A 57,065-nucleotide genomic window follows, 5' to 3' on the forward strand; every position below is an offset into this window, starting at 1 on the left:
TGCCCGCCGACGGTCACCAGCAGATCGTTGGGCCACTTGAGTGCCGTATCGATCCCGGCGGCCCGGGACAGCCCGGTCGCCACGGCGACGCCGGCGAGGAGCGGCAGCCAGCCCCAGTGGTGGACGGGCACCCCGACCGGCTTGAGGAGGACGGAGAAGAAGAGCCCGGAGCGCGCGGGCGCGGTCCAGGTGCGGTCGAGACGGCCCCGGCCCGCCTTCTGCTCCTCGGCGACGAGCACCGCGCCCTCGGGCAGCCGGTCGGCACGCCCCGCGAGGTCGGTGTTGGTGGAGCCGATGACCGGCACCACGTCCAGGGAGCTCCACAGCCCGCCCTTCCGGATGAGCGCCCGGCGCAGGGAGGCGGAGTTGAGGGGCGGCCGGTCGAGGTCGGACCAACGGTCCGACCTCGGCTCACCCGGTCCGCTGGACGGGTCTCCGGGTGCACCTGGTGGAGTCATCATGCAACCCACCCTAGGTTTGACATCCTCCGTCCCGCGAGAAGGGGACGGATTCCAGCCCTGACGAGCTGAGGTTCACGGGCGCTCGATCACTCTCGTGACGTCACCCCTCCGACGTGTCCCGCCGCGACACAGCGATCGTACGGCTGGAAGGGGGCGTGAGTGTGGTAAACGCCGCACTGCCGAACGGTAGGCACAGCACTACGCTACGGATGAGTAACCCCAGCCACGTCTGAGCACGCAGAGCAGCAACCGCAACGACCGCACCACGCACCGATCCCGAGTACCGATCCTTGGATTCCAGGGACCCCCGTACCGATCCCTCACGTCCCCATGAGCAGGCAGGGAGCCGCACTCCGATGTCCGAGCCGGTAGAGCCAGCAAGCATCGACATTCACACGACCGCGGGGAAGCTCGCGGACCTGCAGCGCCGTGTCCATGAGGCGACGCATGCCGGCTCCGAGCGCGCGGTGGAAAAGCAGCACGCCAAGGGCAAGTTGACGGCCCGTGAGCGGATCGACCTGCTCCTCGACGAGGACTCCTTCGTGGAGTTCGACGAGTTCGCCCGCCACCGCTCCACCGACTTCGGCATGGAGAACAACCGCCCCTACGGCGACGGCGTGGTGACCGGTTACGGCACGGTCGACGGCCGCCCGGTGGCCGTCTTCTCCCAGGACTTCACGGTCCTGGGCGGCTCGCTCGGCGAGGTCTTCGGCCAAAAGATCATGAAAGCCATGGACTTCGCCCTCAAGACCGGCTGTCCCGTCATCGGCATCAACGACTCCGGCGGCGCCCGTATCCAGGAGGGCGTCATGGCCCTCGGCACGTACGGCGAGATCTTCCGCCGCAACACCCACGCGAGCGGCGTGATCCCCCAGATCAGCCTCGTCGTCGGCCCCTGCGCGGGCGGGGCGGTCTACTCCCCGGCGATCACCGACTTCACGGTCATGGTCGACCAGACCTCGCACATGTTCATCACCGGCCCGGACGTCATCAAGACGGTCACCGGCGAGGACGTCGGCTTCGAGGAACTCGGGGGCGCCCGCACCCACAACGCGACCTCCGGCGTGGCCCACCACATGGCGGGCGACGAGAAGGACGCGATCGAGTACGTCAAGCAGCTCCTCTCCTACCTCCCCTCCAACAACCTCAGCGAGCCCCCGGCCTTCCCCGAACAGGCGGACCTCACCGTCACCGACGAGGACCGCGAACTCGACACGCTCGTCCCGGACAGCGCGAACCAGCCGTACGACATGCACACGGTGATCGAACACGTCCTGGACGACGCGGAGTTCTTCGAGACGCAGGCCCTCTTCGCGCCGAACATCCTCACCGGCTTCGGCCGGGTCGAGGGCCACCCGGTCGGCATCGTCGCCAACCAGCCCATGCAGTTCGCGGGCTGTCTGGACATCGACGCCTCCGAGAAGGCGGCCCGCTTCGTCCGCACCTGCGACGCCTTCAACGTCCCGGTCCTGACCTTCGTCGACGTCCCCGGCTTCCTCCCGGGCGTCGGCCAGGAACACGAGGGCATCATCCGCAGAGGCGCGAAGCTCATCTACGCCTACGCGGAAGCCACCGTCCCTCTGATCACGGTCATCACCCGCAAGGCCTTCGGCGGCGCCTACGACGTCATGGGCTCCAAGCACCTCGGCGCCGACCTCAACCTCGCCTGGCCGACCGCCCAGATCGCCGTCATGGGCGCCCAGGGCGCGGTCAACATCCTCCACCGCCGCACCATCGCCGCCGCCCCCGACGACGAACGCGAGGCCGTACGCGCCCGCCTCATCCAGGAGTACGAGGACACCCTCCTCAACCCCTACGCGGCAGCGGAACGCGGCTACGTCGACGCCGTCATCACCCCTTCCGAAACCCGCCGCCACCTCGTCCGCGGCCTGCGTCAACTGCGCACCAAGCGGGAATCCCTCCCCCCGAAGAAGCACGGCAACATCCCCCTCTAGGAGCCGCTATGACGATCAAGGTCGTACGGGGCAATCCGACCCCGGAGGAGCTGGCCGCCGCACTGGCGGTGGTCCGCGCCCGCGCCGCGGCGGCGGCCACCGAGCCGCCCGGCGCGCCCGCCGCCCGCGACTCCTGGTCCGACCCGTCCCGCATCGCCGCCCACCGCCTGCCGGCCCCGGGCCCCACCACCTGGAGCCGCACCTACTGGCCCGGCTGAGCGGAACCTCCCCTACCGACTTGAGTACGCGTACTCAGGCGCCCGGCCCACCGGGCGACGCACCATCGCACCATGCTCTGGTCCGACCCTGAGAACGAGCCGCCGAAGGAACTGCGCGACACGCAGGCCATGCTTCGGCGGCTCAGCGTGCTCATAGCCATCGCCATGCTCCTGGCCATGCTCGTCCTGGGCATCCTCTGACCGCACCCGGTACGACGGGTGAGCCCCGTACGGCGGGTGAGTCGCGTACGGCGAGAAGGGGGCCTGTCGGGGGGTGTCCGCCCGCAGCGGTTGGCGCGTCAACCCCTCCAGCCTCCCAGCCAACCGATTCCGCGCCGTTCCGAGGACGGACACCCCCCGGCGCGCCCCCGACCCACGAACAAACCGAAGGCGCCCCCACCCACGACGGAACAGCCGCGCCCTGAAGGGGCGCGAGGAACGGCGCGAGAAGCCCGACTCACCCGCACGCGACAAAGCGGGAAGCCCCACCCACCCGCACCCGGCGAACTGCCAATACCCTGAACCCCATGACCGCCCCACACCCCCGCCGCCGCCTGATCCTCGCCTCCCAGTCCCCCGCCCGGCTGAACCTGCTGCGCCAGGCCGGCCTCACCCCCGAGGTGATCGTCAGCGGGGTCGACGAGGACGCCGTCACCGCCCCCACCCCCGCCGACCTCGCGCTCGCCCTCGCCGAGGCTAAGGCCTCCGTCGTGGCCGCGAAGCCCGAGGTGAAGGGCGCCCTGGTCATCGGCTGCGACTCGGTCCTCGACCTCGACGGCGAAGCCCTCGGCAAGCCCGCCGACGCCGAGGAGGCCACCGCCCGCTGGAAGGCCATGCGCGGCCGCGCCGGCACACTCCAGACCGGCCACTGCGTCTACGACACCACCACCGGCCGCTACACCTCCGCGACGGCCTCCACGGTCGTCCACTTCGGCGAGCCCACCGACGAGGAGATCGCCGCGTACGTCGCCTCCGGCGAGCCCCTCCACGTGGCGGGCGCGTTCACCCTCGACGGCCGCTCGGCCCCGTTCATCGACGGCATCGAGGGCGACAACGGCAACGTCATCGGCATCAGCCTGCCCCTGCTCCGCCGCCTGCTGGCCCAACTGGGCGTAGCCATCACCGACCTGTGGGATCAGTGACCCGCGGGGTCAGTGACCCGAAGCCTCACGACACGCCGGGCGCAGACGGCTGAACCGGACCAACCTGCCCGACCCCACCCGGACCATCCGCACCATCCGCACCATCCGCACCATCCGTACCATCGACCCCACCGGACCCACCCGGCACCGCATCGGCACCCCCGTCCTGCCGGTCGTACGTCATCAACGTGAGCAGCACGAGCCCCAGCACCACCATCATGAACACGAACGCGCCCCACCCGACCAGCCCCACGGTGAGCGCGCCGAGCAGCCCGTGCACGACGGCCACACTGATGAGCAGGATCCTCCCGAGCCCGGCGGCGGGCCGGTTGCGCAGCGCGACGAGCAGGGCGACCACGCCGCAGAACACGAAGTAGAGACCGAAGACGACTCCCCCGGCCTTCGTGGAGACGGACATCGCGTCCGGATCCAGCCCGGCGAGGGACATCTTCTGCCGGTCGACGACCGTGCCGAGGAACCACTGCAGCCCGGCGATCCCGAGCCCTTCCGCGAACAGCACGATCGCCGTGACCACCGCCACCGGTCTGCGGATCACCGGCCCCACCCACTTCCACTCTCGTCCTGCTGCTCTCAGCGCCTCGCACACCCACACCGTTACCCCAGGTAGGTGTTCGAGACATCGCGAACGCTACTAACGGGTAAACCCCGGGACAAGGGTTCTCACGGGAGCAAAGAATCGTTGGGCCATTAGTAGGGACTCCACAAAGAAACCCAACCGGCCGCAGCACGGCCGCACAGAGACCTTGACCACATCAGAGGGCTAGGGTTTCCGCGTGGGGTCCTGCGCAATGGTGTGCGACAAGGGATTTCGCCCTTCGGGCGAGCCTGGTTTCACGCTCCGTGTGGGCAAGCTCACCATTGTGGACGGGTCGAAACGCCGTGTCGGCAGTCCCTAAACTCGGCTTGTTTCAAGGAGAGGGAGCCATCGTGCGCAAGGTGTTGATCGCCAACCGAGGCGAAATCGCTGTCCGCGTCGCCCGGGCGTGCCGGGACGCCGGGATCGCGAGCGTGGCCGTGTACGCCGATCCGGACCGGGACGCACTGCATGTGCGGGCCGCCGACGAGGCGTTCGCGCTGGGCGGTGACACGCCGGCGACCAGCTACCTGGACATGGGCAAGGTGCTGCAGGCGGCGAAGGACGCGGGCGCGGACGCGGTCCATCCGGGGTACGGCTTCCTCTCGGAGAACGCGGAGTTCGCTCAGGCGGTCCTGGACGCGGGCCTGATCTGGATCGGCCCGCCGCCGCAGGCGATCCGCGACCTGGGCGACAAGGTGGCGGCCCGTCACATCGCCCAGCGCGCCGGTGCCCCGCTGGTCGCGGGCACCCCCGACCCGGTCTCCGGGGCGGAGGAGGTCGTGGCGTTCGCCGAGGAGCACGGCCTGCCGATCGCCATCAAGGCGGCGTTCGGCGGCGGCGGCCGCGGCCTGAAGGTCGCCCGCACCCTCGAAGAGGTCCCGGAGCTGTACGACTCGGCGGTCCGCGAGGCCGTCGCCGCGTTCGGCCGGGGCGAGTGCTTCGTGGAGCGCTACCTGGACAAGCCCCGCCACGTGGAGACCCAGTGCCTGGCCGACAGCCACGGCAACGTCGTCGTGGTCTCCACCCGTGACTGCTCCCTCCAGCGCCGCCACCAGAAGCTGGTCGAGGAGGCCCCGGCGCCGTTCCTGTCCGAGGCGCAGAACGCCGAGCTGTACGCGGCGTCGAAGGCCATCCTGAAGGAGGCCGGCTACGTCGGCGCCGGCACGGTGGAGTTCCTGGTGGGCCTGGACGGCACGATCTCCTTCCTGGAGGTCAACACCCGCCTCCAGGTCGAGCACCCGGTCACCGAGGAGGTCACCGGCATCGACCTGGTCCGCGAGATGTTCCGTATCGCCGACGGCGAGGAACTCGGCTACGACGACCCGCCGCTGCGCGGCCATTCCTTCGAGTTCCGCATCAACGGCGAGGACCCGGGCCGCAACTTCCTCCCGGCCCCCGGCACCGTCACCACGTTCTCCGCGCCCACCGGCCCCGGTGTCCGCCTGGACGCGGGCGTGGAGTCCGGCTCGGTGATCGGCCCGGCCTGGGACTCCCTCCTCGCCAAACTGATCGTCTCCGGCGCCACCCGGCAGCAGGCCCTGCAGCGCGCGGCCCGCGCTCTGGAGGAGTTCACGGTCGAGGGCATGGCCACCGCGATCCCCTTCCACCGCGCGGTCGTCAAGGACCCGGCCTTCGGCCCCGAGCTGACCGGCTCCACGGACCCCTTCACGATCCACACGCGCTGGATCGAGACCGAGTTCGTCAACGACATCAAGCCCTTCGCGGCCCCCACCGACACGGAGGCCGACGACGAGACGGACCGCGAGACGATCGTCGTCGAGGTCGGCGGCAAGCGCCTGGAGGTCTCCCTCCCGGCCGCCCTCGGTATGACCCTGGCCCGCACCGGTCTCGCGGCGGGCGCCAAGCCCAAGCGCCGCGCGGCGAAGAAGTCCGGCCCGGCCGCGTCCGGCGACACCCTGGCCTCCCCGATGCAGGGCACCATCGTCAAGGTCGCCGTCGAGGAGGGCCAGGAGGTCAAGGAAGGCGACCTCGTCGTCGTCCTCGAAGCCATGAAGATGGAACAGCCCCTCAACGCCCACCGCTCCGGCACCATCAAGGGCCTCAGCGCGGAGGTCGGCGCCTCCATCACCTCGGGCGCGGCCATCTGCGAAATCAAGGACTGACCGCACATAGAATCCCCGCGCCCCAAGGCTTTGCGCCCTTCAGGGGCGCGGGGAACTGCGCGAGAAACCCCACGCACCCGCACCCGCCCAACCACCCCGGTCACCCGAGCTCTTAGGCTGAAGACGCCCCCGCCGGAAGAGAGCAGGTGACCCCACGGTGAGCCCCACCCCGGTCAAGCCCCCCGCAGCGGGACGTCCCATGCGAGCCGACGCCCGCCGCAACCACGCCCGCCTGCTCACCGAGGCCCGCCGCGCCTTCGCGGCCCATGGCACCACCGCCTCGCTGGAGGACATCGCCCGCCGCGCGGACGTCGGCATCGGCACCCTCTATCGCCACTTCCCCACCCGCCAGGCCCTTCTGAGCGCGGTCTTCGAGGAAGCCGTGGGCGATCTGCTGACCCGGGCACGGGAGCGGCTCGACGCGCCCCAACCCTGCGCCGCACTCGTCTCCTGGCTGCGCGACATCATCACCCACGCGGGCGAATACCGGGGGCTGGCCCAGGCCTTGATGACGGTCTCGTACGCGGACTCCCGCGCCGCGGACGAGAACGCCTCGGACCTGGCCCGGTGCTGCGCCCCCATCCGGGAGGCGGGCACCGCCCTCCTCCGGCAGGCGCAACAGGCACACGCCGTACGCGACGACGTGTCCATCGGCGACCTGCTCCAGCTCACCCACGCGATCGCGCTGGCGGCCGAGGAAACCCCGGACGACCCGGAGTTGGCCGACCGCCTGCTGAAGCTGACGTTGCGCGGCCTGAAGCCGTAGGCGGAACAGTTCCGAGCGCACGCACAGAACTGCCCGAACACACACGGAGCCACCGGAGCCACCAGAGCTACTGGCGCGCCACCGAAACCACTGACGCCACCAGAGCCGCCCGCCCTACTACCCCTACCCCTGCCGCTACCGCTACCGGCGCCGCAGATCCGCGACCCGCGCCGCCCGCTCCCGCTCCCGTTCACCGGCCGGCGGCTGGTCCCCCAGGACCGTGGCGGTGCGCAACTGGGGCGCGGAGCCGTGGACCTGGTTGCGGCGGGGCCCCGGAAGGGGCACGTCCCGGCGCGAGGGGCGCGCCGGGACGGGATCGCCTCCCGTACCACCGCCGCCCGCCGCCCCGGCCACGGAGATCTGCACGCCCTGATCGGCCAGGGCCTGCAACTCGGTGACCGCGCGGTCGTCGTGACCGGGCGGGTCGTCGGTGACCAGCCGGGTGATCACATCCGTCGGCACCGTCTGGAACATCGTGTCGGTGCCGAGCTTGGTGTGATCGGCGAGGACGACGACCTCGGCGGCGGCCTGGACCAGCGCGCGGTCGACGGACGCCGACAGCATGTTGGACGTGGACAGGCCGCGCTCGGCGGTCAGTCCGCTCCCGGAGAGGAAGGCCTTGGAGACGCGCAGCCCCTGGAGGGACTGCTCGGCGCCGGAGCCGACCAGGGCGTAGTTGGAACCGCGCAGGGTGCCGCCGGTCATCACGACCTCCACACGGTTGGCGTGGGCCAGCGCCTGGGCCACCAGCAGGGAGTTGGTGACGACGGTCAGCCCGGGGACCCGCGCGAGCCGGCGTGCCAGCTCCTGCGTGGTGGTTCCCGCCCCGACCACGATGGCCTCGCCCTCTTCGACGAAGCTCGCGGCGAGGTCGGCGATGGCCGTCTTCTCGGCGGTCGCGAGATGAGACTTCTGCGGAAAGCCGGACTCCCGCGTGAACCCGCCCGGCAATACCGCACCGCCGTGCCGGCGGTCGAGGAGTCCTTCTGCCTCCAGCGCGCGCACGTCCCGCCGTACGGTCACTTCGGAGGTCTGGACGACGCGGGCGAGCTCACGGAGCGACACGGCTCCATTGGCCCGCACCATTTCGAGGATCAATTGGCGACGTTCTGCAGCGAACACGAAACTGACAGTAACGCCAACGACCATCTGCTTTCAGCAGTTTGCGCCGAATAGCAGAAGTTGTTCGCATGGTGGGGCGAGAAGTGATATAGGGGCCAACCGGGACGGAAGTCCCCGGACCACCCGTCAGACGCCGTTCAGACGCCGTTCAGACGCCGTCGCCGGATTTGCGCGTGTGGAGCTGGCGCGCGACCTCCGCGATCGAACCCGACAGGGACGGGTAGACGGTGAAGGCGTTCGCGATCTGTTCGACGGTCAGATTGTTGTCGACGGCGATCGAGATGGGGTGGATCAGCTCCGAGGCGCGCGGGGACACCACGACACCGCCCACGACGATGCCGGTGCCCGGCCGGCAGAAGATCTTGACGAAGCCGTCCCGGATGCCCTGCATCTTGGCGCGCGGGTTGCGCAGCAGCGGCAGCTTCACCCCGACGGCGTCGATGACCCCGGCGTCCAGGTCGGCCTGGGTGTAGCCGACGGTGGCGATCTCGGGGTCGGTGAAGACGTTGGACGAGACGGTCTTCAGGTTCAGCGGGGCCACCGCGTCGCCGAGGAAGTGGTACATGGCGATCCGGCCCTGCATGGCGGCCACGGAGGCGAGCGCGAAGACGCCGGTGACGTCACCGGCGGCGTACACGCCGGGCGCGCTCGTCCGGGAGACCTTGTCGGTCCAGATGTGCCCGGACTCCTTGACCTTGACGCCGGCCTCCTCCAGGCCCATCCCCGCGCTGTTGGGGATGGCGCCGACGGCCATCAGGCAGTGCGAGCCGCTGATGACGCGCCCGTCCGCGAGCGTCACCTCGACCCGGTCCCCCACCCGTTTGGCGGACTGGGCCCGGGAGCGCGCCATGACGTTCATCCCGCGCCGCCGGAACACGTCCTCCAGGACGGCGGCGGCGTCCGGGTCCTCGCCCGGCAGCACCCGGTCACGGCTGGACACGAGCGTGACGCGCGACCCGAGCGCCTGGTAGGCGCCGGCGAACTCGGCACCGGTCACACCGGACCCGACGACGATCAGCTCTTCGGGCAGCTCGTCGAGGTCGTAGACCTGGGTCCAGTTGAGGATCCGCTCGCCGTCGGGCTGCGCGTCGGGCACCTCGCGCGGGTGGCCGCCGGTGGCGATGAGGACGGCGTCGGCGGTCAGGGTCTCCTCCGACCCGTCCGCGGCGCGCACCACGACCTTGCGCGACCCGTCGAGATCCTGCTGCCCCTGCAGCCGGGCGCGCCCGCGCATGACCCGCGCCCCGGCGCGCGTCACCGAGGCGGTGATGTCGTGCGACTGCGCCAGCGCGAGCCGCTTCACACGCCGGTTGACCTTGCCGAGGTCCACGCCCACGACACGCGCGGGCGTGTCGATGTGCGGAGTGTCGTCGGCGACGATGATCCCCAGCTCCTCGTACGAGGAGTCGAAGGTCGTCATCACCTCGGCCGTCGCGATGAGGGTCTTCGACGGCACGCAGTCGGTCAGCACCGACGCCCCGCCCAGACCGTCGCAGTCCACGACGGTCACCTCCGCGCCGAGCTGCGCGGCCACCAGCGCCGCTTCATATCCGCCGGGTCCGCCACCGATGATCACGATCCGAGTCACATGCCCCATTGTCCCGTACGAGCGCGGCTGGCACGCCCCCGGGGTACGGGGCCGCCCCTGGGCGCCCCCTGGGGGCGCGGGGAACTGCGCGACCAGCCACGACGCACCCGCACCCGCCAAACAACCGAACCCCCCACCCCATCAGGCACCCGGCCCCCCGAGCGGAGCGCTCCCGTACCCTCTCCCCCATGTCGCTCTACGCCGCCTACGCCGGCAACATGGACGCGCGGCTGATGTCCCGCCGCGCCCCCCACTCCCCGCTGCGCGCAACCGGCTGGCTGAACGACTGGCGGCTGACCTTCGGCGGTGAGCACATGGGCTGGGAGGGCGCGCTGGCCACGGTCGTCGAGGCGCCCCGCTCCCAGGTCTTCGTCGCGCTGTACGACATCGCCCCGATGGACGAGGAGGCGATGGACCGCTGGGTCGGGGTGGGCCTGGACATATACCGCCGGATGCGGATCCGCGTGCACACCCTGGAGGGCGAGGAACCGGCCTGGGTCTACGTCCTCAACGGCTACGAGGGCGGCCTGCCCTCGGCCCGCTACCTCGGTGAGGTCGCGGACGCGGCGGAGTCGGCGGGCGCGCCCCACGACTACGTGATGGAACTGCGCAAACGCCCCTGCTGACGCCCCCGCGGCGGTGCCGGCCGACGGGGATCGGTCGGAGAGTCGGTTGGAAACGACAAGACAACGATCGCGAGCGGGTGAGCCTCGCCATCTACGCGCGTAGGCCGGGACCGGATACTCTCGTCGCGTGAACGCATCTCTTCTTCCGGACGACATCCAGGGCGACCCGTACGCCGCCGCCGACGCCGCCGCCGCGCGCCTGCGCGAGCTGACAGGTGCCGAGACCCACGACGTCGCTCTTGTGATGGGCTCCGGCTGGGCCCCGGCCGTGGACGCCCTCGGCGCCCCCGAGGCCGAGTTCCAGGTCACCGAGCTGCCCGGCTTCCCGCCGCCGGCGGTCGAGGGCCACGGCGGCAAGGTCCGCTCGTACAAGATCGGTGACAAGCGCGCGCTCGTCTTCCTGGGCCGCACCCACTACTACGAGGGCCGTGGCGTCGCCGCCGTCGCGCACGGCGTCCGTACGGCCGTCGCCGCCGGTGTGAAGACGATCGTCCTCACGAACGGCTGCGGCGGTCTCCGCGAGGGCATGCGCCCCGGCCAGCCGGTCCTGATCAGCGACCACCTCAACCTGACGGCCGCGTCGCCGATCGTCGGCGCGAACTTCGTCGACCTCACCGACCTCTACTCCCCGCGGCTGCGCGCCCTGTGCAAGGAGGTCGACCCCTCGCTCGAAGAGGGCGTCTACGCCCAGTTCACGGGCCCCCACTACGAGACTCCGGCGGAGATCCGCATGGCCCGCGTCATCGGCGCGGACCTGGTCGGCATGTCGACGGTCCTGGAGGCCATCGCCGCGCGCGAGGCGGGCGCCGAGGTGCTGGGCATCTCCCTGGTGACCAACCTCGCCGCCGGCATGACCGGCGAGCCCCTCAACCACGAAGAGGTCCTCCAGGCAGGCCGCGACTCGGCGACCCGCATGGGTTCCCTGCTGACCCGGGTACTGGACCGGCTGTAACGCGCCCCAGAACTCGGGGGCGTCAGGTTCGTCGGCGAGCGCGGGCCCGGTGGGGGCTGGTCGCGCAGTTCCCCGCGCCCCTGAAAAAGCACGGGCTACGCCCCGTGCTTTTCCGGCCCGAAAGGGCCGTAGGCCCTTAAGGGGCGCGGGGAACTGCGCGAGAAGCCCCACCCACCCGCAGCCAAAGCACCCACCCCTCGGGGTCGAAGGGGCAATGCCCCTGGGGGATGGGACGGGTAGGGGCGGCGGGGGCGAGGACAATCGGACCCGCACCTCCCGCACGCCCCCAAGGCCCACACGAACAAAGAACGAGAGGTTGACCCCCGTGCACGACGACCTGATCGCCCGCGCCAAGGCGTGGCTGGCCGAGGACCCCGACCCGGACACCCGGGCCGAACTCGGCAAGCTGATCGACGCGGGGGACACGGCGGAACTGACCGCCCGCTTCTCCGGCACCCTCCAGTTCGGCACAGCCGGCCTCCGCGGCGAACTCGGCGCAGGCCCCCTCCGCATGAACCGCTCGGTCGTCATCCGCGCCGCCGCCGGCCTGGCCGCGTACCTGAAGAAGAAGGGCGCGACCAGCGGCCTCGTCGTCATCGGCTACGACGCCCGCCACAAGTCCGCCGACTTCGCCCGCGACACGGCCGCCGTGATGACCGGCGCGGGCCTGCGCGCGGCCGTCCTCCCCCGCCCCCTCCCCACCCCCGTCCTGGCCTTCGCCATAAGGCATCTGGGCGCGGTCGCCGGCGTGGAGGTCACGGCCAGCCACAACCCGCCGCGCGACAACGGCTACAAGGTCTACCTCGGCGACGGCTCCCAGATCGTGCCCCCGGCCGACGCCGAGATCGCGGCCGAGATCGACGCCGTACGCTCCCTCCACGACGTCCCCCGCCCCGACGCCGGCTGGGACACCCTCGACGACGGCGTCCTGGACGCCTATCTGGCCCGTACGGACGCGGTCCTGGCCCCCGGCTCCCCCCGCACCGCCCGCACGGTCTACACGGCCATGCACGGCGTCGGCAGGGACACCCTGCTCGCGGCCTTCGCGCGCGCCGGCTTCCCGGAGCCCGTCCTCGTCGCCGAGCAGGCCGACCCGGACCCGGACTTCCCGACCGTCGCGTTCCCCAACCCGGAGGAGCCCGGCGCGATGGACCTCGCCTTCGCGAAGGCCCGCGAGACCGGCCCCGACCTGATCGTCGCGAACGACCCGGACGCCGACCGCTGTGCCGTCGCGGTCGAGGAGGGCGCCGACTGGCGGATGCTGCGCGGCGACGAGGTGGGCGCGCTCCTCGCCACGCACCTGGTCGCGCGCGGCGCCCGGGGCACCTTCGCCGAGTCGATCGTCTCGTCCTCCCTCCTCGGCCGTATCGCCGAGAAGGCGGGCCTCGCCTACGAGGAGACCCTGACCGGGTTCAAGTGGATCGCCCGCGTCGAGGGCCTGCGCTACGGCTACGAGGAGGCCCTCGGCTACTGCGTCGACCCCGAGGGCGTCCGTGACAAGGACGGCATCACGGCGGCCCTCCTCATCACGGAGCTGGCCTCGCAGCTGAAGGAGGAGGGCCGCACCCTCCTCGACCTGCTCGACGACATCGCCGTGGAGCACGGTCTGCACGCCACCGACCAGCTCTCGGTCCGCGTCCAGGACCTCTCGCTGATCGCCCGCGCGATGGAGCGGCTCCGTGAGCGGCCCCCGACGGCCCTGGCCGGCCTGTCCATCACCAGGGCCGAGGACCTCACCCGGGGCACGGACCGGCTCCCGCCCACGGACGGGCTGCGCTACACGCTCGACGGCGCCCGCGTCATCGTCCGCCCCAGCGGCACGGAACCCAAGCTGAAGTGCTACCTGGAGGTCGTGGTACCGGTCGCCGACCACGCCGGGCTCCCGGCGGCCCGCGAGAAGGCGGCCGCTCTGCTGGCCGGAATCAAGCGGGACCTGTCGGCGGCGGCGGGCATCTGACCCCTCGCCTTCCCCACGAGCGAAGGCCCCGACCGGTGATCCGGTCGGGGCCTCCGTGCGTACGCCGCGAAATCGGTTACGGCACCAGCACCAGCACCGCCACCCACACCACGGCCAGCACCACGCTCACGGGCCACAACGGCAGGTCCCGGCCCCCGTGCTTCCCTTCGGGCCGCAGCGCGGGTTCCCGCCACATGGCGGTGATCTCGGCGGCGGTCCGCTCGTACGGGTGGACCAGGCGCAGTTTCCGTTCCAGCCAGCGCCAGCGCTCCGCGCGGACCGTCCAGACCTCGAACGACTCCAGGCGGCTGTCCACCGTCAGTACGGAGCCGGCGCAGCGGACGGTCAGGAGGTCGTCCCACTCGATGTGCCGGGTCCGGCGCCAGTCGTTCAGCCAGAGGCCCGAGCGGTCGGCCGTGATGCGCCAGGCCAGCACCTTGGGCAGCGTCAGGACCGCGAAGACGCCGAGCAGGCCACCGACGATGTGCTGCGTCAGCCCGTCCGGGTACAGCCCGATGGCGGCGAGGGCGACGATCGTGAAGAGGGCGGCGGTCCCGTCGGCCCACCCCGACCGCCAGCGCCGTACGGGCACCGGCTCGTCGCCCAGCCGCGCTCGGCTCTCCGTGACGGCCGTGGCCCGCAGTTCCTCGTGGACCGTGCTCCGCCTCGCCCCGGCCCGCTGCGCGGCGACCCGACGCCGTACGGCCCGTTCGGACAGGGGGCGCACCGGCCCGGTCGACGACTCGACGACCAGTTCCGCGAGCGAACCGACCAGCTCGGCGGGCGAACCGACCGGTTCCGCGAGCGAATCGCCCGTTCCCTCGTCCCCGTCCGTGCCGTCCCGGCCGCCCGGCTTCGCCAGCTCCACCGGCGGCCCCTGAGCCCCGTCCGGCTCCTCGGCCCCCTGAGCCCCCGCCGTCTTCCTCGCCGTCTCCCCTGCTTTCTCCCCTGCCGTCTCCCCCGGCTTCTCCGCCGCGCTGACGAGCACGATCTCGGCACCCTCGTGGGGCGGCCCGTACAGCACGGCCTCGCGCAGGGGGCCGGGCTGCTCGTCGTCGTCATCGACGGCCGCGAGAAGTTCGTCCATCTCCTCCCGGCTGATGCGCTCCTCGACCTCGTCGTCGCTCTCCTCGTACCACTCCTCGGTCGCCACGGTGAACAGCGGCCGCAGTGCCTCCGTGTCGTCGGCGGCGAAGACCTCGGTGTCCCCGTCGGCGCCGTCGCGTACGAGCACCCGGAGCACCGGCACGGGAGCGCGCCGCAGCGCGGCGGCCCGGCGGCGCCCCAGCCACCCGGAGAGCAGCGAGGTGAGCCCCCAGCCGGCCACGAACCATCCGACGAGCGTGACCTCGTGCCGGTCGGTGGCGACGTCCCAGCCGGAGGCGAGCGTGAGCAGCCCCGCGCCGAGCAGGGTCAGCACGCAGCCGAACCCCATGAAGAACCGGCCGCGCCGCAGCGGCCCCACCCCGTCCGGCACCGTGGCGGTCGCCCCCTCGGCGGCCACCTGGGCCCACTGCCGCTGGAGCCTGCGCTTGCCCAGCCGGATCTCGGCCGCGGCCCAGGTGAAGGTCACGGCGAGGAGGCCCAGCAGGGTCGGCACATCGCGTGATCCCCCGAACCAGGCCAGCAGGAGCATGAGGACGGGCGCCGAGAACCGTACGACCTCGGGCCGGACCAGGGTCCACACCAGCTGCAGCGGGACCAGTACGGCGAGCGCGGCGGGGACCTCCGCGAAGTTCGCCAGCCAGAAGCCGACGATCAGGCCGCCCGGGACGACGGCGAGGAGGTGCAGGGGGCGGGTCCTGGCCGGCACCCAGACGGGCGGCCGGGTCCGCGCCCAGGCATCCAGCTTCTCCCCGCTCCAGGCGACACAGCCCTCGGGCACGGCGGACTCGGGAAGCGGGCGTGGGGGGAGGGGTGCGGGCCCGGTCCGGGACCGGGGCTCAAGGTTCGTACTCATCGTTGACCAAGCTGTGGAGGCGGGACGCACGGGCACGTTCTGGCCCAACGCACCCTGGTTCACGGGGAGTTGGGTTGTCACATGCTTTCCGGACGTCTCGTCCGGCACGTTTCCCGCCACCATAGAACAAATGCCCGAGCCCTCTGCCTGAAAGCGCCCGACGCACAGCGCCCCGCCGAAAGCGCCAGACCCACAGCGCCCACGCTGAAAGCGCCCGACGCACAGCGGCCACGCCACCGCGCTCCCTGATTCACCGCAGGACAGCGCGTTCACCGCGGGACACCGCGCGGGGTCACCCCAGCGCGATCAGCACCGCCAGCAGCACGGCCCCCGCCACCGCGGGCCCCATGACCTCCCAGGCCCACCGCACACTCGGCTCCCCCTGCGACCCGGCCGCCTTCGCCCGCGCCTCGCACAGCTCCCGCAGATCGGCCATGACCTGATCGGTCTCCGCCCGCACGGGCCCCGCATCCACGGACGTACGGCCGCCGACGTCGCCCCGGGAGGCCCGCCGGGCGTCCCGGGCCTGCTGCCGGGCGGCCTTCTTCCGGCCGCGCAGCGAGACGGGGATCGCCCAGAGCTGGTACTTGGTGCCGCTCTCGTCGATCACCTCATTGGTGTAACCGGAGCGCAGCGACACGACCTGCGCCCAGGGCAGCTCGATCACCCGGAACGGGTTCCGCACCCGCAGCCGGTCGTCATTGGCGAACACGGCCGGCCGCACCGAGAAGGCGACCACCAGCGGTACGGCCACCAGCATCGAGGCCAGCGCCAGCCAGGGCGTCCGCCCCTCCCCCGACACCACCGCGTCCCCGCCGAGCCAGGCGAACAGCGCGAGCAGCGCCACCCCGCCCACCAGCCCGGCGGGCGACCGGTACACCCGGTCCTGGTACACGGGCTTGGCGGGCGCCGGCTTCGAGGCCTCGGGCGCAGGCGTGCGCTCCGACTCGGGCGACGGTCGATCCGGGTTGCTCATACGTCCGATTCTGCCCGACGCCCGGCACCTGCCCGCAGCCGAGGTCGCGCCCCCCGCGAGGGGCGCGGGGAACTGCGCGGGAAGCCCCACTCACCCGCACCCGCCATACGACAAGCACCCCCACCCCCTCGGGCGCCCATCAATCAATCCGAGGGCTGTACACCCGCTACGCGCGTAGATATGCTCGTCTGGTGACCATGTCCACAGCTGCACCCCACGCTCTCGCCGACGTCACCGGGTCCGACAGCACGCTGCGCCGCTTCCTCCACGGGCTGCCCGGCGTCGACCCGGTCGGCCTGGAGGCGCGCGCCGCCTCGCTCGGCACCCGTTCCATCAAGACGACCGCCAAGGCGTACGCCATCGACCTGGCCATCTCCATGGTCGACCTGACGACACTGGAAGGCGCGGACACCCCGGGCAAGGTCCGGTCCCTCGGCGCCAAGGCGGTCCTCCCCGACCCCGGCGACCGTACGGCCCCGGCCACGGCGGCGGTCTGCGTCTACCCGGACATGGTGCCCACGGCCAAGGCGGCCGTCGCCGGCTCCACCGTCAAGGTCGCCTCCGTCGCCACCGCCTTCCCGGCCGGCCGCGCCCCCCTCTCGGTGAAGCTGGCCGACGTCCACGAGGCCGTCTCCGCCGGCGCCGACGAGATCGACATGGTCATCGACCGGGGCGCGTTCCTCGCGGGGAACTACCTGAAGGTGTACGACGAGATCACCGCCGTGAAGGAGGCCTGCGGGACCGCCGCCCGTCTCAAGGTCATCTTCGAGACCGGCGAGCTCTCGACGTACGACAACATCCGCCGGGCCAGCTGGCTCGGCATGCTCGCGGGAGCCGACTTCATCAAGACCTCGACCGGCAAGGTCGCGGTGAACGCCACCCCCGCCAACACCCTCCTCATGCTGGAGGCCGTCCGCGACTTCCGCGCCCAGACAGGCGTCCAGATCGGTGTGAAGCCCGCCGGCGGCATCCGCACCACCAAGGACGCGATCAAGTTCCTCGTCCTGGTCAACGAGACCGCCGGCGAGGACTGGCTGGACAACCACTGGTTCCGCTTCGGCGCGTCCTCGCTCCTCAACGACCTGCTGATGCAGCGCCAGAAGCTGGCCACCGGCCGCTACTCCGGCCCCGACTACGTGACGGTGGACTGATCCCCATGGCTTCCGCATTCGAGTACGCACCGGCCCCCGAGTCCCGGGCGGTCGTCGACATCGCCCCCTCCTACGGCCTGTTCATCGACGGCGAGTTCGCCGAGGCCGCCGACGGCAAGGTCTTCAAGACGGTCAGCCCCGCCTCCGAGGAGGTCCTCTCCGAGATCGCCCAGGCGGGCGAGGCGGACGTGGACCGCGCGGTGAAGGCGGCCCGCAAGGCCTTCGAGAAGTGGTCCGCGCTCCCCGGCGCGGAGCGCGCGAAGTACCTGTTCCGCATCGCCCGCATCATCCAGGAGCGCAGCCGCGAGCTGGCCGTCCTCGAAACCCTGGACAACGGCAAGCCCATCAAGGAGACGAGGGACGCCGACCTCCCCCTGGTCGCCGCGCACTTCTTCTACTACGCGGGCTGGGCCGACAAGCTCGACCACGCGGGCTTCGGCGCGAACCCCCGCCCCCTGGGCGTGGCGGGCCAGGTCATCCCCTGGAACTTCCCGCTCCTGATGCTGGCCTGGAAGATCGCCCCGGCCCTCGCGACGGGCAACACGGTCGTCCTGAAGCCGGCGGAGACCACCCCCCTGTCGGCGTTGTTCTTCGCTGACATCTGCCGCCAGGCGGGCCTGCCGAAGGGTGTCGTCAACATCCTCCCCGGCTACGGCGACACGGGCGCGGCCCTGGTCGCGCACCCGGACGTCAACAAGGTCGCCTTCACCGGCTCCACGGCCGTCGGCAAGCAGATCGCGAAGACGGTCGCGGGCACCCGCAAGAAGCTCACCCTCGAACTGGGCGGCAAGGGCGCGAACATCGTCTTCGACGACGCCCCCCTCGACCAGGCCGTCGAGGGCATCGTGAACGGCATCTTCTTCAACCAGGGCCAGGTCTGCTGCGCGGGCTCCCGCCTCCTGGTCCAGGAGTCGATCCAGGACGAGCTGCTCGACTCCCTGAAGCGCCGTCTCTCCACGCTCCGCCTCGGCGACCCGCTGGACAAGAACACGGACATCGGCGCGATCAACTCCGAGGAACAGCTCACCCGGATCACCTCGCTCGTCGAGCGCGGCGAGGCCGAGGGCGCCGAGCGCTGGTCCCCGGCCTGCGAACTGCCGTCCGCCGGCTACTGGTTCGCCCCGACGCTCTTCACGAACGTCTCCCAGGCGCACACCGTCGCCCGCGACGAGATCTTCGGCCCGGTCCTCTCCGTCCTCACCTTCCGCACCCCGGACGAGGCCGTCGCCAAGGCCAACAACACCCCGTACGGCCTCTCGGCGGGCATCTGGACCGAGAAGGGCTCCCGGATCCTGGCCGTCGCGAACAAGCTGCGCGCGGGCGTCGTCTGGTCCAACACGTTCAACAAGTTCGACCCGACGTCGCCGTTCGGCGGCTACAAGGAGTCGGGCTTCGGCCGCGAGGGCGGTCGTCACGGCCTGGAGGCGTACCTCGATGTCTGACAAGACCGACAAGACCGAGCAGAACCGTCTCAGCGTCTTCAAGACCTACAAGCTGTACGTCGGCGGGAAGTTCCCGCGTTCCGAGAGCGGCCGGGTGTACGAGGTGACGGACTCGAAGGACAAGTGGCTGGCCAACGCCCCGCTCTCGTCCCGCAAGGACGCCCGTGACGCGGTGGTCGCCGCCCGCAAGGCGTTCGGCGGCTGGGCCGGCGCGACGGCGTACAACCGGGGCCAGATCCTCTACCGCGTCGCGGAGATGCTGGAGGGCCGCAAGGGCCAGTTCGTACGGGAAGTGGCCGACGCGGAGGGCCTGTCGAAGTCCAGGGCGGCCGTGGTCGTGGACGCGACGATCGACCGCTGGGTCTGGTACGCGGGCTGGACCGACAAGATCGCCCAGGTGGTCGGCGGCGGAAACCCGGTCGCGGGCCCGTACTTCAACCTCTCCTCCCCCGAACCGACGGGCGTGGTCGCGGTCCTGGCCCCCCAGGAGTCGTCCTTCCTGGGCCTGGTCTCGGTCCTCGCCCCGGTGATCGCCACGGGCAACACGGCGGTCGTGATCGCGAGCGAGAAGTCCCCGCTCCCCGCGCTGTCGCTGGGCGAGGTGCTGGCCACCTCCGACGTCCCCGGCGGTGTCGTCAACGTCCTCTCCGGCCGTACGGCGGAGATCGCGGCCCCCCTCGCCGCCCACCAGGACGTCAACGCGATCGACCTGGCCGGCGCGGACGACGTCCTGGCGAAGGAACTGGAGATCGCGGCGGCGGACAACCTGAAGCGCGTTCTCCGTCCACAGCCTGTGGACGACTGGTCGGCGACCCCCGGAATCGACCGCATGACGGCGTTCCTGGAGACGAAGACGGTGTGGCACCCGACGGGGTCGCTGGGCGCGTCGGGGTCGGCGTACTGATACGAGGAGGAGCGGGGAACTGCCGGCCGTCGCGGCGGTGCGGACCGTCCATGGCTGGTCGCGCAGTTCCCCGCGCCCCTTACGGGGCACTCAGCGCAACCCACCCACCACCTGGCCCACCACCGGAATGCTCCCGATCGACGGCGCCTGCGCCACCGGCCCGGTCAACGCCGTCGACGTGAGCGGCTTGAAGTCGGCCAGTTGCGTGCCCACGCCATTGTCGAGGGGGTCGACCCCGGTGCCCGCCAGCGGGTTGGGCTTCAGGCCCGCGACCGGGCCCGTGACATAGCCGACCGTGCCGGTCAGGGCCTGGAGGCCGGCCTGCGGGTCGATCTTGCCCAGCGATGTGGGCCGGGTGCGCATCACGTCGACGACCGGGGCGGCGCCGTCCGCCGCGGCGGCCGTACCCGCGCCCGCGCCGAGCGCGACCCCGGCGGTGGTGACGGCCAGCAACGCGCGCCGTGCGGTGGGGTTCTGGGAAGCCGAGAGTCGAGCCATCAGCGGTGCCACCTTGTCCTGTGCGATTCCCTTGCGGAAAGTAATCATGGAGACACGTACGGTAGTTGAGGTGTGATGTGCGCTCCAAGGGCGACCCGCCGTCTCGGCGAGAGCGTCGTGATGCCTCACACTGGACTCTCGTGAGTTCGCATCTCCCGAATCCTTCGATACCGACCCGAGTCGTGCTGCTGTCCGGCCCGTCCGGCTCGGGCAAATCCCTCCTCGCCGCCCGCTCCGGCCTGCCCGTGCTGCGGCTCGACGACTTCTACAAGGAGGGCGACGACCCGACGCTGCCGCAGGTGGAGGGCAGCGCGGACATCGACTGGGACCACCCGCTGTCGTGGGACGCGGACGTCGCGGTCGCGGCGATCGAGGAGCTGTGCCGCACGGGCCGTACGACCGTCCCGGCGTACGACATCTCGCTCAGCGCGCGGACCGGCGCGGAGGCCCTGCACATCGGGCCGACCCCGGTGTTCATCGCCGAGGGCATCTTCGCCGCCGAGATCGTCGGGCGCTGCCGTGAACTTGGGCTGCTGGCGGACGCGCTGTGTCTGACCCGTGGTCCGGTGAAGACGTTCCGCCGCCGCTTCCTGCGCGACCTGAAGGAGGGCCGCAAGTCGGTGCCGTTCCTGCTGCGGCGCGGCTGGCGGCTGATGCGGCTGGAGCGCTCGATCGTGGCCCGCCAGACGGAGTTGGGCGCCCACCCCTGCGACCGGGACGAGGCCCTGGGCCGACTGGCGGCCGCCGCCGCGGGCCACTGCGCGAAGGCCACGGCCTGACACGCGCCCTGACCCGGGGGCGGACATGAAAACGGGACTGGATGGACCCCCCGGCCCTCCAGTCCCGCTTCCCCCGTGATCCCCCACGTTCCCCCGTGGTGCACCGTCGTGGTCCCCCCGGACCCCGCCGGTTTCCCCCCGATCGTCGCGCCGGCGCTCCCCCGCGCCACCGTGACGACCCTGGATTCCCCCGTGTTCCCCCGTACTCCCCCCGCTTTTCCCCCGTTACCTGCTCCCCCCACAGACCTTCAGGCGACAAGCTCCCCGAAGGACTCCTCCTCGTCACGGCCGAAGCTGAGGACCTCGTCCTCGCGCAGCCGGCGGAGCGACCGCCAGATGCTGGACTTCACCGTGCCGACACTGATGTCGAGGATCTCCGCGATCTCCGGGTCGGTGCGGCCCTCGTAGTAACGGAGGACCAGCATCGTCCGCTGGAGTTCGGGGAGCCGGGCGAGCGCCTGCCACAGGACGGCGCGCAGTTCGGTGCCGCGCATCGCGTCCGTGTCGCCGGCGGTCTCCGGCAGCTCCTCGGTCGGGTACTCGTTCAGCTTGCGGCGGCGCCACGCGCTGATGTGCAGATTGGTCATGGTGCGGCGGAGGTAGCCCCCGACCGCGGCCTTGTCACTGATCCGGTCCCAGGCCCGGTAGGTCGAGAACAGCGCGCTCTGCAGCAGGTCCTCGGCCTCGAACCGGTCTCCGGTCAGGTGGTAGGCGGTTGCGTACAGGGAGGCACGACGCTCCTGGACGTAGGCGGTGAACTCCGCCTCCGACACAGACCGGCGTTCCCCCGTGCCCTCCCCGTACGCGGTCCCCGTTCCCCCGTGGGTGACCCCCGTTACCCCCGTGGTGCTTCCCCCCACGTGTGCGTCAACCACCGAGATGTACGTGGTGTGCTGACGCCCGGCGCCGCGAGCGCACCCCCGCCCGATCGCGGCGCCGGACTTCTCCGTGCTCCGGACGACGTCGTGGAGCCGCGTGACAACTGCGCTAGTGCTGGTGCTGTGCAGCGTGTTCATCTCGCGCCCCCCGTCGTGGAGTTCCGGTTGTGGTGCTGTGCTGTGGTTCTCGTTGCTGTGGTGCTCGTTGGTGCTTCCCCCGGCTCCGCCCCCTGGTGCTGTCGGGCGGTGTTTCCTTGCCTGTGCCGAAAAGATTGCCCGTTCACCTTCATGGCCGTGTCCGCCGACTGTCACAGACCTGTCACAGGGGTCGGGCCATGGGCGGGGCCCAGCCGGACCACAGGCCGATCACAGAGAAGAGTCGTACGGCTACGCGAACGGCACGATCCTGTGCGGGTGTCGGGTGGGAGCGCTCCAACGGTCGATTCGGCGCCATGCCATGGGCCAGAATGAGCCCGTGCCTTCCCTGTTGCTGATCGAGGACGACGACGCCATCCGCACGGCCCTGGAGCTCTCACTGACGCGCCAGGGGCACCGTGTCGCCACCGCCGCCACCGGCGAGGATGGTCTCAAGCTGCTGCGCGAACAGCGGCCGGATCTGATCGTTTTGGACGTGATGCTGCCTGGAATCGACGGCTTCGAGGTGTGCCGGCGCATCCGGCGCACCGACCAGCTGCCGATCATCCTGCTGACCGCCCGCAGTGACGACATCGACGTCGTGGTGGGCCTGGAGTCGGGCGCGGACGACTACGTGGTCAAGCCCGTGCAGGGGCGGGTCCTGGACGCCCGGATCCGCGCGGTGCTGCGGCGCGGTGAGCGCGAGGCCAACGACGCGGCGACCTTCGGCTCCCTGGTGATCGACCGCGCGGCGATGACCGTGACGAAGAACGGCGAGGACCTCCAGCTGACGCCCACCGAGCTGCGGCTGCTCCTGGAGCTGAGCCGCCGCCCCGGACAGGCCCTGTCCCGCCAGCAGTTGCTGCGTCTGGTGTGGGAGCACGACTACCTGGGCGACTCCCGCCTGGTGGACGCGTGTGTACAGCGGCTGCGCGCCAAGGTCGAGGACGTACCGTCGTCGCCGACCCTGATCCGTACCGTGCGCGGCGTGGGCTACCGGTTGGACACGCCTCAGTGACGAAGGCCCGAGGGGGGATCCGCGGCTGGGCCGCGGCTCGCAGGAAAGTGCAGTCCCGGATCCGTTTCACCAGTCTGCGGCTGCGGCTGGTGGTCGTCTTCGGTCTGGTGGCGCTCACGGCGGCCGTCTCGGCGTCCGGTATCGCGTACTGGCTCAACCGCGAGGCCGTGCAGACGCGCGCGCAGGACGCGGCGCTCAACGACTTCGAGCGCGAGATGCAGAGCCATGTGAGCACACTGCGCCCGAACCCGACCCAGGACCAACTGCGCATCGCGGCCCGGAAGATGGCGGACGGCGGCGAGCGCTCCAGCGTGCTGCTCGTCGCCGAGGGCGCCGACGGCGAGACGGTCTCCGGATCCTCGACCGACAACGCGCTCGACGGCTTCTCGCTGGAGGACGTGCCCGCGTCCCTGCAGAAGGCCGTCGACAAGCGGCAGAAGCTCACGTCTGGCAACAAGCACGCGTACCACGTGTACTGGCAGCGGGTCATCGACGGCGACACCCCGTACCTGGTGGGCGGCGCGAAGATGATCGGCGGCGGACCGACGGGCTATATGCGCAAGTCCCTCGCGGAGGAGGCCAAGGACCTCAACTCGCTGGCCTGGTCGCTCGGTATCGCCACGGGTCTGTCGCTGATCGGCTCGGCGCTGCTGGCGCAGGCCGCCGCGACAACCGTCCTGAAGCCGGTGCAGCGCCTCGGCGTGGCCGCCCGGCGCCTCGGCGAGGGCAAGCTCGACACCCGGCTGCGCGTCTCCGGCACGGACGAACTGGCCGACCTCTCCCGGACGTTCAACCTCGCGGCGGAGTCACTGGAGAAGAAGGTCGACGACATGAGCGCCCGCGAGGAGGCGTCCCGCCGCTTCGTCGCCGACATGTCCCATGAACTCCGTACGCCGCTGACGGCGATCACCGCCGTCACGGAGGTGCTGGAGGAGGAGCTGGACGCCGACACGGGCAGCCTCGACCCCATGATCGAACCGGCCGTCCGGCTCGTCGTCAGCGAGACCCGGCGCCTGAACGACCTGGTCGAGAACCTGATGGAGGTCACCCGCTTCGACGCGGGCACGGCCCGTCTCGTCCTCGACGACGTGGACATCGCCGACCAGATCACCGCCTGTATCGACGCCCGCGCCTGGCTGGACGCGGTGGACCTGGACGCCGAGCGCGGCATCATCACCAACCTGGACCCGCGCCGCCTGGACGTGATCCTGGCGAACCTCATCGGCAACGCCCTCAAGCACGGCGGCTCCCCGGTGCGCGTCTCGGTGCGCACGGAGGGCGAGGACCTGCTGATCGAGGTGCAGGACCACGGCCCCGGCATCCCCGAGGACGTCCTCCCGCACGTCTTCGACCGCTTCTACAAGGCGAGCGCCTCGCGCCCCCGCTCCGAGGGCAGCGGTCTCGGCCTGTCCATCGCCCTGGAGAACGCCCATATCCACGGCGGCGGGATCACCGCGGCCAACTCCCCCAAGGGCGGCGCGGTCTTCACCCTGCGGCTGCCCCGCGACGCGTCCTCGCTGCTCGCGGAGGAACGGGACGACGACCAGGCCGCCGACGGCCCTGCGGGCACCGAGGGGAACGGTCAGTGACGAGACGAGACGCACACGTACGGGGCTCACGCGCGCGGGGCGTACGGGTCCTGGCCGCGACCGGGGCGCTGGCCGGGCTGCTCGCGGGCTGCGGCATCCGGGCCACGCAGGTGCCGACGGACTTCGGGCCGGCGCCGTCGATGGTGCCGTGCGAGCTGTCGGTGACGGACATCGCGACCCAGGCGACCAGCTCCGGTATGCCGGTCGAGGTGTTCCTGCTCTGCTCCGGGGCGCTCGTGCGGGTCAACCGCTCGGTGGAGGTGGCCGAGGGCACCGAGGAGGCCCAGCGGCGCGTCGCCGTCGCCCAGGGCCTGCTGGACGCCCTGGCGAGCGCCCCCAGCGATGTCGAGAACGAGGCCGGCTACAGCACCGCCGTCCCGGCCGGCCTCACGGTGACTGGCCCCACCCCCGGCGACCCCGAGGACGCCCTGCGCCTGTCCACGGCCCCCGACGCCCTCCCCAAGTACGCCCTCGCCCAGATCGTCTGCACCTTCGCCGACTCCGCGGCGGCCGGCGACAACGGCTCGGTGGTCCTGGGCAGCACGAGCGCGGAGTCACTACGACGCTACGAGTGCACCCAGGAGACCCAGTCGGCCCCGGGAGAGGGCAACCCGCCTTCTGAGGAGATCAACGGCTCCTGAGGGACGCCCACTGTCACGGGTTCGCGCCCGGGCGCCTCTCCCGCCAACGGCCCCTTCACAGGCCCACTGCAACAGGGGCCGGCGAGTGAGCCGAAGGGGCGCGCCTGTGTCGAGGGGGCGAACGCGCGCAGCGCCCGACGAAGGAGGGCCGAGCACGATCGCCCCCTCGACACAGGCACAGGCGCCCCGGAGGCGAACCGAGCCCCAAAAAAGGCGAGTGCAACCGATCGTGCCGAGGGGCGCGTCTTGGGGGGCGTGCAGCCTCAAGGTACGAACGGCGGTAGCGCCGGGATCCGTGTCCGTGCGGCGGGGGGTGTCCTCCTCGCCGCACATCTCGCGGTCGTTGCCTGGATCACGCTGCGTCCGCTGGACGTCACCTGGATGAGTCCCGCGAATCTGCGGCCCTTCGCGGGGATCAGAGCGGATCTGGCCCTGGGCTGGCCGGAGGCGGTCCGCCGGATCGTCGAGGGGCTGGCGCTGCTCGCTCCGCTGGGTGTCCTGCTGCCGATGGCGCACGGGAGGCTGAGCGTGTCGCCGTTCGCCTCGCTGGCCCGGTCGGTCACGGCGGGGGCGCTGCTGTCGCTGGCCATCGAGCTGTTGCAGACCGGGGTTCCCGGACAGGTCGTCGACATCGACTCGATCCTGCTGAACGCGGTCGGTGTGGGCCTCGCCCATGTCGCGCTGGTGCCGATGGTCAGGTCGGCGTTGCGGCGGAGGGCGGAGACCCGGGTGCGGGCGGCGCGGCTGCGCCGGGAGGAGCTGTCGGAGCTGCCTCAGGGTCGGACCCCGACGATTCCCAGGGTCGGGATGGCTCCGTAGAGGGACGCTTCGTCCGCTTCGTCACCGTAGCGTCGATGGTGTGGAAATGAGAGCGGCGGCCACAGGGAGGCCCCGCCCCACCGTCGGCCCCCGGCCGGCGTCCTACGCGACGAAGGAGCCCCCATGAGCCGCCTTGCCCGCCCCACCGAAGGCCGGATGATCGGCGGAGTGTGTGCCGCGCTGGCACGGCGCTTCGGCACCTCCGCCACCACGATGCGCGTGATCTTCCTGGTGTCGTGCCTGCTTCCGGGCCCGCAGTTCCTGCTCTACATAGCCCTCTGGATCCTGTTCCCCTCGGAAGGGAAGGCCCGCACGGCTTGGTGACGCGCACGAGGGACCGACGCGGTCGGTCCTGCGTGCCACCGACCGCGGTCGGCCGACCGGCGCGCACACCGACGGGGCGCACCCTGGAAAAAAGGGTGCGCCCCGTACGGATGGCGTGGTGTGCCTCAGGCGGCGGGGCCGCCGCCGAGGGGCAGGCCGTTGACGCCGAGGCCCTTGGCGGGGAGGGTCTTGCCGACGGGGAGGCCGCCGAGCAGCCCGGCGACGGGGGCGGTGGGGCCCTCGGCGAGGACGTTGGTGGCGGCGGGCTGGGCGGCCTCAAGGCCGGCGCCGAGCGCGCTCTGCCCCTGGGCGACGGCGGTGGCGGCGGCCGGCAGCGCCTTGGTGACGTTCTCCACGGGCAGTGCCTGGGTGACGGTGCCCAGGGCCTGGGAGGCGTCGGGGGCACCCGGCGCGCTCGGGGCGGCGTTCGCGGCGCCCGCGCCCGCAGCGGCGATGGCGGCACCGACGACGGCGACACCGAGGGTCTTGGCAGCAGACTGCTTCATGTTGAATGCGTCCTTGGAATGCGTTTGACGGGTGGTGAGCGGTGCCGAAACGTAAACACCAAAGTCCCGCCGGAGGCAAACATCGAAAAGCGGCCGCGTCGCCGGGTGCGTGACCGCTTCCCGAAGTCGCCGTTCAGCTCTGTTCGTCGACAGAACCGCTGGTGGAAGCCGTTTGCCGGAACAGCCATTCGGATTTCAACTCGGCGTATCCGGGCTTGATCACGTCATTGATCATGGCCAGTCGTTCATCGAAAGGAATGAATGCTGACTTCATAGCATTGACCGAGAACCACTGCATGTCGTCGAGCGTGTAACCGAAAGCGTCGACAAGGTGCTCGAATTCGCGGCTCATGCTCGTGTGGGACATCAGCCGGTTGTCGGTGTTCACGGTGGCCCGGAAGTGCAGTCGCCGCAGCAGCCCGATGGGGTGCTCGGCGTACGAACGGGCGGCGCCGGTCTGGAGGTTGGAGCTGGGGCACAGCTCCAGCGGGATGCGCTTGTCGCGGACGTAGGAGGCGAGGCGGCCGAGCTTCACGGAGCCGTCCTCGTGGACCTGGATGTCGTCGATGATGCGCACACCGTGGCCGAGCCGGTCGGCGCCGCACCACTGCAACGCCTGCCAGATGGACGGGAGTCCGAAGGCTTCCCCGGCGTGGATGGTGAAGTGGTTGTTCTCGCGCTTGAGGTACTCGAAGGCGTCGAGGTGACGGGTGGGCGGGTAGCCGGCCTCGGCGCCCGCGATGTCGAAGCCGACGACACCGAGGTCGCGGTAGCGGTTGGCGAGTTCGGCGATCTCCAGGGCGCGGGCCGCGTGCCGCATGGCGGTGAGCAGGGCGCCGACGCGGATGCGCCGGCCGTCGGCCCTGGCGCGCCGCTCGCCGTCCCGGAAGCCCTCGTTGACGGCCTCGACGACCTCTTCGAGGGTGAGGCCGCCTTCGAGGTGCTGTTCGGGGGCGTAGCGGACCTCGGCATAGACGACGCCGTCCGCCGCGAGGTCCTCGGCGCACTCGGCGGCGACACGGAACAGCGCGTCGCGGGTCTGCATGACGGCGACGGTGTGGGAGAAGGTCTCCAGATACCGCTCCAGCGAGCCGGAGTCGGCGGCCTCGCGGAACCAGGCGCCGAGCCGGTCGGGGTCGGTCTCCGGGAGTTGGGAGTACCCGCCGGCGCGGGCGAGTTCGACGATGGTTCCGGGGCGCAGGCCGCCGTCGAGGTGGTCGTGCAGCAGAACCTTGGGCGCCCGGCGGATCTGGTCCGGATCCGGGGTGGTACCGGTCGGATCGGTCTGGTTCGTCATTTTCGCACGATACCTCCTACGCGCGTAGAGCGCCCGTCGGGCGATGTCGTCGATACCCAACGGTGACCCACAGGACGGGTGGCGTACACCATCTCTTCTGACACTGTTCTGTCATGGCGCAGCAAGCAATGCCGGTCCGTACGCCCCGACTTGGGCGGGCGATCGGTCCGGAGCCGAGCACGGTCAGCGGAGTGGTTCTGCTGCTCCCGGCCGGTGACGAGGCATCCACCCGCAGACCCTCCCCCATGATGGCCACGGCCTCCGTGCGCGCCCTCGGCCGCCGGCTCGTCCGCGCGGGCCGTACGGAGGGACTGGCGGCCCATGTCGTCCACTACCGCTACCGGGGCTGGGGCACCGAGGCGCGGCTCGCGCGGGACGCCGAGTGGGCCGCGGACGAGGTGGTCCGGCGGTACGGGGACGTACCGGTGTGTCTCGCCGGGCTCCACATGGGGGCGCGGGCGGCGCTGCACGCGGGTGGGCACGAGGCCGTCAACTCCGTGCTGGCCGTCGCTCCCTGGTTGCCCGAGGAGGATGTGGCGGCGCCGCCCGAACCGGTGAAGCAGTTGGCGGGGCGGCGGGTGCTGATCGTGCACGGGACGAACGACGAGCGGGTGGATCCCGAGCTGTCGTTCCGGTTCGCGGCGCGGGCGAAGAAGACGAACCCCGACATCTGCCGGTTCGAGGTGCACGCGGATCGGCATGGGCTGACGCAGTACCGGGACGAGGTGCACGCGTTGGCTTCGGATTTCGTGATGGGGGCGTTGTTCGGGCGGGCGTTCTCCCGGCCTGTCGAGGATGCGCTCGCCGCTCCGCCGCCGTTGGGGTTGCGGATGCCGCTTGCCTCCGGGTTCGGGGTGGCTCGCCCGCAGAGGGGTGTCTGAGGGGCGTTGCGCGGCTGCGGGTCGTGGGGGCTTGTCGCGCATTTCCCCGCGCCCCTTGAAGGCAAGGCTGCCGCCCGAGTCAGTCGTGGAGGAGACGGCCCCTCCTCGACAACAGGAACTTCTTGAAGGCCGCCACCGGGGGTGTGTCCGGGTGGCCGTCGAGCCAGGCCACGCCGATTTCGCGGGCCGCTCTCGGGGCCGTGACCGTCAGTTCCACGACACCCGGCCGCGGGACGGCGGGTGGGGGCAGGAGGGCGACGCCCAGGCCCGCCGCCACCAGGCCCCTCAGTGTCTCCGCCTCCTCTCCCTCGAAGGCGATACGGGGCTTGAAGCCGGCCTCCTTGCAGAGGTCGTCGGTGATGCGGCGCATGCCGTAGCCGGGTTCGAGGGTGACGAAGGTTTCGTCGGCGGCCTCGGCGAGGCGGACGCGTTTGCGGGCCGCGAGGCGGTGGTCGCCGGGGACGACCAGGCGGAGCTTCTGTTCGTCGAGGCGGCGGGCCACCAGGTCGGGGGCGTCGGGGACGGGTGAGGTGAGGCAGAGGTCGAGTTCGCCCGCGCGGAGGCGTTCGAGCATGGCCTCGCCGTAGTTCTGGACGAGGCTGAAGCGGACGCGGGGGTGCTCGGCGCGGAAGGCCTGGATGAGGCCGGGGACGGTCTCGGCGCCCATGGTGTGCAGGAAGCCGAAGGCGACCTTGCCGGTGGCGGGGTCGGCGTCGGCGCGGACCTCGTCGGCGGCGCGCTCGATCTCGGTGAGGGCGCGTTCGACGGAGGCGTGGAAGGTGCGCCCGGCGTGGGTGAGGGAGACCGTGCGCCCCCGGCGGGCGAACAGGTCGACGCCCAGGTCCTGTTCGAGGCGGACCATGGCCCGCGACAGCGTCGACTGCGGGACCTGCATCTCCTGCGCGGCCCGGGTGACGTGCTCGGTGCGGGCGACTCCGGCGAAGTAGGCGAGGCGGGGGGCCAGACGCAGGACGATGTCCTCGATCTCCTCGGGACCGTCGATGTCTTCTGTGTCACCGGATCGTGACAGGCGCGGCTCTGACCTCTGCTGATGCATCACGGGAACGATTATGGGGGTTCCATGCATTGGACGGATGAATGGCGTCGTACGTAGTTTCGAGGCATGCCTTCCGCAAGTACCGAGGCGTCCACGACCGTGGGCGCCGTCTCAGCCACGTCCGACCGTTCGCCCGCCGCCGACTCCCGAGTGGCCCCGGGTGGGCCCGGTTACCGCCGTATGAGTCTGGCGCTGTTCCTCGCGGGTGTCGCGACCTTCGCCCTCCTCTACTCCACTCAGGCTCTGCTGCCGCTGATCTCCGACGGCTTCGGAAGTACGGCGAGTGCGGCGAGCTGGACGGTGTCGGCGGCGACCGGGGCGCTCGCGCTGTTCGTCCTGCCGATGAGCGCGCTGTCGGAGCGGTTCGGGCGGCGTGCGGTGATGACGGCGTCGATGGCGGTCGCGGTCACGGTCGGGCTGCTGATCCCGTTCGCTCCCTCGCTGGGGGCGCTGGTGGTGCTGCGGGCCGTGCAGGGTGCCGCGCTGGCCGGGGTGCCGGCCTCGGCGACCGCGTATCTCGCCGAGGAGGTCCGGCCCAAGGCCCTGGTCACCGCGATCGGTCTCTTCGTCGCCGGCAACAGCGTCGGCGGTATGAGCGGGCGGGTCGTCACCGGGTGGGTCGCCCAGGAGTGGGGCTGGCGGGTCGCCCTCGGGGTGCTCGGGGCGATCGCGGTGGCGTGCGCGGTGGCCTTCCGGCTGCTGCTGCCCGCGCCGAGGCACTTCGTGGCGGGGTCGCTGCGGCCGCGGGTGCTCGGCCGTAAGGTGCGGGCTCATCTCGGCAATCCTTTGCTGCGCCGGCTGTACGCGATCGGTGCGCTGTTCATGACGGTGTTCGGTGGCGTCTACACGGTCATCGGGTATCGGCTGGCCGACGCGCCCTTCTCCCTTCCGCAGGGGATCATCGGGTCGGTCTTCCTCGTGTACCTGGTGGGTACGGTGTCGGCGTCGACCGCCGGGAGGCTGGTGGGGCGGCTCGGGCGGCGGGGTGCGCTGTATCTCGCGGGCGGTACGACGACCGTGGGGCTGGTGGTGTCGTTGTCGGACTCGCTGGTGCTGGTGTTGTCGGGGCTTGTGCTGATCACGGCCGGGTTCTTCGCGGGGCACGCGGTCGCTTCTTCGGCGGTGAGTCATACGGCGAAGGAGGGGCGGGCGCAGGCGTCGGCGTTGTATCAGTCGGCGTACTACGTGGGGTCCAGTGCGGGGAGCACGCTCGGGGCGGTGGCCTTTCATGCGGGGGGCTGGGGCGGGACCGTTTCGCTGGGGCTGTTGGCTGTGCTGGGGGTTGTGGGGGTCACTGTGGTGGGGTCCCATGCGGCTCGGCGTGGGCCGGTTCCGGTTCACTGAGTTCCTTTTTCGCCCCCGCCGCCCCTACCCGTCCCATCCCCAGGGGCTGCGCCCCTTCGACCCCCTCGGGGGGGGAGGGGTGGGTGGGGCGGTGCGGGTTCGGTGGGGGTTCTCGCGCAGTTCCCCCGCGCCCCTGAAAAGCGCGGGCTGCGCCCTGTGCTTTTCAGGCCGCAGCCCCGTCGCCTTTCAGGCCCCCCGGGGCCTGAAGTTTTCAGGGGCGCGGGGAACTGCGCGACCGGCCCCCACCGGACCCGCAGACGACACACGAACCCCCTGACCTGCCCATTCACCCCTTCGCCAGGCCATTGTCAGTGGGCTGCGGTAGCTTCCGAGGTGTTGGGACGCACAGGGATGGCACAGGGGTGGGTTGGCCATGGGTGACGGTACGGCGACGGTGGAAGAACTGGATGTGCGGCTGGAGCGGCACCGGGTCGAGCTGACCGGGTACTGCTACCGGATGCTGGGGTCGTCCTTCGAGGCGGAGGACGCCGTGCAGGACACGATGATCCGGGCCTGGCGCAGCTATGAGAAGTTCGAGGGCCGGTCGTCGCTGCGGTCGTGGCTGTACCGGATCGCGACCAATGTCTGTCTGGACATGCTGACCGCCGGGAACAAGAGGGCCCGTCCCATGGATCTCACCGAGTCGACGCCGCTCGCCCAGGCCGCCCTCGCCCCCCGCCCCGACAACACCTGGCTTGAGCCGGTGCCGGACGCCCGGGTGCTGCCGACGACCGACGATCCGGCGGAGGCCGCCGTGGCGAAGGAGTCCGTGCGGCTGGCGTTCGTCGCCGCGCTGCAGCGGCTGCCGTCGAAGCAACGCGCGGTGCTCATCCTGCGTGAGGTGCTGGCGTGGAAGGCGAGCGAGGTCGCCGAGCTGCTCGACACGTCCGTCGCCTCGGTGAACAGCGCCCTGCAGCGGGCCCGCGCGACCCTCGCCGAGGGCGACGGGCAGGTCGCGGCGGCCGATGTCTCCGACCCGCTGGACGAGGAGCAGCGGAAGCTCCTCGACCGCTATGTCGCCGCCTTCGAGGGGTACGACATGACGGCGCTGACGGCCCTGCTGCACGAGGACGCGGTCATGACGATGCCGCCGTTCGACCTGTGGCTGACCGGCACGGACGACATCACCGGGTTCATGACCACGCTCGGAGCGCCCTGTGCCGGCTCGCACCTCGTGCCGGTCGCGGTGAACGGCCTGCCGGGCTTCGCGCAGTACAAGCCGGACCCGGAGAAGGGCGGCTTCAGTGCCTGGGCCGTGCAGGTGCTGGAGATCTCAGAGGGCCGGATCGCCGGATTCCACTGCTTCCTCGACACCGCCCGCTGGTTCCCCCTCTTCGACCTGCCCCTCCACCTCGAAGGCGAGCCCGACGAGGTGCAGTAGCGCGCTCAGCGCCGGGTCGGGGTCCCGTAGGCGTACGCGGCCCCCGGCCCGCCGGGCGGCGAGCTGCATCCGGGCCAGCGCGTCGATGGTGGCGAGCCCCGGCGGGCCGATCCCGCCGACGTCACAGATCACCGCCCCCGCGCCGGTCGCGTCGAGCAGGGCGCGCACGTCGTCGCACAGCCCGGCCACCTGATCACGGGTGACGGGGCCGGCGAGCACGAGTACAGCCGGTGTCATGGCATCCACGTACGGTAGACCGGCCGGGCGGACGTAACTCATCGGCAGGTCACCGGCATGGCATCGGTTCGGCACCGGTATGTCATCGCTGCGGGCCCACGGCCGAGGCCGACGGCCGCCGCGGACCCGTACAGCTGTCCGCCCGTCGGGACCGTTTTGACCTGCGCCCCTCCTCCCCCGGAGGGTTGCCTGTATGCCCCACGCATCTGCGCCGCCCCGGATACCCGACCGCCCGCGCCGCGTCGTGGAGGAGGCCTCGTGCAGGGGGTGCTGACGGGTTTCGCCGTCATCGCGGTCGTCATCGGTGTGGGGTACGCGATCGGGCGCGCCGGTCATCTCGGCGAGCACGGCCGGGAGGTGCTGACCAAGCTCGCCTTCCATGTCGCCTCCCCGGCCCTGCTGTTCACCACGCTCGCGCGGGCCGACCTGTCGACGGTCTTCTCCAGCCGGCTGCTCGTGACCGCGCTGAGCACGGCCGCGGCGGCCGGGGTCTTCGTCGCGGTGGGGGCCGTACGGGGCTGGGGCGTCGGCCGTACGACGATCGGCGCGCTCTGCTCCAGCTACGTCAACTCCGGCAACCTCGGCATCCCGATCGCGGTGTATGTGCTGGGCGACGCCTCGCTGGTGGCGCCGGTGCTGCTGTTCCAGCTGGTCGCGGTCACCCCGATCGCGCTGACGGTCCTGGATCTGTCCGGCGGGGGTGGGAAGGGCCCGCTGTGGCGGCGGCTGCTGACACCGCTGATGAACCCGATCGCGGTGGGCTCGCTGGCCGGGGTCGCGGTCTCGGGGCTCGGCGTGCGGGTCCCCGCGCCCGTCATGGACCCGCTGACCCTGATCGGCAACATGTCGGTGCCGGCGGTGCTGCTGGCGTTCGGTATCTCCCTGTGCGGCAGCACGATGCCGGGCCGGGGGCCCGACCGTCACCCGGTCCTGCTGTCGGTCGCCCTGAAGTCGGTGGGCCAGCCGGTGGCGGCCTGGGCGCTGGCGGCGGGCGTCTTCGGGCTGCGCGGGCACCAGCTGCTCGACGTGGTGGTGACCTCGGCGCTCCCCGCCGCCCAGAACCTCTACACGTACGCCTCCCGCTATCGCGTCGCCGAGCGGCTGGCCCGGGACTCGATCCTGCTGTCGACGATGTTGTCGGTGCCGGTGCTGGTGGTGGTCGCGACACTGCTCGGCTGACCACGGGGACACGGAAGGGGCCGGAACCCGAAGGTCCCGGCCCCTGACACGCTCACTCCGCCCAGGTACCGCGCTCAGGCGATGCGCTCCAGCACCACCGGCGACGCGGTGAACGCCGTGCCCGGGGCCGCGATGTCGTACGACCCGTGCACGGCCTCCAGGGCGTAGTCGAAGCGCTCGGGGGTGTCCGTGTGGAGGGTCAGCAGGGGCTGGCCCTCCGTGACCGTGTCGCCGGGCTTGGCGTGCATCTCGACGCCCGCGGCGGCCTGGACCGGGTCCTCCTTGCGGGCGCGTCCGGCGCCCAGGCGCCAGGCGGCGATACCGATGTCGTACGCGTCCAGGCGGGTCAGCACACCGGAGGCGGTCGCCTTCACCACGTGCTGCTCGCGGGAGGTCGGCAGTTCGGCGTCCGGGTCGCCGCCCTGGGCGGCGATCATGCGGCGCCAGGCGTCCATCGCCGAGCCGTCGGCCAGCGCCTTCGCCGGGTCGGCGTCCTTCACACCGGCCGCGTCGAGCATCTCGCGGGCCAGGGCGATCGTCAGCTCCACGACGTCCGCCGGGCCGCCGCCCGCCAGGACCTCGACCGACTCGCGGACCTCCAGCGCGTTGCCGGCGGTGAGGCCCAGGGGGGTCGCCATGTCCGTCAGGAGGGCGACGGTCTTCACGCCGTGGTCGGTGCCCAGGCCGACCATCGTGGAGGCCAGTTCCCTCGCGTCCTCCAGCGTCTTCATGAAGGCCCCGCTGCCCACCTTCACGTCCAGGACCAGGGAGCCCGTGCCCTCGGCGATCTTCTTCGACATGATGGACGAGGCGATCAGGGGGATGGCTTCCACCGTGCCCGTGACATCCCGCAGCGCGTACAGCTTCTTGTCCGCCGGGGCCAGGCCGTCGCCCGCCGCGCAGATGACCGCGCCCACCTCGTCCAGGACGCTCAGCATCTCCTCGTTGGAGAGCAGGGCGCGCCAGCCGGGGATGGACTCCAGCTTGTCGAGGGTGCCGCCGGTGTGGCCGAGGCCCCGGCCCGAGAGCTGGGGGACGGCCGCGCCGCAGGCCGCGACCAGGGGGGCGAGCGGGAGGGTGATCTTGTCGCCGACGCCGCCCGTGGAGTGCTTGTCGGCGGTGGGGCGGGACAGGGACGAGAAGTCCATGCGCTCGCCGGAGGCGATCATCGCGGCCGTCCAGCGGGCGATCTCACGGCGGTCCATGCCGTTGAGAAGGATCGCCATGTTGAGGGCGGCCATCTGGTAGTCGGCCACCTCGCCCCGGGTGTAGGCGTCGATGACCCAGTCGATCTGCGCGTCGCTGAGCTCGCCGCGGTCCCGCTTGGTGCGGATGACGGAGATGGCGTCCATCGACAAAGACGGCAGAGACGTCATGGCGTTCCTTTCACAGGTTCAAGAAAGTGCGCGGCCCCTCCGACCGGTCGTCAGGAGGGGCCGCACGGGAGTCACTTGGTGGGAGTCACGGGGTGAGATGGTCCGGGCCGAAGGCCTGGGGCAGCATCTCCGAGAGGGGGACGATTCCCGCGGGGGTCTCCAGCAGGAGGTCCGCGCCGCCGAACTCGTACAGCAGCTGCCGGCAGCGGCCGCACGGGACGAGGATCTCGCCCTTGCCGTCCACGCAGGTGAAGTGTGTGAGACGGCCGCCGCCGCTGTTCTGCAGATCCGAGACCAGCCCGCACTCCGCGCACAGGCCGAGGCCGTACGAGGCGTTCTCGACGTTGCAGCCGGAGACGATCCGGCCGTCGTCGACGAGGGCGGCCACCCCGACCGGGTAGCCGGAGTACGGGGCGTACGCCCGGGACATGGCGTCCCGGGCCACCGTGCGCAGCTTCTCCCAGTCGGCCTGGGCCAGGGCGGTCACTTGCCTTGTCCCTTCCTGTACGGCAGGCCGTCCGCCTTCGGCATCCGCAGCCGCTGTGCGGAGAGCGCGAGGACGATCAGGGTGATGACGTACGGCGTGGCGGCGACGACCTGGTTGGGGACCTCGTTGGTGGTCGCGTACCAGGTGAAGACCAGGGCGCCGATGACGGCGGTGATCGCGGCCGGGACGTACTTCTTGCGGACGGCCTGCCAGATCGCGCCGATGATCAGCAGCAGGGCGCCGAGGAGCAACAGGGCGTGGACGTTCTCGGAGCCGCCGCGCAGGTTGAGGCTGTCGGTGTAGCCGAAGAGACCGGCTCCGAGGGCGAGGCCGCCCGGCATCCAGTTGCCGAAGATCATCGCGGCGAGACCGATGAAGCCGCGGCCGCTGGTCTGGCCCTCCAGGTAGAAGGGGTTGGCGACGATGGAGAGGAAGGCTCCGCCGAGGCCGGCCAGACCGCCGGAGATGATCACGGCGAGGTACTTGTACTTGTAGACGTTGACGCCGAGGGACTCGGCGGCGATCGGGTTCTCACCGCAGGAGCGCAGCCGCAGACCGAAGGCGCTGCGCCACAGGATCCACCAGGTGGCGGGGATCAGTGCGACGGCGACGAGGGTCAGCCACGAGACATTGGTGACCAGACCGCCGAGCAGGCCGGCGAGGTCGGAGACGAAGAACCAGCCCTTGGAGTTGAGTTCGGTCAGCGCGTCCGACAGTCCCGGGATGGTGAAGTCACCGATGGACTCGACCGGCGGGGACTGCTTGGCGGAGCCGCCCTGGTGGCCCTCGAAGGCGAGGGGGGCGAGATAGCGGGTGGCGCCGAGGGCGAGGATGTTGATGGCCACACCGGAGACGATGTGGTTGACGTTGAAGGTGATGGTGACGAAGGCGTGCAGCAGACCGCCGAGCGCGCCGCCGGCGATACCGACCAGGACACCGGTCCACGGGCCGTACTGGAAGCCGGCCCAGGCACCGAACCAGGTGCCGAGGATCATCATGCCTTCGAGGCCGATGTTGACGACGCCCGCGCGCTCGGCCCACAGACCGCCGAGGCCGGCGAGGCCGATCGGGACGGCCAGTTCCAGCGCGGTGGACATCTGGCTGACGTTGGTGATGCCGTCGGCGCCGGTGACGATGCGGACGATCGAGGTGAGTGCCAGGACGCCGGAGATGACCAGCAGCAGCACGGGCAGCGACAGCTTGCGGCCGGTCGGGGCGGCCGGCTGCAGTGAGGGCTGGTTGACGTCGGTCGCGGTGGTGCTCGTGGTCATCGGCCCGCCACCTCCTTCTTGACGTTGTTGTTGTCGGAGGCGTCCGCGCCCAGGACATGACCCGCGGCCAGTTCGGCGCCGACCCGGCGCTGCTGGCGCCGCAGGCCCCACTCGCGCACGGTCTCGTAGGAGACGACGACCGAGAGCACGATCAGGCCCTGCATGATGACCGCGATCTCCTTGTCGTAGCCGTGGAAGTCCAGCTCCGGGGAGGCCTTGTCGAGCCAGGCCCACAGCAGGGCGGCGAAGGCGATGCCGACCGGGCTGTTACGGCCGAGGAGGGCGATGCCGATACCGAGGAAGCCGATACCGGTGGGGAAGTTGAGGCTGTACGTGTGGGTGTCGCCGAGCAGGATCGGCAGGCCGGCGAGGCCCGCGACACCGCCGGAGATCAGCATGGCGGTGAGGATCATGCGCTTGGGGTCGACACCGCTGGCGGCGGCGGCCGACTCCGAGGCGCCGGAGGCGCGCAGGTCGAAGCCGAAGCGGGTGCGGTTGATGACGACCCAGTAGCTGATGCCGAGGAGGACGGCGAGGAGGACCAGGCCGTAGATCTCGCCGGCCTTGCCCATGTCGATGCCGGGGACCCAGCCGGACTCGGCCATCTCGCCGGTGGTGTTGTTGTTGCCGACCTTGACGCCGAAGACGTTCGGCAGCCAGAGGTAGCCGATGACGGAGGTGGCGATCGCGTTCAGCATGATCGAGGCGACGACCTCGCTGACGCCCCGGGTGACCTTGAGGACACCGACGATGCCGGCCCAGAAGGCACCGGTGAGGATCGCGGTGAGCATCAGCAGCGGGATCTGGATGGCCGCGGGCAGGTCGACGTGGGCGCCGACGATCGCTGTGATCATGGCGCCGAGCAGGTACTGGCCGTCGACGCCGATGTTGAACAGGTTCATCCGGAAGCCGATGGCCACCGCGAGGGCCGCGATGTAGTACAGCGAGGCCTGGTTGATGATCCGGACCTGGATGTCGGAGAACGAGGCCTGCTCGAACATGATCGTGAACGGCTCGACCGGGTTCTTGCCGGAGGCGAGCAGCACGATCGCGGTCAGGGCGAAGGCCACGGCGAGCGCGAGGACCGGGCCGGCCACCGCGAGGAGCACGCGCTCCCTGTCGAACTTCTTCATCAGCGGGCCTCGTCTTCCGGAGACTCGGGGGCGTCCGCCGAGGTCTCGGGGGTCTCTTCGTGTTCGAGATGGCCGGTGGCGGCACCGGTCATGGCGGAGCCCAGCTCCTCGGGGGTGATGGTGGCCGGGTCGGCGTCGGCGACCAGCTTGCCGTTGTAGATCACCCGGAGGGTGTCGGACAGGCCGATCAGCTCGTCGAGGTCGGCGGAGATCAGCAGCACGGCCAGGCCCTCGCGGCGGGCCTCGCGGATCTGGTCCCAGATCTGGGCCTGTGCGCCGACGTCCACACCACGGGTGGGGTGGGCGGCGATCAGGAAGCGCGGCTTGTGGCTCATCTCGCGGCCGACGATCAGCTTCTGCTGGTTGCCGCCGGAGAGGGAGGCGGCGGTGACGTCGATGCCGGGGGTGCGGACGTCGTACTCGGCGACGATCCGGCGGGTGTCCTCCTGCGCGGCCTTCGGGTCGAGCCAGACGCCCTTGGCGTTGGGCCGCTCGGTCACATGGCCGAGGATACGGTTCTCCCAGAGGGGGGCCTCCAGGAGCAGACCGTGCCGGTGGCGGTCCTCGGGGATGTAGCCGATGCCCTGCTCGCGGCGCCTGCGGGTGGCCCAGGTGGTGATGTCGTCGTCGGCGAGCGCGATCGTGCCGGAGTCGGCGGACTTCAGGCCGATGAGGGCGTCGACCAGTTCGGTCTGGCCGTTGCCCTCGACACCGGCGAGGCCCAGGACCTCGCCGGCGTGGATGGTGAAGGTGATGTCGTCGAGCAGCGCCTTGCCGCCGACGGTCTCCAGCCGGAGGTCCTTGACGGTCAGGACGGGGCGGTCGGTGACCGTGGACTCGGCCGTCTCGGGGGTGGGCAGCTCGCTGCCGACCATCAGCTCGGCGAGCTGGCGCGGGGTGGTCTCGGCGGGGACGGCCGTACCGACGGTCGTACCGCGCCGGATGACGGTGATCTCGTCGGCGACCGACAGCACCTCGCCCAGCTTGTGCGAGATGAAGATGACCGCCAGGCCCTGCGCCTTGAGCTCGCGCAGGTTGGTGAAGAGGGCCTCGACCTCCTGCGGGACCAGGACGGCGGTGGGCTCGTCCAGGATCAGGGTGCGGGCGCCGCGGTAGAGGACCTTGAGGATCTCCACGCGCTGGCGCTCGGCGACGCCCAGCTCCTCGACCAGGACGTCGGGGCGCACCCCGAAGCCGTACCGGTCGGAGATCTCCTTGATCTTGCGGCGGGCCTTGCCGCCGATGCCGTACAGCTTCTCGCTGCCGAGGACCACGTTCTCGAGAACGGTCAGGTTGTCGGCGAGCATGAAGTGCTGGTGCACCATGCCGATGCCGCGCGCGATGGCGTCGGCGGGGGACGAGAAGGTGACCTGCTCGTCGTCGACCGCGATGGTGCCCTCGTCCGGCTTCTGCATGCCGTAGAGGATCTTCATCAGGGTGGACTTGCCGGCGCCGTTCTCCCCGACAAGGGCGTGGACGGTGCCCTTGCGCACGGTGAGATGGATGTCGTGGTTGGCCACGACGCCGGGGAATCGCTTGGTGATCCCGGCGAGTTCGACGGCGGTCACCTGACCGTTGACCGCCACGTCGGCCGGAGGGCTGCTGGACGCGTTGATGGCGCACTCTCCTGGGAAAGGGGGTCGTCTACGCGCGTAGCGCCCCTACGGCATCGAAAGCGGGCGACGCACCGTGACAACGGGGTACAGGGAGCGATACTCCCCGTACCCCGTTGAGCGGACGTAACCCCGCGGTTACTGGCGGCTCCAGAGGTGCCTGAACTCCCCTGAGCCGCCCGGCTGCTCGTGGTGTAGCTGGGTCAACCGGTCTCGACCTGGATCAGCTGGTCTTGACCTTGATCTCGCCGCTGATGATCTTCTCCTTGGCCGTGGTGATGGCCTCCTGGAGCTCGGTGTCGTTCTTGAACTTCGGGTTCGAGTCGGCGAGGCCGACCTCACCGGTCTTCAGATCGCCCCTGACGATACCGGTCGCGGGCTTGCCGTCCTCGACCGACTTCGCCAGGTTGTACACCGCCTTGGCGACGTCCTTCGTTGCCGAGGTGAGGATGGAGTCCTTGTACTTCGCGAGGGCTTCCTGGCTGTACTGGTCGGAGTCGACGCCGATCGCCCAGATCTTGTTCGCGGCGGCGGCCTCGATCACGCCCTGGCCGGACAGACCGGCCGCCGCGTAGACGACGTCGGCCTTCTTCTCGATCTGGCCCTCGGCGGCCGTCTTGCCCTTGTCGGGGCTGGAGAAGCCACCCTCCTCGGCCGTCTGGGTGAGGTACTGGGTGAGGACCGTGGCCTTCGGGTTGGTGTCCTTGACGCCCTGCTCGAAGCCCGCCTGGAACTTGTGGATCAGCGGGATGTCGACGCCGCCGACGAAGCCGACCGTGTTCGTCTTGGTGGACTTGGCCGCGGCCACACCGGCGAGGTACGAGGCCTGCTCCTCGGAGAAGACCAGGTCCGCGACGTTGTCCAGCTGGACCGTGGAGTCGTCCACGATGCCGAAGGTGGTGTCCGGGTACTGCTCGGCGGCGGCCTTCACGGCCGTCGCGTACGCGTAGCCCACACCGACGACCGGGTTGTAGCCCTGCTTCGCCAGGGAGACCAGGCGCTGCTCCTTGTCGGCGTCCGTCTCGCCCTCGGTGGGCTCGATGTCCTGCGTCTTGTACCCGAACTCCTTCTTCGCCTGCTCCAGGCCCGCGTAGGCGGCGTCGTTGAAGGACTGGTCGCCCTTGCCGCCGACGTCGTACGCGATGGCGAGGCCCAGGTCGCCCTTGGAGTCGGCGGAGGACGAGGCCTCCGACGAGGTACCGCCGCAGGCGGAGAGGGCGAGGGCGAGGGAGGCGGTCGCTGCGCCTGCGACCGCGATGCGGGAAACCCGGCGCATGTGTGGTGCTCCTGTCGTACAGCGCCGGAGGGTACGGATCAGGGTACTGATCAGTAGTGCTTCACAGCATCGGCGCCTTATATGGCTTTCGCCGCAGAGTAACGCGCGTAGACCCTACGGGAAACCCCCGATTGCCACGTTGTTATGGGGCCGTGTTGCAAGGGTGCCCGGGGGTGGCGTGGGGGCGTTGGGGTGGAGTGTCGGGTGCGGGTGCGTTGTGGCTGGTCGCGCGGTTGCCCGCGCCCCTTCGGGGCACGCTGCTCTTCTCCGGCGTACATGAACGTGAAGCGGGCGGGTGCACAGTGCACCCGCCCGCTTCGGCGCTCGTCTCGGATCGGACCTACTCGGTCTTCACCTTGATCGTGCCGTCGATGATCTCCTTCTTGGCCTTGGCGACCGCGTCGGAGAGGCCGGCGATCTCGCCCATCTTCGGGTTGGAGTCGGCGAGGCCGACGCCGTCGACCTTCAGGTCGAAGGTCTGGGTGCCCTTGAGGGGCTTGCCGTCCTCGACGGACTTGGCGAGGGCGTAGACCGAGCCGCCGACGTCCTTCAGGGCGGAGGTGAGGATGTACTCCTTGTAGGGGGCCAGGGCCTCCTGGTTGTACTGGTCGGAGTCGACACCGATCGCCCAGACCTTGGCCTTGGCGGCGGCCTCGATGACGCCCTGGCCGGAGAGACCCGCGGCCTGGTAGACGACGTCCGCGTTCTTCTCGATCTGGCCCTCGGCGGCGGCCTTGCCCTTGTCGGGGCTGGAGAAGCCGCCCTCTTCGGCCGTCTGGGTCAGGTACTGCGAGATGACCTTGACCTTGCCGCCGCTGGTGTCCTCGACGCCCTGCTTGTAGCCGGCCTCGAACTTGTGGATGAGCGGGATGTCGACGCCGCCCACGAAGCCCACGGTGTTCGTCTTGGTGGCCTTGGCGGCCGCGACACCGGCGAGGTACGAGGCCTCCTGCTCGGCGAAGACGAGGGACGCGACGTTGTCGCCCTCGACGACCGAGTCGACGATGCCGAAGGTGGTGTCCGGGAACTGCTTGGCCGCGGCCTCCATGGCGGGGCCGTACGCGAAGCCGACGCCGATGACCGGGTTGTAGCCCTGCTTGGCCAGGGACTCCAGACGCTGCTGCTTGTCGGCGTCCGTCTCGCCCTCGGTGGGCTCGATGTCCTCGGTCTGGTAACCGAACTCCTTCTGAGCCTTCTCCAGGCCCGCGTACGCCGCGTCGTTGAAGGACTGGTCGCCCTTGCCGCCGATGTCGTACGCGATCGCGAGACCCTTTTCGCTCTTGCTGGTCTCGCCGTCGCTGCCGCTGCTCTCACTGCTGGTGCCACCACAGGCCGTGGCGGCGAGCGCCAGCGACGCGACCCCCACCGCGACGCGGGTCAGTTTGGAAATCCGACGCATCTTGAAGTTCCCCATCTTCTCCAAAGCCCCGCGACCGGGTGCTCAGTTCGGCGCACATTAACGCGCGTAGACACTCCTGGGAACGGGGTTCCGACTGGCCGTTATCCATTCGTGCCGATGGCCGTTACGTCCTCGTGAACCAGGGGATCGAAAGGGACGTGCCGGACAGAGTGCCTCTCACGTCCCTCGCGTTCCGTGTACATGGGGTGACTTCAGCGTGAAGGTGCGCGCTCCGTACGGGGGCCGTACGGACACGCGCACCAGGCTGCCGCGAGGGCGAGCGGGGCGCAACCCGGGAGGGGGTAGGCCCTGACGCCGCGGGGCCGCCCTTCGGGCGACGGCGGGAATGTGACGACAGGGCCTAGCGGCTCGCCGTGTCGAGGACGCGCATGCGGGCGTCCAGGAGGGCGGCCGCGGTGAAGAGTTCGACGCCCACCGTGATGGCGTGTTCGTCGGCGTCGAAGTCGCCCTGGTGGAGATCGCGGACGGTGAGGTCGCCCGGGCGGCGGACGCCCAGACGGGCCATGGCGCCGGGGACGTGCTCCAGGTACCAGGAGAAGTCCTCGCCGCCGAGGCTCTGCTCGGTGTCCTCGACGGACTTCACGCCGCGGCGGGCCACCATCGAGTCGTGGAGGAGTTCGGTGACGACGGGGTCGTTGACGACCGGCGGGACGCCCCGGATGTAGTTGATCTCGGGCTTGGCGCGGTGCATGACCGCGACCTCCTGGACCGCCTCGTGGATCAGGTCGGGGGCCTGCCGCCAGGCGTTGATGTCCAGGCAGCGGACGGTGCCGGAGAGCTCGGCGTGCTGCGGGATGACGTTCGGGGCGTGGCCCGACTCGATGCGGCCCCAGGTCACGACGAGCCCGGCGCGGGCGTCGAAGCGGCGGGCGACCAGCGCGGGCACGTCCGTGACGACGCGGGCGGCGGCGGTGACGAGGTCGGTGGTGAGGTGGGGCCGCGCGGTGTGGCCGCCGGGTCCGTCGAGGGACAGCTCCAGCCGGTCGCAGGCCGAGGTGATGGGGCCGTGGCGCAGCCCGATGAGGCCGGCGTCGACGCGCGGGTCGCAGTGCACGGCGATGATCCGGCCGACGCCGTCGAGCGCGCCGGTCCTGATCACGTCGGCGGCGCCGCCGGGCAGGACCTCCTCGGCGGGCTGGAAGATCAGCCGGACGGGACGGGGCAGCTGGCCGGCGCGGTGCAGGTCAGCGAGGACGAGGCCGGCGCCGAGGACGACGGTGGTGTGCACGTCGTGGCCGCAGGCGTGGGCGCGGTCCGGGACGGTGGAGCGGTAGTCGCAGTCCACCTTGGTGTCCGGGATGGGGAGGGCGTCGATGTCGGCGCGCAGGGCGAGCGCGGCGCTGTCGGTGCCGTTCCAGTCGCCGATGTCACAGATGAGTCCGGTTCCGCTGGGGAGCACACGCGGGTGCAGGCCTGCCTTCTCCAGGCGGGCCTTGATCGCGGCGGTCGTACGGAACTCCTGGTTGCCGAGCTCCGGGTGCATGTGCATGTCGCGGCGGAACGCGACGAGTTCGGCACGCAGGGCTTCCGGCAGTGTGCCGGGGAGCGACGCTTCGGCATCCCCTGGCAGATCGGCCTCGGACTCTCGGGACATCAGTTGGTTCACCCTCTGAAGGGTAGGGCGATCGGGCGACCTTCTCACCCTCGATCAACAAAAAATCAGCCCGTGAGGGGAAGTTTCCGGTCGCGCAACGCATACGTATTGGCAGGGATGGGTATACCCGTCCGCCTCTTCGCGGGCAGGTGGACCTCGGAGAAGGGAGCGCCGGGGTTGCCCGCGAATCCCATCGTCTAAACGTCCGGGGGTACCCGGACGATTCCCACACACTCCACGGATACCACGTTCGCGCCGTCTCACCGTCCCGGAACCATCACCGCCGCGCGAAGGTTCGGCTACGCCTTGTGTGCGACGGGGTGTCCGGGACGGCGTGGTGGTGGGGTGGGGAAGGGGGCGATGGCCTGCGGTTGCGCGGGGTGTCCGGGGTGCCGGGGCCGGGTGGTGCGATCGGGTGGCGCGGGGGTGGCGGGGGTGACAGGGATCACGGGAGCAGTGGGGGGCGCGGGGGCGTGCGCCCGTGCAGGAGCAGCAGGGCGGTGACCGTGGCGGCCAGGGCCGCGAGTGCCGCCAGGGCCGGGACGAGGGCGACCAGGGGGCCCGCCGCCACACAGACCGCGCCTCCGGCGATCAGCACCGGGGTGTGGCGGCCCGTGGTGCGGCGCCGGATGGCGGCGGCGCCGAGCAGGAAGAGGCCCGTGCCGCCGGCCAGGGCCCAGGCGGGCATGCCGTGGAGGGGCTCGGCCAGGCCGTAGTGGTCGGTGTCGGCGACCTGCTGGAGGGTCTTCTTCATGCCGAGGGCGGTGATGACGACACCGGCGACCAGGGGCAGGTGGAGGAAGGTGTACGTGTCGCGGGCCAGGACCGTGCGGTCGTCGCCGGTCAGCTGGGCCAGGCGGTGTTCGGCCTGCTCGCTGACGCCGTGGAAGTACAGGCGCCACAGGGCGGCGACGGTCAGCAGGCCCAGGGCGGCGGCGGCCACGACCGGGGCGGAGACCGGGTAGCCGGTCACGCCGACGCCGATCGCGACGATGGACTCGCCCAGCGCGATGATGACGATCAGACCGTGGCGTTCGGAGAAGTGGGCGGGGGACGCGAGGCGCCAGCCCTTCCTGCCGGTGACGAAGATGCCCGCGTAGTCGATGATCACCGCGGCCAGCCAGATCAGGATCCGGGTCGCGCCGTCGAAGGCCGCGCCCACCAGCAGCAGGGTGAAGGGCGGGAGCACCGAGAGCAGGGCGGTGCGGCGGAGGGTGGCGCGCAGGGCCTCGTCGTCGGGGGCGGAGAGCCAGTACGTCGCCAGGTGCAGGACGCGGACCGCGCCGTAGCAGGCCACGAAGAGCAGGGGCGCGGGCAGGCCGCCCGGGACGTCGGCGTGCACCTGGTCGTACACGTCGGGGACCGTCAGGGAGACGACCAGGACGACCGCCATGACCGACACCAGCACCGCGAACATGGCACCGGAGTCGGCGCGTACGACGTTGCCGAGCCAGGCGAAGCAGCACCAGCACCACCACAGGAGGGCGAGGACGACCATGCCGCCGAGCAGGCTCAGGGCGGTGGGGTCGGCGGCCATGAGGGCGGTGACCTGGGTGATGGCGTAGACGAAGACGAGGTCGAAGAAGAGCTCGGCGGGGGTGACCTTGTGGCCGTCCGCCGTGGGTGTCAGCCGGGTGCGTTCGCCGTGTGTCGTCACAACTCCCCCTTGGGGGACGGCAGTTCGCCGTCCCCGGTCTCGCGGCACGATAGGCCGGGGCGACCGGGGGAAGCGACAGCTCCGGATACTCCCGGAGCGAACACGCGAAGGGTGGTTCAGATCGACGGGCGGCTCAGATCGGCGCCACCGACGACAGCCGGTGGACGTCCCGTGCCGTGCCCGTGACCCCGGACAGGAAGCCCTGGGCGCGGGGGGAGGCGTTCTGGGTGAGCCAGGTGGGGTCGATGTCGCAGACCGCGACGCGTACGTCCGTGCCGGCCAGGGCCAGGGGCAGGGTGTGGACCACCGTCGACGGGAAGCTCAGGATCGTACGGCCTATGGGTCCCCGGCGGGCGATCAGTTCGAGGGGGAGGTCGGGGCGGACGATCTCCAGGCCCGTCTCCGCGGCGAGGGCGTGGAGTTTCTCGGCGCTCTCGCGGCGGTGGGCGAAGTAGCGGGTGGCGCCGTGGGCCTTCGCGAGGGAGCGGACGGCTTCGAGATAGCGCTCGCCGTCCACGACGCCGGTCTCCACGAGGGACGTGCCCACGAGGTCGGCGCCCTTGGTGATGCGGGGCGGGCCGAAGCGGGCCCGGGTCCAGGAGAAGTCGTTGGCCGTGACGGAGACGCCCTCGGGGGTCTCGTCGATCGGCATGGAGGAGAAGACCTCGACCCGTCTCCCGGCCTTCGGGGTGAGGCGTTTGCGGGCCTTGGAGGAGACCGGGGCGAAGAGCAGGTCGCGGGGGCCGGGTCGGCCGCCCTTGCGGTGCCAGCGGACGAGGCGTTCGCCGCGGGCCAGCTGGGAGACGAACTCCATGGTCGCGGTGCCGTCGTCGACGACGACCACGTCCGGTGCCCGGGTGATGGTCAGCAGGAGCTGGACGTAACGCGAGAAGGGGTCGCCCAGGACGATGCGGCGTGCCGCGCGCAGCAGCGGGGCGAGGCCGCCGATGGTGCGGAAGGGGGCGGCGGTACCGCCGCGCGCCTCCTCCCAGCGCACCTCGTGGCCCTCGTCCCGGGCCAGCTCCGCCATCCGGCGCAACTGGCCACGGGTCATGGGGTCGTTGGGCGACAGGACCACCAGGGTGAGCCCCGCGCCGCCTGTTCCGAAGGGCCCCGCGCCGGGGTCCTCGGGCGTGCCGAGGGCGTGGGCGTGCGCCCACTCCAGCACGTTCAACAGCTGTACCGGACTCTCGACGAAGGCGAGAGTGTGGGGGCCGGCGGTTCCGGCGCGGGGGCTCATCGACGTACGACCGTCGCTTCCCTTGATGTGTGGGGTGGTGGTGTCAGACGCCGACCGGCTCGCCCGCCGCCGCCGCGATCTCCGCCTCGGCGACGACGCCGGAGACCCGGCGCAGCTTCTTCATCGGGCCGAGCTCGGAGTCGTAGACCTTCTTGACGCCGTCACCGAGGGAGGCCTCGATGGTGCGGATGTCGCGGACCAGGCGGGTCAGGCCCTGGGGCTCGACGGAGGCGGCCTGGTCGGAGCCCCACATCGCGCGGTCGAGGGTGATGTGACGCTCGACGAAGGTGGCGCCGAGGGCGACCGCGGCGAGCGTGGTCTGCAGGCCCGTCTCGTGGCCGGAGTAGCCGATCGGCACGTTCGGGTACTCGGCCTGCAGGGTGTTGATGACGCGGAGGTTGAGCTCCTCCGCCACCGCCGGGTAGGTCGACGTGGCGTGGCACATCAGGATGTTGTCGCTGCCGAGGACCTCGACCGCGTGGCGGATCTGCTTCGGGGTCGACATACCGGTGGAGAGGATGACCGTGCGGCCGGTGGCGCGCAGGGCGCGCAGCAGCTCGTCGTCGGTCAGGGAGGCGGAGGCCACCTTGTGGGCGGGGACGTCGAACTTCTCCAGGAAGGCGACGGCCTCGGTGTCCCACGGGGAGGCGAACCAGTCGATGTTCTTGCTCTTGGCGTACTCGTCGATCTGGCGGTACTCGTCCTCACCGAACTCCACACGGTGGCGGTAGTCGATGTAGGTCATGCGGCCCCAGGGGGTGTCGCGCTCGATGTCCCACTGGTCGCGGGGGGTGCAGATCTCGGGGGTGCGCTTCTGGAACTTGACGGCGTCGCAGCCGGCCTCGGCGGCGGCGTCGATCAGCTTGAAGGCGTTCTCCAGCTCACCGTTGTGGTTGATGCCGATCTCACCGACGACGTAGACGGGGTGGCCGGGGCCGGCGGTCTTCGAACCGAACGTGCGCAGACGGGAGTTGGTGCTCATGGTGGGACGATTCCTTAACTGTCGAGGGGGTCGAGAGAGTCGAGAGAGGGACCGAGGATCCAGCCGGCGATCTCCCGGATCGCGCCTTCGCCACCGGGGACGGTGGTGACCGCGCGTGCGGCGCCGCGCACGACGTCGTGGGCGCTGCCGACCGCCACGGGCCAGCCCACGAGGGCGAAGCACGGGAGGTCGTTGACGTCGTTGCCGACGTAGAGCACGCGCTCCGGCGCGATGCCCTGCTCCTCGCACCACTGCTTCAGTGCGAGGTCTTTCCGGTCGATGCCGTGGAGCACCGGGATCTGCAGCTTCCGGGCTCTGGCGGCGACGACCGGGTTCTTCTCCGAGGACAGGATGAGCATCGTCAGGCCGCTCCTGCGGAGGGCCGCGATGCCGAGTCCGTCGCCGCGGTGCACGGAGACGAACTCCCGTCCCTCGGAGTCGATCAGCACCCTGTCGTCGGTCTGGGTGCCGTCGAAGTCGAGGACGACCGCGTCGATGTCGGCGGCGGTCGGGAGGGCGCCGGGGCGGTCCGCGTCGAAGAACGGCGCGAGTGCCTGGGCGCGGGCGAGCTCGTGCGGGTCGTCGATCTCCAGGACCCGGGCGGGGTCGGTGCGGACGAGTTCCGTACGGCCGAAGAAGCGGTGCTGGTGCTTGCGCAGGCCTGCCGCGTCCATGGCGTAGGCGGCGCCGGTCTCCAGCAGGTCCTGCGGGCGGTCCTGGCGGCGGGGGCGGAACGACTTGTCGTGGTTGACGCCGTAGCCGCCGTCCGCCTCGGTGTCGCCGGTGGCCTCGCCGTCCACGGCTCCCGTGCGGGCGGCTTCGGCGGCCTGGGGCTCGTCGGCGGTGTCCCGCCAGATGAAGCCGTGGAACGGGGCGACCGTGAGGGCGGTGTCGGCGCCGTGCTCCACGATGGCGCGGGCGACGCCGTCGACGTCCTCGCGGAGGATGAACGGGCTGGTGCACTGCACGAGGAGGACGACGTCGACCGGTGAGCCGTGGAGGGCCTCGTGGGCGTCCATGGCGTGGATGACGGCGGCCTCGGAGGTCGCGGTGTCCCCGGCGATGGCGGCGGGCCGCAGCACGACCTCGGCACCGGCCACCCGGGCGGCGGCCGCGATGGCGTGGTCGTCGGTGGAGACGACGACATCGGTCACCAGCCGGGCGCCCAGACACTCGCGCACCGCGCGGGCCACCAGCGGAACGCCGCCGACGGGGGCGAGGTTCTTGGCGGGGACGCCCTTGGAGCCGCCGCGCGCGGGGATCACGGCGAGGACGCGGCGGACGGAAGGCGCTTGACCCGCTTCCGGGTTGGACATGAGTGGAACTCCTTGCGGTGCGTGCGAAGGGGTCGGGCGGCTCACAGCTCCCCCATCCGGCGGATGACGGGGGCCACGCGCTGCACTCCGTGGCGGTAGGCGCCGCGCGCCGCCCGGCGCACGATCTGCCGTACGGGCCCGGCCTGCCGGTCGGCGGCGGGCGCCCCGGGCAGCGGGTCGCCGTCGGGGCCGAGGTGGTGGCGGGCGAGGATGCCGGGCAGATAGCCGGGCGCGGTGACGGGTGTGTAGTACGGCGCCAGGGGCGGCAGTCCGTCGGCCGCGACCAGCTTGGCGATCCGGTCCCGGGCGGCGTCGAAGGCGGTGGCGTACGAGCCGTCGGCGACGACGCCCTGCCGGGCCACCCACTCCGGGTCCGGGGCCGGCTCGTACCCGGCGTCCAGCTGGTCCCAGGAGGCGAGGCAGCCGGAGCCCACGAAGTGGTGGTTGCCGAGGGTCTCGCGGATCCCGAGGTCGGTGAGGACCACGGTCGGGATCCGGCGGTGCAGCGACTCCAGGGCGGCCGTGGAGCTGATGGTGACCAGCAGGTCGGTGGTGTCGAGGACCTCGCCCATGTTCCCGTACACCAGGCGGAAGTTGGCGGGCGCGCCGCCGGGGAGCCGCTGCACCAGCTTCTGGTACGGCAGTTCCTCGATGTGCGTGGTGTGCTCGCCCGGCTTGGAGCGCAGCTTCAGCAGGACCTGGCGGTCCGGGTGCAGCTTCGCGTGCTGGATCAGCCGGTTCAGCAGGTACGTACGGTCCCTGCGGTTGTCCGGGACGGACGGCTGTACGGCGAAGGCCACCGTGTACGGGTCCTGGGCGCCGGCGTAGGGCTTGCCGCCCAGGAAGGGCAGCGCGACCTCGGTGACCGACGTGGCGTCGGCGCCCACACCCTCGTACACGGCCCGGAAACGGTCCGCGTCCTGGCGGGAGTTGGCGAGGACGAGGTCCGCGCCGTGCCGCAGCAGCAGGCCGTCGGCGAGCTTCTCGTAGACGACGCCGACGTATCCGGTGACGACCACGGGCCGCTTGGCACGCGCGCCCCAGGCCGCCCGCAGGCCGTGCAGCATCGCCTGGACACCCCCGCCGACGAGGGAGAGCACGATGACGTCGTAGGCGTCCTCCTTCGTGTCCTCCTTCATGGCGCGCAGGAATTCGAGGCCGGTCACCTCGCGCAGGGAGTCGGGGCGAACGCCGACTTCCTGCAGCTGGCGGGCTGTGGGGGTGGCTCGGCCCCGCAGGAGGAAGCCGTCCAGGCGGATGTCCGCGTCCTCCGAAGCGAGACGGTGCGCGGTGAGCGCGCCCCATTTCCACCGGGTGTCGGAATCCGCGAGGACGGCGACTCGCAGGCCGTTCGTTGCACTTGCTGGCACATCGAAGACGCTAGGAAGCGATTCCGTTCAACGGCCCAACCCAAATACAACAAAGGGTTAACAGCACATCGACGAACGGCGAATCGGGGCGCGAATGGCACAGGAAAGTGTCTGGTTCACGGTACCGCCACGTGTCGTTCACCTGACATCAAGCAGCTGGTCAAGACGAATGCCGGAGGGCCGCCTAACGTCACGGGGGTGGTCAAGCTCTCCGTCATCGTGCCGTTCTACAACGTGCAGCAATACGCGCCCGACACCCTGAAGAGCCTCGGAGCGAACGCTCGTGAGGACTTCGAATTCATTCTCGTCGACGACTGCTCTCGCGACGAGACACCGGACATTCTCGCGCGCGCGGAGCGCGAGCTGCCGGGGGCGGTGTATGTCAGACACGAGAAGAACGGAGGACTGGCGACCGCGCGCAACACGGGCATCGACAAGGCCCGCGGCGAGTACCTGACGTTCCTCGACGGGGACGACTGGCTCGCCCCCGGCTACTACCCCCAACTGCTGGGCGCCATCGAGGACCTGGGCTGCGACTTCGTGCGCACGGACCATGTCCAGTGCACCGCGCGGGGCCGCTCCATCCACCGGGTGCCCAACGGGCGCCGGGGCGTCGTGATGAACCCGCGCGACGCGATCCTGCCCGCCGACCGCTCCACCTCCGTCGACTACGCGTACGCCTGGGCGGGCATCTACCACCGCCGGCTGGTCGACAAGGGTGTGCTGCACTTCACGCACGGGCTGCGCACGGCCGAGGACCGGCCGTGGATCTGGAAGCTCCACCGGGAGGCCGAATCCTTCGCCACGGTGGGGCTGCTCGGCGTCTTCTACCGGCGCGGCGTGGCGTCCTCCCTGACCCAGATCGGCGACGTGCGCCAGCTCGATTTCATTCGCGCATTCGACCAGGTCATCGCGGAAACGGCGCAGGACCGGGACGCGGACCGACTTCTCCCCAAGGCCGTGCGCACTTATTGCGCGATTATCTCCCACCATTTGGGATCCATCGAAAGGTTCGAGCCGGCGGTGGCACGGAAACTGAAGTCGATGAGCGCGGTCGCGCTGCGCAGAATGCCGCAGAACGTGCTGGACGAGGCCCTCGACTCCATGGACGTCCAGCGCGCCACCCGGCTGCGCCGGCTGCGCCGTCGTCCCGCCTCGACGGGGGTCGCCGCATGACCACGCAGATCTTCATGGCGTCCACGCTGTACGGCACGGCCACGCTGGCCGCCGCCCTGGACACCGAGTGCTTCCGCCCCGCCTCCCGGCGCATCCTGCTGATCTCCAACAACGCGGCCACGCCCGAGACGGCGCCCGCCCTGGACGAGATGCCCGGCTTCGAGCGGCTGCGCGGCCGCTTCGACGACGTGATCTCCTGGAACGAGACCATCTCCCCGTTCCACCCGGGCGGCTGGTCCCCGCGCCTGGACGACGTCCCGCTGTGGGAACGGCACTTGAGGCTGCTGTGGAACCTGGGCGACGACGACGTCGAGCTGGCCGTGGAGTCCATCCAGGTCCACCCGGCGCTCGGCTTCACCCAGATCTTCACCGGCGCCCCCGTGACCGTGTACGCGGACGGCCTGATGAGCTACGGCCCCACCCGCAACAAGATCGACCCGCTGGTCGGCACCCGTATCGACCGGCTCCTCCACCTGGACCTGGTCCCGGACCTGAAGCCGCTGCTGCTCACCGAGTTCGGGGTCGAGGCGGAGATCGTGCCGACCGACGCCTTCGTGAAGGTGCTCGCGGAGCTGGTCGACACCGGTGACGCGCTGCCCGTGATCGAGGAACCGGCGCTGCTGCTCGGCCAGTACCTCTCCGCGCTCAACATCCTCACCGCCGAGGAGGAGGAAGACCTCCACGTACGGATGCTGAAGGGCGCCGTCGCGCTCGGGCACACCAAGGTGGTCTTCAAGCCGCACCCCAGCGCCCCGGCCCGCTGGTCGCGCGGTCTGGAGAAGGAGGCGGAGCGGCTCGGCGCCGACCTGACCGTCCTCGACACGCCGGTCCTCGCCGAGGTGCTCTACCAGCGGATGCGTCCGGTTCTCGTCGTCGGCTGCTTCTCCACGGCCCTGCTCACCGCCTCCGCGCTGTACGGCCTCCCGGTCGCCCGCGTCGGCACGGGCACCCTGCTGGACCGGCTCGCGCCGTACGAGAACAGCAACCGGGTGCCCGTCACGATCGTGGACGCGCTGCTTCCGGAACTGGGCGACCGGGCGGCGGTGACCTCGCAGCAGCCGGGTACGAAGGTGGCGGACCTCAACGGGCTGGTCCGGGCGGTGGGGTTCGCGATGCAGTCGAAGATCTACCCGTCGCTGCGCACCGAGACCACCGCGTATCTGACGAAGCATCTGAGCGCGCACACGCTGCGGTACTTCAAGCGGCGCCGGCTGACCTCGCTGGGGTTGCCCGGTGGGATTCCGGTGCAGCTCGCGTTCATTCCGCGCAACGCGACCGTCCGAAGAGTCGCGCGACGGGCGCGGTCCCTCAAGCGGGCCACTCTGGGGTGAGCCCCCAGGTGACTTCTGCGACGAAGACCGGTGATCTTGTTGAGTCCCGGCCGCGGGCGAGTGGGGGCCGGGCGCGCCCCGCGGCGGAGCCGCAGATCGATACAGCCCCGCGCCCCTTCGGGGGTGCCCGGCCCAAGCCCCGGCTCTATGCGCTGGACGGGCTGCGGTTGCTCGCCGCTCTCTCCGTCGCCGCCTATCACTACGGTGGGCGCGACGGGGAGATCGGGAAGGCATGGGGGGCCTCGCCCGCCGTGCAGTTCCCGACCGCGCACAGTTGGCTGGCGTACGGGTGGGCCGGGGTTCAGGCCTTCTTCGTGATCAGCGGGTTCGTCATCTGTGCGAGTGGCTGGGGGCGTTCGCTCCAGGCGTTCGCGGCCTCCCGCGCCGCCCGGCTGTTCCCGGCGTACTGGGCAGCGGTGATCCTGGTCGCGGCGGTCTTCGCCCTGCCCGGGATCGCCTTCGCGCGGGTGTCCGCCAGTGAGTTCCTCGTCAACCTCACGATGCTGCAGATGCCGCTCGGCGCGGACCGCGTCCTGGGGGTGTGCTGGACCCTGTGGGCGGAGGTCCGCTTCTACGTCCTGTTCGCGCTGTGCGTCGTGCTGCCCGGGGTGACCCGCAGACGCGTCATCTGGTTCTGCGGCGGCTGGACACTGGCCTCGGTGCTCGCGGGGGCCGCGAAGGAGCCACTGCTGGACGTGGTCCTGATGCCGGAGTACGCGTCCCTGTTCATCGGCGGCATGGGCCTCTATCTGGTGCACCGCGACCGCCGGGACACCGCGGCCTGGCTGATCGTGGTGTTCAGCCTGCTGCTGAGCCAGTACCACACGGTCGAGGACATGTGGCACGCCCCGAACCCCGACTTCTTCTCCTACCGCTCCCAGCTCGGCATCATCCTGGCCGTCACCGTCGGCTTCGTGGCCGTGGGGGCGGTGGCCCTGGGCCTGCTGAACCGGGTGAACTGGCCCTGGCTGGCCACCGCGGGTGCCCTGACGTACCCGTTCTACCTCGTGCACGAGCACCTGGGCTGGCCGGTGGTCCAGGTACTGCACCAGGGCCTCGGCATCCCGTCCTCCCTCACCCTCGCGCTCACCGTGGCGCTGATGCTGCTGCTCGCCTGGCTGCTGCACCACTGGGTCGAACGCCCCCTGGGGCCCTTGCTGCGCAGATCACTCGCAGGACGCCGCGACTGAACCGTCCCTGAACCTGAAATTGGCCCACTGTTCATCCGACCCGAGGATTCGAAAACGCTTCCTCGGAGAGGCTCCGCATCATCCTTGACCGGGCCAAAGGCATCTCATAGGTTCCAGGCCCGTTCGCCTGTTCGCCTCGTCGACGCAAGAGAGTCTTCTGTCCTCATGGCCTCTGAAATGACCTCTGACAAGACCACGGAACAAGGCACCATCCGGCTCCCCCGGGAACTCGACGACGTTCCCGGCTGGTTTCCGGTGCTCGACCAACTGCTCTTCGACTGGTTCCTGAACCGCCAGGAGGCCTCGGACGAGAAGGGCGACCTCCTGGAGGTCGGCGTCTACATGGGCAAGAGCGCCATCTTCCTCGGCAGTCATCTCCAGGAGGGCGAGGCCTACACGGTCTGCGACCTGTTCGAGAGCGACGCCCCGGACGACGCCAACGCCGCCGAAGCCACCAAGTCGTACCGCAGCACGCTCACCCGCCAGGCCTTCGAGGCGAACTACCTCTCCTTCCACGACGAGCTGCCCCGCGTGCTCCAGGGCCCCAGCTCGATCGTCCCCGGCGAGGTCAAACCGCGCTCCTGCCGCTTTGTGCACATCGACGCCTCGCACCTGTACGAGCACGTCGAGGCCGACATCACCGCCGCCCGGGACATACTCCTCCCCGGCGGCCTGGTCGTCCTGGACGACTTCCGCTCGGAGCACACCCCCGGTGTCTCCATCGCCGCGTGGGAGGCCGTCCTCAACCGGGGCCTCAACCCCATCTGCATCAGCACGCAGAAGCTCTACGGCACCTGGGACGACCCGGAGCCGATCCAGGACGCCCTCCTGGAGATGGTCGCGCGGCGGGACGACTGCCACCTCAGCAACCAGCGGGCGGCCGGGCACCGCATCATCCGCCTCAAGTCCAAGGGCATGAAGGCCCCGGCCTTCCCGAAGTCCCGCCACTGGACGGAGCCCCCGGCCCCCGCGCCCGCGGCCCCCAAGCCACAGCCTCCGGCCCGCCCCCGCCCGGCCCGCCCCCCGCAGAGCGGCGCCCGCAAGCTGGCCGTGGACCTCCTGCCGCCGGTCGTCACGAGGGCGATCAGGAAGGCGAGGAAGGCGAGGGCGGCCAAGAGCCCGGCGAAGTAGTCAGCACGTCCGGGCCGGCGACAGCGCCGGAGAGCCGGTGAGCGACACGGTTCGCGCGGTTCCCCGCGTCTCTTGAGGGGCGCGGGGAAGTGCGTGCGCCTCCTGGGCGCCTTCCACTCCTAGGCGCCGCTCGCCAGCGACAGCTTGACCGCGAACCCCAGGAAGAGCGCCCCCGCCGCCGAGGTGGCCCCCGCCGCAAGACGCTTCCGGCTGCGGAAGGTGGCGGCCAGCCTGGTGCCGCTGAATATCAGCGCGCTCAGATACAGGAAACTGGCGACCTGGGCGAAGGCACCGAGGACGACGAAGGAGAGGGCCGGGTAGGCATATCCCGGATCCACGAACTGCACGAAGAAGGCGACGAAGAACAGGATCGCCTTGGGGTTGAGCAGACTGATGACCAGGGCCCGCCGGAACGGCCGCTCCCCGTCCACGGTTTCCTCGCTCCGCTGGTCGGCCACCCTCTCCCGCCGGCTCCGCCACATCCCCCACGCGGCCCGCAGCATCCCCACCGCCAGCCATGACAGATACCCCGCGCCCGCGTACTTCACGATCCCGAACAACACGGCGTTGGCCTGCAACAACGAGGCGACCCCGGCCGCGGAGAGCGTCATCAGCACGGTGTCGCCGACCCACACGCCGGCGGCGGCCCGATACCCGGTCCGTATCCCGCGCCGGGCGGCCACGGACAGCACGTAGAGGGAGTTGGGGCCGGGCAGCAGGACGATCAGGACAAGTCCTGCCAGATAGGTGGGAAGGTCAGTGACGCCGAACATGAAAAGGAGTGTGGCACGGGGGTCTGACATTCCGCCCCGGCCCGTCGATCGTTCGATCCCGTCCGTCGGTCAGCACGGTTCACGGCCTGCACGGTTCACGGCCTGCACGGTTCACGGCCTGCACGGTTCACGGCCTGCCGGTCAGAACGCGTCGCTGGGCACATACGTCCCCCAGACCTCCCGCAGCGCGCCGCACACCTCGCCCACGGTCGCGCGGGCCCGGAG

Annotated in this window: 53 protein-coding genes (2 of these 53 cut by a window edge); 26 read left to right on the plus strand and 27 right to left on the minus strand. The window is 70.9% G+C overall.

Going from position 1 to position 57,065, the window contains the following annotated elements; translation table 11 throughout:
• A protein-coding gene (locus tag ABT147_RS05025; RefSeq protein WP_351403012.1) for a biotin--[acetyl-CoA-carboxylase] ligase crosses the window boundary here: on the minus strand, positions 1-458 show its 5' portion. The gene continues 427 nt to the left of window position 1, outside the view; the window shows 458 of its 885 coding nt (coding positions 1-458); the start codon lies at positions 456-458; the stop codon falls past the left edge of the window.
• A gap of 359 nt (positions 459-817) precedes the next feature.
• Between ABT147_RS05025 and ABT147_RS05030 the strand changes: the two genes are divergently transcribed.
• From ABT147_RS05030 to ABT147_RS05045, 4 genes are all read left to right on the plus strand, one after another.
• Complete coding sequence (locus ABT147_RS05030; protein ID WP_351402764.1) at positions 818-2,416, plus strand: acyl-CoA carboxylase subunit beta; 1,599 nt, start codon at positions 818-820, stop codon at positions 2,414-2,416.
• A gap of 8 nt (positions 2,417-2,424) precedes the next feature.
• The gene (locus ABT147_RS05035) at positions 2,425-2,634 is read left to right on the plus strand and encodes an acyl-CoA carboxylase epsilon subunit (RefSeq protein ID WP_351402765.1); all 210 of its coding nucleotides are present in this window, start codon (positions 2,425-2,427) and stop codon (positions 2,632-2,634) included.
• 72 nt (positions 2,635-2,706) lie between these two features.
• A complete protein-coding gene (gene mmpB / locus ABT147_RS05040; RefSeq protein ID WP_351402766.1) occupies positions 2,707-2,835 on the plus strand; it encodes a morphogenic membrane protein MmpB in 129 nt (42 codons plus the stop codon).
• Between the two features lie 326 nt (positions 2,836-3,161).
• Positions 3,162-3,776 carry a Maf family protein gene (locus ABT147_RS05045; RefSeq protein ID WP_351402767.1) on the plus strand — a complete coding sequence of 205 codons (615 nt, stop codon included), beginning with the start codon at positions 3,162-3,164 and terminating at the stop codon, positions 3,774-3,776.
• Between the two features lie 25 nt (positions 3,777-3,801).
• Here ABT147_RS05045 and ABT147_RS05050 read toward each other — a convergent pair whose 3' ends face one another.
• Positions 3,802-4,332, minus strand: coding sequence for a hypothetical protein (locus ABT147_RS05050; protein ID WP_351402768.1), 531 nt, complete (start codon positions 4,330-4,332; stop codon positions 3,802-3,804).
• A gap of 392 nt (positions 4,333-4,724) precedes the next feature.
• Between ABT147_RS05050 and ABT147_RS05055 the strand changes: the two genes are divergently transcribed.
• Both ABT147_RS05055 and ABT147_RS05060 read left to right on the plus strand, forming a co-directional pair.
• Positions 4,725-6,497 carry an acetyl/propionyl/methylcrotonyl-CoA carboxylase subunit alpha gene (locus ABT147_RS05055; protein ID WP_351402769.1) on the plus strand — a complete coding sequence of 591 codons (1,773 nt, stop codon included), beginning with the start codon at positions 4,725-4,727 and terminating at the stop codon, positions 6,495-6,497.
• 199 nt (positions 6,498-6,696) lie between these two features.
• The gene (locus tag ABT147_RS05060; protein WP_351402770.1) at positions 6,697-7,263 is read left to right on the plus strand and encodes a TetR/AcrR family transcriptional regulator; all 567 of its coding nucleotides are present in this window, start codon (positions 6,697-6,699) and stop codon (positions 7,261-7,263) included.
• Between the two features lie 141 nt (positions 7,264-7,404).
• Here the strand turns inward: ABT147_RS05060 and ABT147_RS05065 are convergent, their stop codons facing one another.
• Both ABT147_RS05065 and ABT147_RS05070 read right to left on the minus strand, forming a co-directional pair.
• Positions 7,405-8,412, minus strand: coding sequence for a DeoR/GlpR family DNA-binding transcription regulator (locus ABT147_RS05065; RefSeq protein WP_351402771.1), 1,008 nt, complete (start codon positions 8,410-8,412; stop codon positions 7,405-7,407).
• A gap of 121 nt (positions 8,413-8,533) precedes the next feature.
• A complete protein-coding gene (locus ABT147_RS05070) occupies positions 8,534-9,982 on the minus strand; it encodes an NAD(P)H-quinone dehydrogenase (RefSeq protein WP_351402772.1) in 1,449 nt (482 codons plus the stop codon).
• A 179-nt stretch (positions 9,983-10,161) separates the two neighbouring features.
• Between ABT147_RS05070 and ABT147_RS05075 the strand changes: the two genes are divergently transcribed.
• The 3 genes from ABT147_RS05075 to ABT147_RS05085 all read left to right on the plus strand — a co-directional run bounded on the left by ABT147_RS05075 (position 10,162) and on the right by ABT147_RS05085 (position 13,508).
• Positions 10,162-10,599, plus strand: coding sequence for a gamma-glutamylcyclotransferase family protein (locus ABT147_RS05075; protein ID WP_351402773.1), 438 nt, complete (start codon positions 10,162-10,164; stop codon positions 10,597-10,599).
• A gap of 127 nt (positions 10,600-10,726) precedes the next feature.
• Positions 10,727-11,551 (plus strand): purine-nucleoside phosphorylase, encoded by an 825-nt coding sequence (locus tag ABT147_RS05080; protein ID WP_351402774.1) that lies wholly within the window; start codon positions 10,727-10,729, stop codon positions 11,549-11,551.
• 325 nt (positions 11,552-11,876) lie between these two features.
• Positions 11,877-13,508, plus strand: a complete 1,632-nt coding sequence (locus ABT147_RS05085; protein ID WP_351402775.1) for a phospho-sugar mutase — start codon at positions 11,877-11,879, stop codon at positions 13,506-13,508.
• Positions 13,509-13,584: 76 nt separating this feature from the next.
• On the opposite strand, the gene ABT147_RS05090 is transcribed toward ABT147_RS05085, so the two are convergent.
• Together ABT147_RS05090 and ABT147_RS05095 are read right to left on the minus strand one after the other, a co-directional pair.
• On the minus strand, positions 13,585-15,468 hold the full coding sequence (locus tag ABT147_RS05090; RefSeq protein ID WP_351402776.1) for an ICP22 family protein: 1,884 nt from the start codon (positions 15,466-15,468) through the stop codon (positions 13,585-13,587).
• 292 nt (positions 15,469-15,760) lie between these two features.
• Positions 15,761-16,444 (minus strand): PH domain-containing protein, encoded by a 684-nt coding sequence (locus ABT147_RS05095; protein ID WP_351402777.1) that lies wholly within the window; start codon positions 16,442-16,444, stop codon positions 15,761-15,763.
• 197 nt (positions 16,445-16,641) lie between these two features.
• Between ABT147_RS05095 and deoC the strand changes: the two genes are divergently transcribed.
• Genes deoC through ABT147_RS05110 form a run of 3 tightly spaced genes read left to right on the plus strand, consistent with a single transcriptional unit; the run spans position 16,642 to position 19,941 of the window.
• Positions 16,642-17,595, plus strand: a complete 954-nt coding sequence (deoC, locus tag ABT147_RS05100) for a deoxyribose-phosphate aldolase (RefSeq protein WP_351403013.1) — start codon at positions 16,642-16,644, stop codon at positions 17,593-17,595.
• A 5-nt stretch (positions 17,596-17,600) separates the two neighbouring features.
• Entirely contained in the window at positions 17,601-19,037 is a 1,437-nt protein-coding gene (locus ABT147_RS05105; protein WP_351402778.1) for an aldehyde dehydrogenase family protein, read from the plus strand.
• The gene (locus ABT147_RS05110) at positions 19,030-19,941 is read left to right on the plus strand and encodes an aldehyde dehydrogenase family protein (protein ID WP_351402779.1); all 912 of its coding nucleotides are present in this window, start codon (positions 19,030-19,032) and stop codon (positions 19,939-19,941) included. The genes ABT147_RS05105 and ABT147_RS05110 overlap by 8 nt, the downstream gene beginning before the upstream one ends.
• A 90-nt stretch (positions 19,942-20,031) precedes the next feature.
• On the opposite strand, the gene ABT147_RS05115 is transcribed toward ABT147_RS05110, so the two are convergent.
• Positions 20,032-20,439, minus strand: a complete 408-nt coding sequence (locus ABT147_RS05115; RefSeq protein WP_351402780.1) for a hypothetical protein — start codon at positions 20,437-20,439, stop codon at positions 20,032-20,034.
• Between the two features lie 140 nt (positions 20,440-20,579).
• On the opposite strand from ABT147_RS05115, the gene ABT147_RS05120 reads away from it, so the two are divergent.
• Positions 20,580-21,218: a uridine kinase family protein gene (locus tag ABT147_RS05120; protein ID WP_351402781.1), complete on the plus strand. Its 639-nt coding sequence runs from the start codon at positions 20,580-20,582 to the stop codon at positions 21,216-21,218.
• Positions 21,219-21,466: 248 nt separating this feature from the next.
• On the opposite strand, the gene ABT147_RS05125 is transcribed toward ABT147_RS05120, so the two are convergent.
• Entirely contained in the window at positions 21,467-22,234 is a 768-nt protein-coding gene (locus tag ABT147_RS05125; protein WP_351402782.1) for a SigE family RNA polymerase sigma factor, read from the minus strand.
• 337 nt (positions 22,235-22,571) lie between these two features.
• Between ABT147_RS05125 and afsQ1 the strand changes: the two genes are divergently transcribed.
• The 5 genes from afsQ1 (at position 22,572) to ABT147_RS05150 (ending at position 26,622) form a co-directional block, all read left to right on the plus strand.
• Entirely contained in the window at positions 22,572-23,249 is a 678-nt protein-coding gene (gene afsQ1, locus ABT147_RS05130; protein WP_013001223.1) for a two-component system response regulator AfsQ1, read from the plus strand.
• Between the two features lie 47 nt (positions 23,250-23,296).
• Positions 23,297-24,838, plus strand: coding sequence for an ATP-binding protein (locus ABT147_RS05135; RefSeq protein ID WP_502983026.1), 1,542 nt, complete (start codon positions 23,297-23,299; stop codon positions 24,836-24,838).
• Positions 24,835-25,479 carry a hypothetical protein gene (locus ABT147_RS05140; RefSeq protein WP_351402784.1) on the plus strand — a complete coding sequence of 215 codons (645 nt, stop codon included), beginning with the start codon at positions 24,835-24,837 and terminating at the stop codon, positions 25,477-25,479. The genes ABT147_RS05135 and ABT147_RS05140 overlap by 4 nt, the downstream gene beginning before the upstream one ends.
• Before the next feature lie 255 nt (positions 25,480-25,734).
• A complete protein-coding gene (locus tag ABT147_RS05145; protein ID WP_351402785.1) occupies positions 25,735-26,298 on the plus strand; it encodes a VanZ family protein in 564 nt (187 codons plus the stop codon).
• 123 nt (positions 26,299-26,421) lie between these two features.
• A complete protein-coding gene (locus ABT147_RS05150) occupies positions 26,422-26,622 on the plus strand; it encodes a PspC domain-containing protein (RefSeq protein WP_037694490.1) in 201 nt (66 codons plus the stop codon).
• A gap of 125 nt (positions 26,623-26,747) precedes the next feature.
• Here the strand turns inward: ABT147_RS05150 and ABT147_RS05155 are convergent, their stop codons facing one another.
• Positions 26,748-27,128 (minus strand): ATP-binding protein, encoded by a 381-nt coding sequence (locus tag ABT147_RS05155; RefSeq protein WP_351402786.1) that lies wholly within the window; start codon positions 27,126-27,128, stop codon positions 26,748-26,750.
• Between the two features lie 133 nt (positions 27,129-27,261).
• The gene (locus ABT147_RS05160; RefSeq protein ID WP_351402787.1) at positions 27,262-28,425 is read right to left on the minus strand and encodes an adenosine deaminase; all 1,164 of its coding nucleotides are present in this window, start codon (positions 28,423-28,425) and stop codon (positions 27,262-27,264) included.
• A 113-nt stretch (positions 28,426-28,538) separates the two neighbouring features.
• Here ABT147_RS05160 and ABT147_RS05165 point away from each other — a divergent pair, with 113 nt between their 5' ends.
• The gene (locus ABT147_RS05165) at positions 28,539-29,306 is read left to right on the plus strand and encodes a prolyl oligopeptidase family serine peptidase (protein WP_351402788.1); all 768 of its coding nucleotides are present in this window, start codon (positions 28,539-28,541) and stop codon (positions 29,304-29,306) included.
• Positions 29,307-29,385: 79 nt separating this feature from the next.
• On the opposite strand, the gene ABT147_RS05170 is transcribed toward ABT147_RS05165, so the two are convergent.
• Entirely contained in the window at positions 29,386-30,366 is a 981-nt protein-coding gene (locus ABT147_RS05170; protein WP_351402789.1) for a LysR family transcriptional regulator, read from the minus strand.
• 63 nt (positions 30,367-30,429) lie between these two features.
• On the opposite strand from ABT147_RS05170, the gene ABT147_RS05175 reads away from it, so the two are divergent.
• Positions 30,430-31,707 carry an MFS transporter gene (locus ABT147_RS05175; RefSeq protein WP_351402790.1) on the plus strand — a complete coding sequence of 426 codons (1,278 nt, stop codon included), beginning with the start codon at positions 30,430-30,432 and terminating at the stop codon, positions 31,705-31,707.
• Between the two features lie 373 nt (positions 31,708-32,080).
• Complete coding sequence (locus ABT147_RS05180; protein WP_351402791.1) at positions 32,081-33,088, plus strand: sigma-70 family RNA polymerase sigma factor; 1,008 nt, start codon at positions 32,081-32,083, stop codon at positions 33,086-33,088.
• Here ABT147_RS05180 and ABT147_RS05185 read toward each other — a convergent pair.
• On the minus strand, positions 32,981-33,325 hold the full coding sequence (locus tag ABT147_RS05185) for an STAS domain-containing protein (RefSeq protein ID WP_351402792.1): 345 nt from the start codon (positions 33,323-33,325) through the stop codon (positions 32,981-32,983). The genes ABT147_RS05180 and ABT147_RS05185 overlap by 108 nt on opposite strands.
• A 258-nt stretch (positions 33,326-33,583) precedes the next feature.
• Between ABT147_RS05185 and ABT147_RS05190 the strand changes: the two genes are divergently transcribed.
• Positions 33,584-34,504 carry an AEC family transporter gene (locus tag ABT147_RS05190; protein WP_351402793.1) on the plus strand — a complete coding sequence of 307 codons (921 nt, stop codon included), beginning with the start codon at positions 33,584-33,586 and terminating at the stop codon, positions 34,502-34,504.
• Positions 34,505-34,578: 74 nt separating this feature from the next.
• On the opposite strand, the gene ABT147_RS05195 is transcribed toward ABT147_RS05190, so the two are convergent.
• The 13 genes from ABT147_RS05195 to ABT147_RS05255 all read right to left on the minus strand — a co-directional run bounded on the left by ABT147_RS05195 (position 34,579) and on the right by ABT147_RS05255 (position 51,239).
• Positions 34,579-35,862 (minus strand): thymidine phosphorylase, encoded by a 1,284-nt coding sequence (locus ABT147_RS05195; protein ID WP_351403014.1) that lies wholly within the window; start codon positions 35,860-35,862, stop codon positions 34,579-34,581.
• A 103-nt stretch (positions 35,863-35,965) separates the two neighbouring features.
• Positions 35,966-36,358: a cytidine deaminase gene (locus ABT147_RS05200; RefSeq protein ID WP_351403015.1), complete on the minus strand. Its 393-nt coding sequence runs from the start codon at positions 36,356-36,358 to the stop codon at positions 35,966-35,968.
• Positions 36,359-36,363: 5 nt separating this feature from the next.
• Positions 36,364-37,638 (minus strand): ABC transporter permease, encoded by a 1,275-nt coding sequence (locus ABT147_RS05205; protein ID WP_351402794.1) that lies wholly within the window; start codon positions 37,636-37,638, stop codon positions 36,364-36,366.
• Complete coding sequence (locus ABT147_RS05210) at positions 37,635-38,771, minus strand: ABC transporter permease (RefSeq protein WP_351402795.1); 1,137 nt, start codon at positions 38,769-38,771, stop codon at positions 37,635-37,637. Before ABT147_RS05210 ends, ABT147_RS05205 begins: the two co-directional genes overlap by 4 nt.
• The gene (locus tag ABT147_RS05215) at positions 38,771-40,339 is read right to left on the minus strand and encodes an ABC transporter ATP-binding protein (RefSeq protein ID WP_351403016.1); all 1,569 of its coding nucleotides are present in this window, start codon (positions 40,337-40,339) and stop codon (positions 38,771-38,773) included. The genes ABT147_RS05210 and ABT147_RS05215 overlap by 1 nt, the downstream gene beginning before the upstream one ends.
• A 268-nt stretch (positions 40,340-40,607) precedes the next feature.
• The gene (locus tag ABT147_RS05220; protein WP_351402796.1) at positions 40,608-41,660 is read right to left on the minus strand and encodes a BMP family lipoprotein; all 1,053 of its coding nucleotides are present in this window, start codon (positions 41,658-41,660) and stop codon (positions 40,608-40,610) included.
• A gap of 340 nt (positions 41,661-42,000) precedes the next feature.
• Positions 42,001-43,059 (minus strand): BMP family lipoprotein, encoded by a 1,059-nt coding sequence (locus ABT147_RS05225; RefSeq protein WP_351402797.1) that lies wholly within the window; start codon positions 43,057-43,059, stop codon positions 42,001-42,003.
• Between the two features lie 361 nt (positions 43,060-43,420).
• A complete protein-coding gene (locus tag ABT147_RS05230) occupies positions 43,421-44,674 on the minus strand; it encodes an amidohydrolase (protein ID WP_351402798.1) in 1,254 nt (417 codons plus the stop codon).
• 445 nt (positions 44,675-45,119) lie between these two features.
• A complete protein-coding gene (locus ABT147_RS05235; protein ID WP_351402799.1) occupies positions 45,120-46,331 on the minus strand; it encodes a low temperature requirement protein A in 1,212 nt (403 codons plus the stop codon).
• A gap of 133 nt (positions 46,332-46,464) precedes the next feature.
• Positions 46,465-47,571 carry a hypothetical protein gene (locus ABT147_RS05240; protein ID WP_351402800.1) on the minus strand — a complete coding sequence of 369 codons (1,107 nt, stop codon included), beginning with the start codon at positions 47,569-47,571 and terminating at the stop codon, positions 46,465-46,467.
• A gap of 43 nt (positions 47,572-47,614) precedes the next feature.
• Positions 47,615-48,553, minus strand: a complete 939-nt coding sequence (locus ABT147_RS05245) for an N-acetylneuraminate synthase family protein (RefSeq protein ID WP_351402801.1) — start codon at positions 48,551-48,553, stop codon at positions 47,615-47,617.
• Between the two features lie 14 nt (positions 48,554-48,567).
• Positions 48,568-49,869 (minus strand): cytidylyltransferase domain-containing protein, encoded by a 1,302-nt coding sequence (locus ABT147_RS05250; protein ID WP_351402802.1) that lies wholly within the window; start codon positions 49,867-49,869, stop codon positions 48,568-48,570.
• A 41-nt stretch (positions 49,870-49,910) separates the two neighbouring features.
• Positions 49,911-51,239, minus strand: coding sequence for a DUF6716 putative glycosyltransferase (locus ABT147_RS05255; protein WP_351402803.1), 1,329 nt, complete (start codon positions 51,237-51,239; stop codon positions 49,911-49,913).
• Between the two features lie 198 nt (positions 51,240-51,437).
• Here ABT147_RS05255 and ABT147_RS05260 point away from each other — a divergent pair, with 198 nt between their 5' ends.
• The 4 genes from ABT147_RS05260 to ABT147_RS05275 all read left to right on the plus strand — a co-directional run bounded on the left by ABT147_RS05260 (position 51,438) and on the right by ABT147_RS05275 (position 56,067).
• Positions 51,438-52,415 (plus strand): glycosyltransferase family 2 protein, encoded by a 978-nt coding sequence (locus ABT147_RS05260; protein ID WP_351402804.1) that lies wholly within the window; start codon positions 51,438-51,440, stop codon positions 52,413-52,415.
• Positions 52,412-53,746, plus strand: a complete 1,335-nt coding sequence (locus tag ABT147_RS05265) for an alpha-2,8-polysialyltransferase family protein (RefSeq protein WP_351402805.1) — start codon at positions 52,412-52,414, stop codon at positions 53,744-53,746. The genes ABT147_RS05260 and ABT147_RS05265 overlap by 4 nt, the downstream gene beginning before the upstream one ends.
• An 8-nt stretch (positions 53,747-53,754) precedes the next feature.
• Positions 53,755-54,936 carry an acyltransferase family protein gene (locus ABT147_RS05270; protein ID WP_502983027.1) on the plus strand — a complete coding sequence of 394 codons (1,182 nt, stop codon included), beginning with the start codon at positions 53,755-53,757 and terminating at the stop codon, positions 54,934-54,936.
• Positions 54,937-55,113: 177 nt separating this feature from the next.
• On the plus strand, positions 55,114-56,067 hold the full coding sequence (locus ABT147_RS05275) for a class I SAM-dependent methyltransferase (RefSeq protein ID WP_351402806.1): 954 nt from the start codon (positions 55,114-55,116) through the stop codon (positions 56,065-56,067).
• A gap of 119 nt (positions 56,068-56,186) precedes the next feature.
• Here ABT147_RS05275 and leuE read toward each other — a convergent pair whose 3' ends face one another.
• Positions 56,187-56,840, minus strand: coding sequence for a leucine efflux protein LeuE (gene leuE, locus ABT147_RS05280; protein WP_351402807.1), 654 nt, complete (start codon positions 56,838-56,840; stop codon positions 56,187-56,189).
• A gap of 141 nt (positions 56,841-56,981) precedes the next feature.
• Positions 56,982-57,065, minus strand: partial view of an acyl-CoA mutase large subunit family protein gene (locus tag ABT147_RS05285; protein ID WP_351402808.1) — the 3' portion only. It continues 1,497 nt past the right edge of the window; only the last 84 of its 1,581 coding nucleotides appear in the window; its start codon lies off the right edge, out of view; it ends in the stop codon at positions 56,982-56,984.

It is taken from the genome of Streptomyces sp. NPDC001868, from assembly GCF_040297125.1.
Classification (GTDB): domain Bacteria; phylum Actinomycetota; class Actinomycetes; order Streptomycetales; family Streptomycetaceae; genus Streptomyces.

Coding starts and splice junctions, on each gene's coding strand:
- ABT147_RS05245 (WP_351402801.1), bottom strand. CDS start 48,553: ATGAGCACCAACTCCCGTCTGCGCACGTTCGGTTCGAAGACCGCCGGC.
- ABT147_RS05155 (WP_351402786.1), bottom strand. CDS start 27,128: ATGAAGCAGTCTGCTGCCAAGACCCTCGGTGTCGCCGTCGTCGGTGCC.
- ABT147_RS05180 (WP_351402791.1), top strand. CDS start 32,081: ATGGGTGACGGTACGGCGACGGTGGAAGAACTGGATGTGCGGCTGGAG.
- ABT147_RS05210 (WP_351402795.1), bottom strand. CDS start 38,771: ATGAAGAAGTTCGACAGGGAGCGCGTGCTCCTCGCGGTGGCCGGCCCG.
- ABT147_RS05065 (WP_351402771.1), bottom strand. CDS start 8,412: ATGGTCGTTGGCGTTACTGTCAGTTTCGTGTTCGCTGCAGAACGTCGC.
- ABT147_RS05220 (WP_351402796.1), bottom strand. CDS start 41,660: ATGCGCCGGGTTTCCCGCATCGCGGTCGCAGGCGCAGCGACCGCCTCC.
- ABT147_RS05075 (WP_351402773.1), top strand. CDS start 10,162: ATGTCGCTCTACGCCGCCTACGCCGGCAACATGGACGCGCGGCTGATG.
- ABT147_RS05035 (WP_351402765.1), top strand. CDS start 2,425: ATGACGATCAAGGTCGTACGGGGCAATCCGACCCCGGAGGAGCTGGCC.
- ABT147_RS05150 (WP_037694490.1), top strand. CDS start 26,422: ATGAGCCGCCTTGCCCGCCCCACCGAAGGCCGGATGATCGGCGGAGTG.
- ABT147_RS05060 (WP_351402770.1), top strand. CDS start 6,697: ATGCGAGCCGACGCCCGCCGCAACCACGCCCGCCTGCTCACCGAGGCC.
- ABT147_RS05205 (WP_351402794.1), bottom strand. CDS start 37,638: ATGACCACGAGCACCACCGCGACCGACGTCAACCAGCCCTCACTGCAG.
- ABT147_RS05250 (WP_351402802.1), bottom strand. CDS start 49,869: ATGTCCAACCCGGAAGCGGGTCAAGCGCCTTCCGTCCGCCGCGTCCTC.
- ABT147_RS05160 (WP_351402787.1), bottom strand. CDS start 28,425: ATGACGAACCAGACCGATCCGACCGGTACCACCCCGGATCCGGACCAG.
- ABT147_RS05110 (WP_351402779.1), top strand. CDS start 19,030: ATGTCTGACAAGACCGACAAGACCGAGCAGAACCGTCTCAGCGTCTTC.
- ABT147_RS05095 (WP_351402777.1), bottom strand. CDS start 16,444: ATGAGCAACCCGGATCGACCGTCGCCCGAGTCGGAGCGCACGCCTGCG.
- ABT147_RS05090 (WP_351402776.1), bottom strand. CDS start 15,468: ATGAGTACGAACCTTGAGCCCCGGTCCCGGACCGGGCCCGCACCCCTC.
- ABT147_RS05030 (WP_351402764.1), top strand. CDS start 818: ATGTCCGAGCCGGTAGAGCCAGCAAGCATCGACATTCACACGACCGCG.
- ABT147_RS05230 (WP_351402798.1), bottom strand. CDS start 44,674: ATGTCCCGAGAGTCCGAGGCCGATCTGCCAGGGGATGCCGAAGCGTCG.
- ABT147_RS05265 (WP_351402805.1), top strand. CDS start 52,412: ATGACCACGCAGATCTTCATGGCGTCCACGCTGTACGGCACGGCCACG.
- ABT147_RS05115 (WP_351402780.1), bottom strand. CDS start 20,439: ATGGCTCGACTCTCGGCTTCCCAGAACCCCACCGCACGGCGCGCGTTG.
- ABT147_RS05275 (WP_351402806.1), top strand. CDS start 55,114: ATGACCTCTGACAAGACCACGGAACAAGGCACCATCCGGCTCCCCCGG.
- mmpB (WP_351402766.1), top strand. CDS start 2,707: ATGCTCTGGTCCGACCCTGAGAACGAGCCGCCGAAGGAACTGCGCGAC.
- leuE (WP_351402807.1), bottom strand. CDS start 56,840: ATGTTCGGCGTCACTGACCTTCCCACCTATCTGGCAGGACTTGTCCTG.
- ABT147_RS05225 (WP_351402797.1), bottom strand. CDS start 43,059: ATGCGTCGGATTTCCAAACTGACCCGCGTCGCGGTGGGGGTCGCGTCG.
- ABT147_RS05240 (WP_351402800.1), bottom strand. CDS start 47,571: ATGAGCCCCCGCGCCGGAACCGCCGGCCCCCACACTCTCGCCTTCGTC.
- ABT147_RS05045 (WP_351402767.1), top strand. CDS start 3,162: ATGACCGCCCCACACCCCCGCCGCCGCCTGATCCTCGCCTCCCAGTCC.
- ABT147_RS05175 (WP_351402790.1), top strand. CDS start 30,430: ATGCCTTCCGCAAGTACCGAGGCGTCCACGACCGTGGGCGCCGTCTCA.
- ABT147_RS05070 (WP_351402772.1), bottom strand. CDS start 9,982: ATGGGGCATGTGACTCGGATCGTGATCATCGGTGGCGGACCCGGCGGA.
- ABT147_RS05105 (WP_351402778.1), top strand. CDS start 17,601: ATGGCTTCCGCATTCGAGTACGCACCGGCCCCCGAGTCCCGGGCGGTC.
- ABT147_RS05185 (WP_351402792.1), bottom strand. CDS start 33,325: ATGACACCGGCTGTACTCGTGCTCGCCGGCCCCGTCACCCGTGATCAG.
- ABT147_RS05125 (WP_351402782.1), bottom strand. CDS start 22,234: ATGAACACGCTGCACAGCACCAGCACTAGCGCAGTTGTCACGCGGCTC.
- ABT147_RS05165 (WP_351402788.1), top strand. CDS start 28,539: ATGGCGCAGCAAGCAATGCCGGTCCGTACGCCCCGACTTGGGCGGGCG.
- deoC (WP_351403013.1), top strand. CDS start 16,642: ATGTCCACAGCTGCACCCCACGCTCTCGCCGACGTCACCGGGTCCGAC.